A 57,671-nucleotide genomic window follows, 5' to 3' on the forward strand; every position below is an offset into this window, starting at 1 on the left:
CATATGAAAAGGTAAGCGAGTATTTTAGGCGTTATTTATTCCCAGTAAGATTGCCTTAATGTTTTATCTATTAAGATTTAAGTATTCAAGCATTTTATAATTTTATTTAACAGAATTTAGAGAATCATTTTAAGATGTATGCAGAAGCACGATATAATTGCTCAACTACTTTCTATGTTCAGGATATTGAGTAAAAATTTTTCTTCTTAGATACAAATTATAATTCAGTATCTTCTGATATATGACATTGCCATTTATTTCTAGTGATATGCAAATATTCAAGCCATATCAAAATATTTGTCATAGTATAGTGGTAATTGCTAATGCAAGAGCTCAATTGATATATAGAATTATATATGCACTATTTTATTTAGTTTTTAGTAGTTAGCTGGTTAGGTTGGGGAAAGAAGAATGAGGCAAGTGTTTATTACAGCCATCTTACTTTTTAGCATGTGGTCCACATCTATATGCGCAGAAGTAAAAATAGTGATTACTCAGGGTGTGGATACTGCACGCCCAATCGTTGTTTTACCATTTATATGGCAAGGATCAGGCGCTCCTCCTGAAGACATCGGTGGAATTATTGCTGCTGATTTACGTAATAGCGGTAAATTCAATCCAATTGATACCACTCGTATCCCAGAACAACCAACAAGAGTTTCTGAAGTAACCCCTGATGCTTGGACTGCATTAGGCATTGATGCTCTTATTCTTGGTCATATTCAGCCAAGTGCAGATGGAGGTTATGTAGTTTCTTATCATATGGTTGATCTTACTGCTCATTCAATTAGCATATTATCTCATAACGAATATAAAGTTACCAAAAAGTGGTTGCGTTATTCTGCTCATGCAAGTAGCGATGAGGTGTTTGAAAAGCTGACAGGGATCAAAGGTGCATTTTGCACTCGTATTGCTTATATTGCTCAGAACAATTTTGATCAGTTAGCCTACGAACTGCGTATTTCTGACTATGATGGCCACAACCAGTTCGTAGTTCATCGCTCACCTCAACCATTAATGTCTCCTACGTGGTCTGCAGACGGTACCAAATTGGCGTATGTAACCTTTGAAAGTGGTAAATCAGTGCTAGTAATCCAGAATTTATCCGATGGGTCTATTCGCCATATTGCCTCGTTCCCATGCCATAACGGTGCACCATCATTTTCTCCCGACGGTAAAAAACTAGCGTTTGCGCTCTCGAAGACCGGTAGTCTTAACTTATATATCATGGATTTAGGATCCGAAAAAATTAGCCAGATAACTCACGATCATAGCAATAATACGGAACCTTCATGGTTCCCGGATAGTCAAACTATAGCATTTACCTCTGATCAGACAGGAGTACCACAAATTTATAAAATTAACATTTATAGTGGTTCTTCTGAGCGTATAACTTGGCAGGGCTCTAAAAATCAAGATGCCGACGTAAGTCATGATGGTAAATATGTGTTTATAGTTAGTACAAGCGAAGGCTTGCAACATATTACTAAACTAGATCTTTCTTTAGATACTCATCAAGTATTGACTGATACGTTCCTAGACGAAACGCCAAGTATCGCACCAAATGGCACAATGGTTGTTTATAGTGCCACTGAAGAAGTAGGTTCAGTTTTATGGATAGTTTCTACTGACGGTCGGTTTAAACTACATTTTCCTGCAACTGATAGTCAGGTAAAATTTCCTGCTTGGTCTCCATATCTGTAATCAATATCTTGAAAAAGAGATTTATATCTAATAATACAAAACAAAAGGGATAAAAATGAAAAAAAATGTATATGATTTTATATTATTAATATCTGTGATAGCTATTGCTTCCTGTAGTTCACATAAAAATAATGATGATGATCAATCAATTATAAATTCTGGTAAAATTATAGAAAAAGGGAGTAATAACATTTCATATCTAGAAGATGATATCGTTCAAATACAAAAATTACAGAAAAATAATATTATTTACTTTGGTCTAGATAAATACGATATATGCTCTAACTCCACCCGTGTATTAACTTCGTATGCTTCTTTCCTACATAAACATCCATCTTACAGATTAACTGTGGAAGGTCATGCTGATGAGCGTGGAACTCCGGAGTATAACATATCTTTGGGAGAACGTCGTGCCAATGCAGTCAAGATGTATTTGCAAGGTAATGGGATTCTCAGCGAGAAGATATCTATAATTTCTTACGGAAAAGAAAAACCAGCGCTAATAGGGCATGATGAAATTGCATACAGTAAAAATCGTCGTGCTGTACTATTGCTGATTTCTGATTAACGGAGAATTTTATGAGTAGTCAACTTAGGTTACATTTGTTGATTCTATTATTATGTAGTGCAATAACAGTTGAGGGGGCTGCTATTGCACAAGCCCCAATTAGTAGCTATTCCTCAATAGATCAGCGAATTGCTTCACTTGAGTACACTACTAATGCTCAAGGTCAATTTTTTTCTCAACTACAGAAACAAGTTTCAGATAATCAGCACGACATTGATTTGCTTCGTGGTCAAATTCAAGAAAATAAACATAAGTTAAATCAAGTCCTTGAACGCCAACAATATACCTATTCACACTTGGAAAGATATTGTAATTTACAAAAAAAAATTGCAGATAATAATTCTAATTCTTCCTCTATACCGAATGATAATCATAAATTTTTTCGGTCTTTATCATCAGCTAAAAAAAGCTACGACGACGACATAAAAATAGCTTATAATGATGCGATAGATCTCGTCATGGTTCAGGAAAAAAAAGATCAGGCGATTGCTTCTCTACTAAATTTTGTTAAAAAATATCCTAATTCAGCCTATCAGCCAAATGCTAATTATTGGATAGGCCAATTATTCTATAATAAAGGTAAAAAAGAGCAGTCAGCATATTATTTTGCATTAGTAGTTAAAAACTATCCTAAATCTTTAAAAGCACCTCAAGCCATGTATAAAATTGGTATTATTATGCAAGAAACAGGAAAATCCGATAAAGCCTATGCAGTATATAATAAGCTTATCAAGCAGTACCCACAGAGTGATTCTGCAAAGCAGGCAGAAAAACGTATAGCGAGACTATAATATTATCTTTTCACTCCAGAAATAGACAACATATATAATTCATATGATTTTATTACGCATGCTAAATGCAATAAATTAAAAGGATTATTATAATTTTAGTTGTGTTGTTCTGGAAAATAAGTACACTAAGTACTAGCTAACTAAAAAAGATATAGATATAGTCATTTAGGATTTTAAAGGGGGGTCGTTAGCTCAGTCGGTAGAGCAGTTGACTTTTAATCAATTGGTCGCAGGTTCGAATCCCGCACGACCCATCATATTTTAATGCTATTTATTGTTTAGGATCATATAAAATATGATCACCATTTATGTTTTATAAATAGAGTAAATTTATAATCATAATTTATAATCATATGTATACCTACAATAGTTTTTGTATATTGCCCTTTACCCAAATTTCATTTAACGATAGTAAATCCCAGGAGCATATACAATATCTTATAAACTTATAGAACTATAATATATATAGATAATATTATCTGTTACATCATAGCATGATTGCTATAAATGTAATGCATTGTCTAACTTTAGGTCTTACAAGTAACATTATTATATTCACACCATGCTTAACACTTATAATATGTATCTAAATCATGTTGTCTATGTATGTTGAAAAAAGAATATTATTAAGTTGATGTCTTCTGACAAGTTTCTAAATAATAATAGTTTATATAGTAAGATACCCGAATAAGTAAAAGGAAGTATTCTTTAGTAAGAAAATTTTGCTCGGTCTTATAATATTATAATCACAATATAGAAATAATCTGCATCAATAAAATTGATGGTTATTCCTAGACATCCTATTGTGAACTATCCAAAAATAGCTTTGGAGATTTAATATTATTAAATCTGCTCTTTAAGGGCTTTATAAGCATTAGGAGTTTAAAAAGCGCAAAAATAAGAGAAATATTTGCTAAAATTAAATTAATGCAAAAATTTTTATTTTTTATGAAAATATTTTGGTTATGTTAATTTATATTAACGTCAATTTTCTTCCTTAAGAAATAAACTATTTAAATAGTCATTAAAGAAATATATTATATTATTATTTTAGGTCTTACAGTAATATTGATATATTTTAAGATGGCTGTGAGTAGCACAGTGGTTATATTAGTTTAAAATACTTTGATAACAAAATAACATTTCGGGTGTTCAATTATCTTAATATTTCTTATGCCAAAATAATTTTTACCATAAAATTTATCATTATGAATCATACACCCCTCTCAGAAAAATTTCATATATCAACTCTGAAGAACAGTGATTTTAAAACTGCTGTTAATATTGAGCGCGCCAGTCAAGCGTTTCCATGGACTGAAAAGACTTTTCTCAGTAATCGCGGCAAATACTATCACAATTTAAAGCTAGAATATGGAGGAACACTTGTTGCTTTTGCAATTACACAAGTAGTTTGTAATGAAGCTACTCTATTTAATATTGCTATTACGCCATCTAAGAAACGTAAAGGATTAGCGCGGGAATTGCTAAAATATTTAATTAATGACCTGAATAAAAAAGAAATTTTAATCTTATGGCTAGAAGTTAGGCACTCTAACTACGCAGCTATAGCGCTTTATGAATCATTAGAGTTTCATAAAGTTTCAGTACGTTATGATTATTACCAAACTCTTACTGGTCGTGAGAATGCAATTATTATGGCTCTTTCCTTATATTAGTATAAAATTAATATTTTGATTTCAAGTATTATATATTGATATATTTATTTTAGTGATAGGCTAATGAGATAAAAGAAAATATTTCAAGGATTTTTAATATTAAAAATTGGTATTACATAAGATTCTTATAGATCTTTACGGTTTTATTGATTATTACTTTGATATGAGGCAATGAATAAAAGATAATAAATATATGCTACTTTTCATAAACAGCATTTGAGCGTATGCGTTCTAGAAATCAAGAGTACTATAAGAAAAATGATAAGTATATAATATATGCGATCAAGAATAGTAAGCTATTTTATTATTAGGGCGTCTAATTAAACAGAGTTATATTTTAATAAACTATAAACTTCTAATAATATCAATATTTATTTAAATTGAATGCATTAAAAGTTAATTGTTTCTTGGTATTATAGAGCCAGGATAATCTTTCCGTACCGCTATTTTATTAGCTAAATTACATGCTATTTATGATAATATTAACTATCATGATTTTTGAATTATTGCCCTCAAATTTATTTAATTAACTTACTTGATCCAGATATCTTTAACTTATTCTAGATAAGGTTTATTCTGTAGATAATTTATCATCCACAGAAAAGATATCTGAGGGAATCAAGATGTATAATCGCAATTTTAAGAAGATATGATAAAAATAGCTTTATTTATCTTATGTAACTATAAGTATTTAATAAATAAATTCATTCGTTAGAATTAGAAATATTTAAAATATAGCTCCTATATATAATCAGTGATTATTAGTATGATTACAATATAAGAAATATTTATAATAAATACTATATATTCATCATTTATTCATTGAAATAGTATGTACAGCATTTCTTTCAAAAAATGCATCTTATCATATCTATTTGAATTATATTAGGTAACTCTATAGACATATATAAATGATTATTCTAAGGAAATAGCAAATATAAATTCATCCCGACACATCCACATCACCATCCTGGTGATTACTTATTCTGCCCCAACGATATTTCATTGGATGCATCGTTATTAATATTAATTGCATCATGTTGATTAGTAAATAATTTTCTTACAGGGGTAAACATGTTAAAATTATAAAAAAATAGCAAAAAATTATATTTTCTAGCTAATAGAATGTGTGTTGCTAGAATAATACAATATCAAATAGAATGTGCCTAATAGTAGATAAACTAATCATGAGTTATCTGGTTAATGAGTATACTATTGCAGAAAATTATGAAATTATTATTTTTTAATTCAATATTAAAATTTTTATTGAATATCACCGTAATAACATTACTTGATATTATAAATAATATTAGATAAGATAGTAAACTACTAACTATTAGACGAGATTAAATAATTTGCAAGAAAAGTATATAAATATTAAGTAAGCACATGACGAACTTACTAAATCCTTAAATACAAAACTCTTATGTTTATGAGTAACATTATATTTAATAATAAGCTATTTAATATAATTATAGGATATTACGGTCAAAGATATGGCAGAGCATGATTGAATCGACTAGGATATTGGATATAGATATTTATAATATGACGTATTTATTAAGGTTATTATCAAAAATAAAAGTATATCTATGCAGGGAATTTTGCAAAGCAATTGAGTCTTGTGTTAAGCAACCCAGATCAAACCTGTTAATCATCTCTTATTATATATCTCTCCTTTAATATAGAAAAATAGAAATATTATATCAAACACCTCCAGATATCAACAAAGATTCAGGCATGACCGTTTTTACAAAAACTATATGAAAGCTTTTGTAAAATACGCCATGCATGTATTTAATTAGTCAAAGTATTGAATAATTGGTTTAATTATTTAGACATATTGATTAAATGACACAATCTGAGCCTGAAAACCTGCTATTATAACATATAAGTCATGTTTACTATTACAGTAAAAAATCTTCTAGAGACTGACCTTGCTCTTCTATAGCTTGTTTAATAGTTGTAGGAGTACGCCCTTGACCCGTCCAAGTTTTAGTTTCGTTATTTTTATTGATATATTGATACTTAGCCGGCCGTGTAAGACGTTTTGATTTACTAGGTACCTTGCAATCACTCATACTTTGTAGTAGTTCGTTAGGGTCAATGCCATCTGCGATAAGCATTTCACGATATTGTTGTAATTTGCGTGTGCGATCTTCGATTTCTGCTTGAGCTTGGTTTTCTTCTGCACGACGTTCTTGCACTACCACTTCTAACTTCTCCAACATTTCTTCCAGAGTTTCTAAAATACATTCTCTAGCTTGCGCACGAAGAGTGCGTATGTTATTCAGAATCTTTAACGCTTCGCTCATTTGTTTTAATCTCAAATTAAATTGTTATAGCACATTTAAAGATAATAGAGTGCGAGTATATTTAACGCAATACTGAATCTTATGATATTCAAAATATTTTATAAAATATTAAAATAATTACTCTTTTAAATACTGATATCAATATATAAATTATCTTCTCGCGAAGATAGCAGAAGTAAATTATTTCTACAAGCACTATATTAAGAGGCTTTTAAATATATACAAGAAATTACATATAATTATATATTATACAAATAATATTTCTTTGCAATAAAATATATCTAAAAGAGAAAATCACTATATAAACTAACCTCAGCTAGAAGTCTTGATAATTGTTTAATTAAGATAGTATCACAACCTTAATATGAAAGATAACTTAAAAAATAAAAGAATAGTATATCAAACTTTTAATAATATGCATCCAAATTTAAATGATTTTAATCATAATTTTTTAAAATAATTTAGAAAATATATTTTCTAGTACAAAGCAAAATAAAAATTTTTTACTACCGATTAGAGAAAAATATTTTATTTAACAAACTTAATTATTTATTATTTAATAAATTAATGGTAACTAAAAATATCATCTTATTATCATAAGCGTATGATAGTTATATTGTATATTATAATTGTTCTTGTGTTTCACGTGCTGATCATGGTTAATATATAACCTCTAGCGCAGATAGCCTTAAATCTTTTTGTGCAATACAGAGTGGTATTAACATTATTTATCAATAATTAAGAAGCTGAAGACGATAAAATAAAAAGGCTAAACAGCCTGTATTTACTATTGGGAATACTATTATAAAATAGTATAAACAGGAGAAAGATAGGATACTTAATATAAAATAATATTAACAAATAGATATTATTAAGTATTCTATTGTAGATACTAGATGTAGCTTAGCATACAATAAATACGTCAAATATATCTATAAAAGTATTAGCAAGATACATAAATAATCTCAAGTAATAGATAAACCAGAGTAAACTGAGAAAAAGATATAGTACAATTACTTTCTTAGATATTGATCAATGCTACCATGAGTGCATAACAAAACTATTATTACTCTATTACTCTATTACTCTATCTCAATCATAAACACACTAGCTAATAGATTAAATCTATAGCATACTGGTAATTTTTATGACCTAACTATGCGAATCAGTAAGTATATTATAATCAAGAGATATGACATAATAAACAATTTACATGTATAATGACATTCTTGATTAGATCAACTACTGCATATACTGTATATAAAAAACTTAGAGTCGTGAATCTATGGTTATAAGTAGCATACTGAGCTAAATAGTTTTTCATTGAAGATGCGGATAGGTATTCTGATGTTATTCTTATGATATCTATAAATAAGGTTATATTCTTGTCATTATCTATTATTAATAATAGAATACAGGATTATTTTTGCGTAAGAAATTTCATATTAATTTCTTTTATTTACTTCGCCTTTATAATCAAGACATTTATTCTGTTTTGTGAAGAATGATGTTTATTAATTTAATAAAGATTTTTTCAAAAAATAATTAGATAAACATTTTCTTGTATATTAATTTTTATAAGGATACAAGAACATAAAGGGATCACCATAATAAAAAATAGTTTTAAATAGTTATTTAAGATCTGATAATATAAAATATAAATAGCATTAGTAGATAGAACACATGCGAACCATACCATGAATATAGCATAGTTATTTATGATTCTTTAATAAAGCGAGAAGAAGTATCTACTAATGATTTAATAGTATTTTGCTATCATCTTTATCGGGGCGTCCTCAATTAACTTATGAGAATATTGACCTATTACTGATTAGTTTTTAGTCATGAAAATCTATGTAAAAGAGCATAATAGCATTACTTATGTTATTATACTATATTTGCCGAAGATCATTAATATTAAAAATAATAAATAAAAATATTAACATATAGTAATCCTATATGCTGATTAGAAGAATAAAATTCTAAGTAGAGCAATCTAGCGTCTAAAAATTCATGAAGAGGGATAAGATTAGTATTTATAATATATTAATTTTTGAGAACAAATCACATACTAATAAAACTGATTATATAACGAGAACATCAATATAAACGTATATCTAAGTATAATTCACTTTGCTCTTTTAGGTAGTATACCTAGTTTTATAAGTCAAGCAGAATACATAAAAGATTAATTTTTTAAATATTTTGATCCAATCTTTTGTAAAATATATCTTATAGAGGAACTTCATTCTTTTTTGCATCATATTATTAAATATTAGTTATAATTTTATCAAAAAAATATTTATTAAGGCAAGTGCTATAGCATAAATAAATTAATATAAATATATTATATTTTTAGTCTAAAAGAATAAAACTATATGACCTTCGATCAATTAATAGTAAATAAAAATTATGACCTAATCAAATCTAAACTGATGCAACTACTAGTAATAATGAGAAGAACTGGATAAGTCTGTTAAGACAATAATATTATTGTGCTAGGGCATGCCTTATTTAGATAGTCTACACTTATTTTTAGGTAGATATATTATTGAGAAGTTACCATAGATAACTTTAATACCTGCTGCTTATCAGGTATAGAGTCCTACTTGCAAACAATATGTAACTACTATGATGTGTAAATATATAAAAAGAACTTTTCCATATGTTAAAATAAATAACACTGCAACAGTATTAAGTGCAAGAAATTTGCCTATATTTTTCTAGTACTCTTGTAAATACATTTTATGTATCCCTATTAGTCAATGATATTATATCAAGGATTGCTTTTTCATATTTTATGTATTTCGATGATTTTAACAAGACTAAGCACTGATATAGATCAGTTACAAAATTAAAATAATTGCATATTTCAATGATTTTAAAATTAATCTGAAAGTAAATTAAAAATGATCTGATAGCAGTTACTATGCATAACAGAATCTTTGTATAGTACCGATAAATAATATTGCTGAAATAATATTGCATTTAGAAATATAAATAATCTTATATTCATAGGATTTAGAGCTATGCTATAAAGTCATAAGTAATTTTAAAATTATAAAACTGGAATTTATAAAAAATAAAAATATTTTCGTAAAATAATCATGAAGAAATATCAAGAATATAAATCTAAGAGAAGCAAGATATAATCTTGCTTCTCTTTTAATTAACAGTTGTAGAATAAAAATAAACAACTTACTTTAAGAATTATTTTATTTAATTGATTAATAAAATTCTTATTAGAACACTATCCTTTAAAATATTAATCACTCTTAAGATGCTGCCTCAGCAAAGATCTTCTCAATTTTTTAATAGATCTTAATTCATTAATACTAAATGTTTTGTTCTACCTTGTTTATCAGAGGAGTGCCTGATGAGTAATTTCAGAATAAGATAGCTCTAGTCCGTAATTAGCTTTTTTAAAAGCTTATTCTAAGATAAATCATTCAATATATTGCTGAGTAATCTGTGCTTGCTGAGCTTATAAATAAATTTATGGTATTTGTCAAAATAAGTTGTGTACTTTCATGATGAAAGCTAATGTTATTAGCGATTAATTCATGAAAAAATAATATGTAAAATATATCAGACTAGTCCTGACTAATGCATTCTCATCCAAAGACATAGATATATTTTTTATAACGGATTAGGAGGCTAAATATTACATTAGCGCTGTTCTTTATATTTTTCTCTGTTACACAATTCACAATTTACTTAAGACTTATTTGATCTAGCTTATACAAACAACTTGTAAAATACAAAAATTTTTTTAAATTAGACGTTCCCTGAGAATCTCGAAATATTAAGCATAGTTATTAATATATAATCCTTGTATTCTTTATGAAGAACACAAGGGCTTGTAAATATTACAAATCAATTATAAAACGAAATAATCTTTTGTTGAAGTAAAGATTGTTCAGGAGTTACTTGTAATTTTTAGGAGTATCACTGGCAAAAGATCAATATGCAAGTTTTTATTAGTTCATTTAGTAAATATTTTTAAATATTTTAAATATTTGATTTCCTACTTCCTATAGGTGCTAAAAAATTTGTACCCTTGATTCGCTATAATACTGTGCTGTACAAGATAATTTTATTATTGTTATATTGTTAATGAAAAACTAATTCATATATAAGATGCTTATAAAGCTAATACGTAAGCAATAATATCCTGAGTATTTTTAAGTCTTTCTCGCTTGATTAGAAAATTATTAATATATAAACAAATCTCACATAATTTCAAAAATATAATTCAGAAGTGTAAATATACCTGATAGGTACTTATTTTTATCCTCATTGATCGACTAATAAAATAAGCTCTGTATATAAGTACTAAATAATTTAATACATATATCAGTGAATCAACTTTATGTTATAGTCTATTTTCTTATCTCTTAATTCGTGTACTTCCTCGATACTTTGAAGTTAATAATAACTAGGAAATAAACATATTAAGTCACTAGGTCTATTCTTATATTAATGTACTGTTCAGTTCCTGATCTTATTATTTTTATACAGAACAAGTACACACAGCACAAAAGAAGCTAGTTACATATGATGACAACAAAGGTGCCTAATATCTCTAATATTTAAACAGTATCTTAAAATATTAGTAACGTACATGGTAGTTAAATCCATAGCATCATAGCATATGCTATGGAACAGGAAGCTAAAATAGAATTTGTACTATAAGTCAGACAGCTTATATATGATCAAAACATGATCATAATAGCAAAATAATATTTATCTTATAATAACACGTATATTTTGTCCTACAGTTAAAATTTTTTAATTAAAACATTTAGTAGGATATCTTTATTAAGCAATACAAATTGTCTAACTTTAATGTATTGTTTATTAAAAATAAAATTACATTTTTAAAAACTTTTAGAAATATCAGAATAATTTCAACAGGAAGATCATGATTAAGTTTGGTATTGTAATGGATCCCATTAATTCTATTAATATCCAAAAAGATACTAGTTTTGCGATGTTATTAGAAGCTCAAAAGCATGGCTATGAACTACACTATATGGAAATGAATGATCTATATATGTATAGAGGCGCAGGATGTGCAAGGACTAGATTACTTAAAGTCAAAGAAGATCAAGAAAGCTGGTATTCTTTTTACGGTGAACAGGATATTGAACTGTCTGAACTAGATGTCATCTTAGCCCGCAAGGATCCTCCTTGTGATTCTGAGTTTATATACGCTACTCACATCCTAGAGCGTGCTGAAGACCAAGGTACACTGATAGTAAATAAGCCACAGAGTATACGTGACTGCAATGAAAAGCTGTTTATCTCGTATTTTCCAGATATCATCACAGATACTTTAGTTACGCGTCAAGCGAAACAGATACGTGAATTTTATGATAAACATGGAGATATTATTCTAAAACCTTTAGATGGCATGGGTGGCAAGTTAGTTTTCCGAGTGAAAAAAAAAGATTTTAATCTATCCGTAATTATTGAAACCCTAACTGGGTATGGTACTCGTTTCTGTATAGCGCAAAAATTCTTGTCGGAGATTAAATACGGTGATAAACGAGTTCTAGTAGTTGATGGAGAACCAGTTCCATACTGTTTAGCACGTATTCCTAAGAAGGGTGAATCCCGTGGAAATTTAACTGCTGGTGGTCGTGGTGAAGCTCGTCCACTAACTGAAAGTGATTGGGCTATTGCACGAAAAGTAGCTCCAATATTAAAAGAGAAAGGTCTGCTCTTTGTTGGTTTGGACATCATAGGAGATCATCTCACAGAGATTAATATTACTAGCCCAACCTGTGCTCGTGAAATTGAGGCAGCATTCTCTAATATATCTGTGACAGGCATGCTGATAAATGCAATTCAGCGCAGAATTAAGAAGTAATAATATGATTAATTTTATTATGACTGCTTGTTGCATCTATTTATTATGCGAATCTAATGAGCTTCACATCAATAGAACTTTAAATTTATTATAGAATAATTATTCTAATAGCTCCCTCTTGTATAAAACTCAAGGAAAATTGCAATAACTTATTTAATTATTTCTAATAATAAAGTTCTGAATACTTCTTAGAAAACGAGCAATAATATGAATAGATATGATCATCTTATGAGGTCTTATTGACAATAGTATATCATTAATCTTATTTAGGACTCCTATTTTTGTAATACCCGTTCTACTACTTATTGTTGCAAGGAATTATTGTATTAGACCTTTCCTAAAGCATGCAAAAGTCATCAATAACTATAGTCTTCAAGAAATTAAGCTCTTGTTAACTTTTTATGTGTTTATTTTATTTAGAAAACTGTAAATTTCTTGAGTAAGATGAAGTATTAAGAATGGAGAAAAAATTTTATTTAGGATTGATAGTAATAACCTAGCTAGCTTCTATAACAAGAATAGTATTCTCTATATAAATAATTATTTTAGCCATTCTTATAATTCAGATAAAATGTTAAAGTAAAAATAACTAAGAAATAATTTTAAGCAAGCATATGCTAATAACGCTAACTCTGTTCTTAAATTCCTTGATGAATTGACGAAAAAGATAATCTGCGCAATGATCTCGTTATAAGCAAAATAAATAATCATAGCATGAAGAAATGTGATTACTCAGTCTTGAGACAAAGTAATAAATAGTCGAAAATTCAAGAAGAATATCACTATATTTTCCACATTAAGATTAATATCTTTTCATCTCTTTCTACATATCAAAAAATTTATGTGGCTCTAGCAATAGCTATTTATTATTGTTTATACATCAATAAATTCTAAGTTATATCAGAAGATTAATAATCTCACATGATCAGATTGATTATACTAGATGTACAAACGCAATTATATTTTCCTATATAAATTAAATTTTTTAGTACTTGCAAGCATTTTATATTTTTAATGATACATTTATTTCATCTTTATAATGATTGAAAAGAGCTTGCAGAAAGCCATATGAAGTGCTAGTCATTACTTGATAAAGCCTTTGACTGCAAGGTAATAAATTATATCAGTATATAATATATCATGTAAGATAATAGAGAAGAGAATTCAATAAAAGTAGTCTTTAATATTTTTATTATTCTGTATAAAAAATAATTTAGTTTCATATATTGTTCTATTAAGAAAGTATTATAGTGGCCTTCTGTAGTCAGCTCTGCTGAATAAGAAGATTTCATTATACATAATTTTATTTCTCCGCAATAACTGGTTTTATTACTTAATAATATAATTTTAGCACTTGGTAGTTAAGTAACTCTAGTTCTGACTCTGACTATGACTCTAATAAAAATAATTTTTTACATATTTTAGATATTTAGCGTCTAATTTAAAGCATGCATTTAAAATACATAAGCTAGTTTTAACAAGATTAGAAGAAAGCAATACGTACAATACAGTATCTTGGTTAATGAATAATATACTTATTAAAACTTTCTTATTTTTGGAGATGTTTAAATATCATGCATGGCATTCAAACTAGTGTCTTCTATCCCTATCTATATTTATTTGACAAATAGTATAAAGCAGAGGAGATAAGAATAAGATTACTGATATTTCATAAGAACATATAATTATTTCTGCTCTTATCTAGAAAAACCACTAACATGTTATTTGATATTTTATATTTCTACAAATGAACTATAATTCTCCTCATAACCACAGGATAAGCATAATTTAGCTAGAAATATCAATTTTAAATTATCTCTACTGAGATAATTTAAAATTGATATTCATATAATAGCCATAAAATATCTATTAGAGAAACAACTCTAGTAAAGAATTGAAGAAAAACTTACCGTGCTTAGTTATTTGCCACGACTCATCAGTCTCTATAATATAATTGTATGCTATTGCATGATCTATCTGTTCTCTAATAACTTCTTCTCCAAGTCCTGTATAAAGCTGAAACTCTAATCTTGGCATTGGTTCAAGCAACCTGAAACGGTTCATGAAAAATTCGAATGGGCGATTATTACTGTCCACTGGATCCTGTTTATGCAAATAACGTCCTTGCATATATCCACGAGGATGGCGTGTTTTTACAGTGCGTAGAATATAAGAATTTTCAAAAGTTATTTTACCATGCGAACCGCACCCAATACCAAGATAATCTCCAAAGCGCCAATAATTTAGATTGTGATCACATTGGTAGCCTGATTTGGCGTATGCCGATATTTCATACTGTTGATAACCAGCAGCACTTAAAAGCGCATCTCCGTTCTGTAAAATATTCCATATAGTATCTTCATTTGGTAATTGTGGAGGCCTTGAAGCGAGCAGCGTATTAGCCTCAATAGTTAGTTGATACCAAGATAAATGAGGAGGATTATTAAGCTCAATAGCCTGTCGTAAATCTTCTATAGCTTCTTCCAAGGACTGGTTTAGTAAGCCATACATAAGATCAAGGTTAAAACTGCGCAGTCCTCGTCCTTGAGCCAGCAATAAAGCTCTAATTGAGTCTTCTGGGCTATGCATGCAACCTAACGTTTTTAAATGATCTTTGTTAAAGCTTTGAACGCCAATAGAAATACGGTTAATACCAGCACTCTGGTAAGAACTTAAGCGATCGGGTGCCATAGTTCCTGGATTAGCCTCCATTGTTACTTCAGCATTTACAGCCAATGGTAATCGCATGCGTATGCCATTCATTAAACGATGCATACTTTTTACACTGAGTAAACTAGGAGTACCACCACCAATAAAAATTGTACTAATTTCACGTCCAGAAGTGAATGATAAATCGTTATCTAAATCAGCCAGTAAATGGTTGACGTATTCTATGGATGGAATATCATCTTTTGCAAGATGAACATTGAAATCACAGTATGGACATCTTTGTAAGCACCATGGGAAGTGTATATAAAGGCTGAGTGGAGGTAGCTTAAACATTGCATATCATTTCTAGTAAAATCTTTAATGCTTGACCACGATGTGAAATTGAATTTTTCTGATCTCCAGTTAGCTCAGCAATAGAACATCCTAATTCAGTAATTTTGAAGATAGAATCATAGCCAAAACCTCCTTCTCCTGATGGCTTAAGGCTAATTTCACCTGACATGCTACCATGACATACTAGTGGTACTGGGCTTTTTGCATGGCTTAAGTAGACTAGAACGCAGTGAAATTTAGCTTGACGCTTACCTTCTGGAACATCTTTAAGTGCCTCCAAAAGCTTGTCAACATTTTGGCGATCACTAACTTTTTTAAGACCAGCATAACGTGCAGATTGTATTCCTGGAGCTCCACCAAGCGCATCTACAGATAAACCAGAGTCGTCTGCAATTGCAGGTAACCCGGTACTTTCCGCAGCATGTCGTGCTTTAATAATCGAGTTCTCTATAAACGTGAGACCTGTCTCTTCGATATACTTCACATCCAATTCAGTCTGAGTCACACAGTCTAAACTTAGATTAGCTAGTAGACTTTTTAACTCACGTGCTTTGCCTAAACTTGTAGTTGCCAATACAATTTTTTGCATGAAAACCTTAATGTATTTAAATAGATATTTTTAAATGATAGTAACGGAAATAATAAATAACTAAACTTACAAAAATTTATATTTTACATCTTAGAATAATTTTGCATGTATCTAGCTAAAAAATAAATATTGTTTTATACAAATTATTATCTAAGTACTTCCTAAAAATTCTTTTCTAAGAAACAATAAAATTGTAAAAGAACATTGCAAAAATCAAAGTTATTGATAAATTTTGAGTTTTTAAAAACTTAATTTGATACACACATATTTTAAGATCTTTAGGCAATTCTGATGTTGTATAAATTTATTATTATTACATACTTATAGATTTCATACTAGTTATAAATAATACTTTTCACTGTATACTAAAATTCTAAAAAGGTTTAGGTTATTCTATTTTATATTTATGTCTTTATTAGATAATTTAGTTTTATGACTTATTAATAAATTATGAATATGATAAATAAAGACGATAAATATAATCCATTAAAATATAGATACTAAACTTTTTTAGGTTATCTAGTAGATAATAGTTTATACAACAGAGCTGTTATCTTATTTAATCAGCCTACATAAAATTCATTAGTATAATAAAAGAAACAGATATTTATTAGTGTAGGGCTATAGGATTTTCTTCAGTAATATCATTATATTCATCAAAAATAATAAGATACAATAATTGATCAGTATTTTACTGCTATATTAAATCTGTATAAAGATAAATCATATTGTCATGAGGGCGTATAGATTCGCAAAGTATAATCATATTATTTAGTCTAATAAATATTCTAAACAATACGTAATAAAATTACTAGTAGAGAAAGAGGACATAAGGATATGTGATCTGGTTATTTAACCATTGTATATGCGTTAAAGAGCATTATATCATGTACACTCATTGCTAAGATAATATCCTTTCATGCTTTCTTGAGTTATTCAAAATGAGTAGTATTTATAAGATATTTCATAAACTAGAGCAATATTAAACATATTTTAAACTATTTTTATGTTTGCATAAATTACCAACTAAGTTAACTAAGAAACATGAGAATACTAATTTATGAAACAACTACATCTTCTTTAACCTATTAAGTGTTTCTACTGTAATGAAGTAAGCCTAATAACTGAATTTATTCTAGAAATTATTAGTATTTTATCATTTATTAATGTACTGATCTATAACAAATACCTGTCTACATATCTATAATCTTTAATAGCCATGATATAGCAGATAATTTCCATTCCTAATATTAAGATAGTCCTTCTTTGGCCTAATGAAACTACCTGATACATTATAAAAATATAACAAATAATAGGTTTTATAATTATTCAGCATCATTTCTTAGGCCCGTGAAGATAGATGACTAATACAGTCTCAAATATGTCACCATTGTTCTTAGCGATAGAAGTAATATGATATATATGAGGTATTTATAATTATAATTATCATAAGATAATAACATATTCATAGGTTTGTAGGGCCTAATATGCTATATTTTAAAATCAATGAATATCTTATTATAATAAAGAAATTTCTATCAATAACTAAGAATCAATGGTAGTTACAAAGCAATTATAACATAAAATTATGAAATATCTTCAAGCTATTACACTAGTTATTTTGCGATATTGATTACTTCTTTAATCATTATTTATAATGAAAATTATTTTGTTTCTGATAAATACGCATTAATCAAGATATTAGTTTGATAAAGTTCTCGCAAATATATCATAATGCAAACGGAGATCTTAAAGATATCTATTGAAAACCGTATACATGGATTTAGATATGAATATGAGTCTTAATAGAACATCGGCAAAGTTAGTCACCATTAGAGCTGATGAAGATAGGAAACGAATTGATAATTTTTTGCGCGCTCAACTTAAAGGAATGCCAAAAAATATGATTTATCGTATACTAGTTAAGGGTGAGGTTCGTGTTAATAAAAAACGTATTAAACCAAGATATAAATTGCAGACTGGCGATGAAGTGCGTATTCCTCCAGTGCGCATTATTGAACGTGATGAAAAATTGGTTTCTGTAAAGATGAATAAGGTAGCAGAGTTAAAACATTGTATTATATTTGAAGATGATGACCTGCTAGTACTTAATAAACCTTCAGGAACGGCTGTGCATGGCGGTAGTGGATTAAAATTTGGCATTATAGAAGCAATGCGTGCATTGCGTCCTGAAGCAGAGTTTCTTGAGTTGGTTCATCGTTTAGACCGTGAAACATCTGGAGCACTCATAATAGCCAAAAAAAGATCGTCCTTACGTATTCTGCATGAACAACTACGCATGAAAGAGATTTATAAAGATTATCTTGCATTAGTTCGTAATCAGTGGCAATCTCATTGCAAAATAGTTGAAGCTCCGTTACTAAAAAATATTACCAAAAGCGGTCAACGTATCATAAAAGTAGATACAGAAGGTAAACATTCAGAGACATTATTCAAAATAGAAGAACGATTTAAAAATTCTACCCTAGTAAGAGCACGGCCTATTACAGGGCGTACGCACCAAATACGCGTGCATACACTTTATGCTGGTCATCCTATTGCTTTTGATGATCGATATGGTGACCGTCAATTTGATAGGCAAATTAAGGAAACCGGTTTAAATCGCTTGTTCTTGCATGCATCATCTCTAATCTTCAAACATCCTAATACAGGAAAAAAAATCTGTGTTAAAGCCTCTATGGATAATAATCTTAGCCACTGTCTTAATGAATTACGTAAGAAAAATAAAATTCCATAATTAATAATAGCTTACTTAAATAATATTATCTTCTGCACTGAAAAAATAAGCAATAGACAATCTTATTAAATTTTAATACTTTATAGAATATAATATTACTAATCATTGAACTACTATACAGTTTTTGCTGTTGAATAAATCAGTTGTCACGTGTTAGTATATTTTAACATAATAAGAACATAATATATTACCTCGAAAAAATTCTAAATTTTACTAAATCACGCAGATACTGCAAAAATATCAAAAGATATTATCTTATTTAATTGAATCAGTAATTATTATTAATACTCTAGCATATCGCTATATTGAATAAATATCATGCATATATAAACTATATTTATATGCATAGATATATGTAAGGTCGTTGTAATCACACTACCTTACATATGCTTTATTTGAAAAGTTATACCATATTTTGGGCTACGAATTCCCAGTTTACTATAGACCAGAAATTATCTAAATATTTAGCACGCATATTACGGTAATCAATATAGTAGGCGTGCTCCCAAACATCGATCGTTAAAAGTGGTTTTTGTCCTTCAGTTATGATGGTTTCTGCATTCGAGGTATTTACTATAGCTAGACAATCGTTATCTTTTTTAACTAGCCAAGTCCAACCAGAACCAAAGTTACTCATTGCAGATTGTATAAAATCTACTTTAAATAGCTCAAAAGAACTAAAGGTTTTGTTAATTGCTTCAGCCAAAATTCCAGTAGGAATTTTGCCACCTGTTGGAGACAGACAATGCCAGTAAAAAGTATGGTTCCAGACCTGCGCAGCATTATTAAATGTACTGCCAGTAGCAGTCTTTATGATATCTTCTAATGATTTGCTTACAAATTCAGTACCTTGAATTAAGGTGTTTAAGTTGAGAACGTAGTTGCCATGATGTTTATCATAATGGTAGTTGATAGTTTCTTCGGAGATGTATGGTTCTAGTGCATTTCTTTTATATGGTAATTCAGGTAGTTCAAAAGACATTACTCTCTCCTATTTTCTTGATTATTTTGTATATAATATAAGAATTATATAAAAATCTATTATGAATAAAAGAATATAGTAGAATATTATTCTACAAATTTCTTCTAATCATTTTAGACCTAATAACAGAATAAATTTATTTTTTCTGGAATTTTGCAGGCAGTGTTGATTATGAGACAAGAAGCTGTTTCTTTGTAAAAGAGATAAATAATGAGTAGTCAAACCATGCTATTAGTAATATTTCTGATTTAAATTCTATTATAAAAAATTTTTCAAGCGCTCTGAATATTAATAATTATTAGAAAATCTACTCAAGGTTATACTATTTACATAGCACTTTCATAAATAATAAATCTGTATCTAAAGAGCAGCCATAAGATCCGAAAATATTATACCATAATACATTAATTATCTAACATAACAAGTTTAATTAAACATACTTTTAGCTGATATGGGTAGATGTTCAAGAGAGGGTGGAGAATAGCTATTTAAATATCAGCGTGTTTATTAAGAGGATGTGCAGTAGCCGTCTCCTACAGGATATAAGACATTAAATTAATAATATGCTTTTTATTTTGATCTATTTATACCCTCTCGAAAATATTTTTTGGTAAGATAAAATAATGTGTCAAGTATAAGATACTTCAAGAGTTATTTATGTTGCTATTATAATTACGCTTGGTAATCTCTGTTAATAGAGGATATAAGCTATTAATACCTCTAATTCTTTTATAAGTAGGCTAGATGTATAGAGTATTGATCTAAAATTATTTTGCTAAGTATATGGTTAGTTTATTTTTGGTTGCGCCAGGGGAAATAAGGCGCTCTTTATCTTTTTAATAAAGCAACTTGATTCTTTTATATAATTCTACAATTATATATTATAGGATAAATATCCCTCTAAGATATTTACTGCTGTATTTTAATAGTTTACATAACTTCTTATTTTCATATATAAACATTTATTGCATTAACTCATTTACTGAGGAATATTTAATAATAAGATTCTTATAGCATCTTACTCTTTATGCATTACTTGTCCTATCCTGATTTTCAGCTTATAACCCGGGCGGAAAGTAACAACACGACGTGCTTTAACAGGAATATCTTCTCCAGTTTTAGGGTTACGCCCAGGTCTTTGATTTTTATAGCGCAGACTAAAGCTACCAAAGCTGGATAATTTAACATGCTCGCCATTTTCTAATGCCTGACGAACCTCTTCAAAAAATCTTTCTACGAGGTCTTTCGCATCTCCTTTATTAATCTTTAACTTTGTAAACAAGTGTTCAGATATTTCAGATTTAGTGAGAGCCATGGTTTTTAATCTCTCAAGGATGCGCTGAAGCGCTGTTTTAATACATCTACACATTTTTCCACGGTAGCAGAAATCTCCTTTTCTTCTAGTTTGCGTGTTATAGCTTGAAATACCAGGCTGATGGCTAAGCTCTTATAACCTTTAATAATAGCTGGACCATAGTATACGTCAAACAAGTTTAAGGCAACCACCTTATTTGCGGTAATTCTCTTACACTCCGATAAGATATCGCCTGCAGGAATGTGTTGAGGTACGATAATAGAGATATCACGACGATGGGAAGTATAGCGTGACACTCTGTTAGCTTGTGGAATGCGGCTCTTAGAGATAGCATCCCAAACTATTTCAAAAAGAACTGCACGACCATTTAAGTCTAGTTTATGTTCTAAATATGGATTTAGTACACCAATAAAACCAATCATTTTCCCTGTCAAATAAATTCCTGCACTCTGACCGGCATGCAAAGCAGGATGTCCCTCTGCTTTGAATTGTACTTCATCCATTTTGCAGGTTAAATCTAAAATAGATTCTAGGTCTCCTTTTACATCATAGAAATCTATAATCTGACTTTCTAGATTCCAATGTTCTTTATAACGATTACCAGTAATGACTCCAGCAAGCATGATATCCTGACGCACACCTAAATTAGCAAATTCATCAGGCACAAAACGTAAACCAGTTTCGAATAAACGTACACGTGACTGCTGCCTATTCTGGTTGTATATAACTGCAGACAGCAAACCGGTCCATAAAGACAGACGCATTGCGGACATTTCAGAAGAAATTGGTCTTGGTAAGACTAAAGCATCTTCATAGGGATGCAATAGTTTTTGCATATTAGGATCAACAAAACTGTAGGTAATAGCTTCCTGATACCCACGATCGACTAGCATGGTTTTCACACGCTTAAGTGGCAAATTCTCTTCAAGATGTGTATTCATGATCAGGTCTGCTTTTATAGGCATGTTTGGGAGATTATTATAGCCGTATAAACGTACTACTTCTTCAACGAGATCTTCTTCTATATTCATATTAACAGACCAGCTTGGTGCGACAGCCTGCCATATATCCTTGCTACATCTTAGTTTAAAGCCAAGACCTTTTAAAATATCAGTGACCTGCTTATCATCTATATGATGACCAATAAGGCGATCTAATGTTGCACGGCGTAACGTTATATTAGAACTTTTCGGCAATGCTTCTTTATTTGTAACGTTAATTACGGGGCCAGCCTGACAATCACAGATATCAATCAATAGACGAGTAGCTCGTTCCATTGCCTTATTTTGTAGGCATGGATCTACGCCACGCTCGTAACGGTGAGATGCATAAGTATTTAAAGAATGACGACGTGCTCGACCAATAATAGAAGTTGGAGCAAAGTAGGCGCATTCTAATAGAATATTCTCGGTTTCTGCATTTATACTGGAATATGCACCACCTAAAATACCACCCATAGCGAGTACTTTCTTTTGATCGGCAATAACCAACGTATCTCCAGATAATTCTGCTGCATTACCATTCAGCAGAATTAATGTCTCACCATCCTTGGCCATTCGTACTACAATATTGCCTTCAATACGATTTAAGTCAAAGGCATGCATTGGCTGACCTAACTCTATCAGAACATAGTTGGTTACATCAACTACTAAGTTGATAGATCTAATTCCAGAACGACGGAGTCGTTCACGCATCCACAAAGGTGTTGGAATGCTTAAATTAATATTTTTTATAACTCGGCCTAAATAACGTGGACAAGCATCAGTTGCTTCAACACTAATAGATAAAGTATCATGAATTACCGCAGGCACAGCATCTATTATTGGTTCTCTTAAAAGCAACTTGTTTAAAGCTGCAATCTCACGAGCCACACCGATAATACTTAAACAATCAGAACGATTTGGGGTTACAGAAATTTCAATAGTATTATCTTGTAACTGTAGATATTCATAAATATCATTGCCTACAGGTGCATCTTCTGGCAAGGCAAGAATGCTATCCTGATCTTCGGCAAGACCAAGATTAGAAAACGAACACACAATACCTCCAGAAGGTTTACCTGCTATTTGACTTTCTTTAATCTTTAAATCTCCTGGCAGTACAGCACCTATAGTTGCAACAGCAACTCTAAGTCCTACTCGACAATTATATGTGCTGCAGACGTTTTCTAAAAAATTTTCGCTGCCAGTATTCACCTTGATTATCCATAGGTTATTTAATATCGGATGATGAGAGCATTCCATGACTTCGCCAATGAAGACGCCTTTAAATGTACTGGAAACTGCTTCTATAATATCAACTTGTATACCTGCCATGGTAAGCTGTTCTGATAATGTTTCAATGCTAATATCTGGATTTACCCATTCACGTAACCATAATTCACTAAATTTCATTTATAATCCTTTCTTACTTAAACTGTTCTAGGAAACGTAGGTCATTTTCGAAAAATACACGTAGATCGGTAACGCTATAACGTATCATCGTCAAACGTTCAATACCCATACCAAATGCAAATCCGGAATAAATTTCTGGATTAATACCTAAGTTGTGCAGCACTTTTGGATGAACCATGCCACATCCTAAAACTTCCAGCCATTTGCCTGTCACATGCATGACATCCACTTCTGCAGAAGGTTCAGTAAATGGGAAGTAGGAAGGACGAAAACGAATATTCACATCTTTTGTAAAGAAGTTATTTAGGAAATCATATAAAGTACCTTTTAGATTAGTAAAGCTAATATATTGATCGATAACAAGCCCTTCCATTTGATGAAACATAGGGGTGTGCATCTGGTCGTAATCATTACGGTACACACGTCCTGGAGCAATAATACGAATTGGAGGCTGATGTTCTTTAATAGCACGTATCTGAACACCTGATGTTTGCGTGCGAAGCAAACGATTTTCGTCAAACCAGAAAGTATCATGATCAGCACGTGCTGGATGGTGAACAGGAATGTTTAAAGCATCGAAATTATGGTAATTATCTTCTACTTCGGGACCACTGTGCACTGAGAATCCTAGTTCAAAAAAGAAAGTTTCAATACGATCAATAGTACGGGTGATGGGATGTAAGCCGCCGTTTTCCGCACGACGTCCTGGAAGAGAAACATCTATAGTATCTCTAGCTAAACTTTCATTCAATGCCTCTGATCTCAGATATAATTTACGAGCATTAAGGATAGTCTGTACTTCTTGTTTGGCCTGGTTAATCATAGCACCAGCAGCCGGAATCTTTTCTACAGGCAGCTCTCGTAGTGACTTGATTGCCACCGTAAGATAACCTGCCGTACCTAGATATGCAACACGCACTTTATCCAGTGCAGTAATATCTTCAGCACTCTCTATAGCCGCCTTTGCTTGGGTAATCAACGCTGTGATATATCGCATTGCTTTCCTCTTCTGAGAGCTAGATTGTCAATATAATACCTTTATCTTAGTACATTTAATCCAATAAATAAGGTTATACTAAAAGATACTGTTGAAAAATAGCCAATAACTATAAGATAGCTATCTTATAGTTATTTCATAATATTATTTAGTGCATCGATATAATTATTAATATATACTGCGTAAGATAAGTATCAAGAGACTACCTAACTTAGATTTATTAAATAAATATTTAAATCTAAAATATTATTCTCTATTTTACTGAATATTAGATAATAAATTGATTTTTTAAATAATTAATACTTACCAATCAACTGATTATGTGCTAATACGTATAAATATCTAAGTAATCAGAGTGATAATATTATTATGCTGATTTATACGAGTTAATAGGTTGTATCTCTTATGAAAGAATTTTAGAATTAATATAAAGTGCAATCTATACTTGAAACAAGTTTTTTATATTTTTGGTCATTAGTATAGTTGATTATCATCCGATATATCTCACAAAGATAATACATTATAAATATATACAGAGACATTAGATGATATTTATCTTGAAGATATCTATGGCTGGTATATTCATATAAGATATAATCTTATTACCTTAAATTATATCAGCAAGTTTGAATACCTAACCTAAACAATAAATAATATTATAATACATTATTAATAACTAAATATGCTGTGTTACCCTACACATTGGTATCTCATCTCTAATGAAACACCTCATGTTCTTCGTCACAAGAAGAGTAACTTTCCAGATGCTCTAAATATTACGAACTATATTTATGGATCAGATAAAATTTTAAAGATATTTTATCATTCTTATTCTTATCCTGAGTAGTAAAGGTGATTAAAACGAACGATAAATCATTTGATACAGTCATGTTAATAATGTTAATACAGAACTTTTAAAACTAATCATAATAAAGGTATCATGCCTGCCTTAAGGGAATAATATAAAGTATTACCTAATATTTATTTTTATTATAAAACAAATTATTTTTAGTGATCTTAGAATTTTATAAAAAATACCATAAAGCTATTGTATTCAACAAAAATCTTTATTTCTTTCAATTTTGGATGTTTATTTATGGAGATACTGATGACAAATAATGAGAATATTCTTCATATTTTACTTCATATAAAAAAATTTTAGAACTATTAAATATCTAAGATATCCATATTTTCTAAAAAATTAATAACCATAATAGATATCAACCGATCTTAACGAAAAATTTGATAAAAGTGTCCTAGAGTAATTTATATTTATTTTTTACCAGATGATGCATTTTGCATTAATTTTCTAAAAAATTATTATTTAGCCTATCAATTATGTTTTAGATAAAGCAGGAAAAAAGCATAAATAATAATATAAATATTAGCACTATTTAGAATATAAAAATTACTGATAGATATCAATTAGCTATTCTAAAGATGGCTAAATACCTACCTCATCCTATAAGTTTACATAAGAATAGATTTAGCTTTTTCTGCAAGAGTAGTAAATCCTTCTTGATCGAATACAGCTATGTCAGATAATATTTTACGGTCAATTTTAATGGCAGCCTTTTTAAGGCCATTAATAAAGCAGCTGTAAGAAAGACCGTTTTGACGTGCAGCAGCATTAATACGTGTAATCCATAACTGACGAAACTGACGTTTACGTTGACGACGATCACGGTAAGCATACTGACCTGCTTTTATTATTGCTTGAAAGGCAACACGATATACGCGCGAACGTGCACCGTAGTAACCTTTCGCTTGCTTTATTACTTTCTTATGACGTGTTAGTGCAGTTACACCACGTTTTACGCGAGACATATGCTGTCCTTAATTATTATAACCTTAGTTGAAAATAGTTGATTATGCGTATGGCAGACAAACTACTACTAAGCCTAGATCCCCATTTGAAACATGACCTTTTGGACGCAAGCTACGCTTACGCTTAGTAGATTTTTTGGTCAAAAGATGACGCAAGTTAGCATGTTTATACTTAAAACCACCGCTAGCGTTTTTCCTGAATCTCTTGGCGGCACTGCGCACAGTTTTAATCTTTGGCATCTCTATTTCTGCTCCGCATTATTAATTATATTAATTATATTAATTATTAAGATAAATAACCTTATTACATAAACTTGAATTTGTCACTAATCAGGTTACCACCTGAGGGTCTTACTGTTTTTTTCTAGGTGAGAGTACCATGATCATTTGACGGCCTTCAATTTTTGTAGGGAAAGATTCAACTACTGCCAGCTCATTAAGATCTTTTTTAACTCGGTTAAGTACTTCTATGCCAATCTGTTGGTGCACAACTTCGCGCCCACGAAAACGTAGAGTAATTTTAGCTTTATCGCCATCTTGCAAAAAACGGACTAGACTACGGAGTTTAACCTGATAGTCACCATCATCGGTTCTAGGTCGAAATTTAATTTCTTTAACCTGAATGATTTTTTGCTTTTTTTTCTGCTCTTTCGTTGCCTTACTCTTTTCATAGAGGAATTTACCATAATCCATTATTCGACACACTGGTGGATCGGCATTTGGACTAATTTCCACTAAATCAACACCTAATAACTCAGCTTTTGCTAAAGCTTCATGCAGACTTACGATACCAATTTGTTCGCCATGAATGCCCGTTAATCGAACTGCTTGGGCACGAATTTCTGTATTAATACGATTAGAACGTGCCAGTTGAACTTTTTTTCCGCCTTTAATAACTAGATTCCTCTATTTGGTGAAGACTACGACTGCTAATTTCTTTATGCAGCTTTTCTATTATATCAGTAACGTCCATAGAGCCCAGATCTTTACCACGACGGGTACGAACGGATACCTTGCCAGATCTGACTTCCTTATCTCCACAAACCAACATGTATGGGACCCTACGTAAGGTATGCTCACGTATTTTAAATCCTATTTTCTCATTTCTCAAGTCTGATGTGGCACGAATACCAGAATCCTGTAATTTTTTAGTTAATTCATGAACATAATAAGTCTGTGAATCACTAATATTCATAACCTTTACCTGTAATGGTGCAAGCCAAGTTGGATAGAAACCTTTGTACTCTTCAGTAAGTATACCGATAAAGCGTTCCATTGAACCAAGAATAGCACGGTGAATCATTACTGGAGTTAAACGTTCGTTGTTTTCATCAATATAGGAAGCATTTAAACGACCAGGCAAGGAGAAATCAAGCTGAACAGTACCACATTGCCATGCACGATCCAAACAGTCATGCAAAGTAAACTCAATTTTGGGTCCATAGAAAGCACCTTCTCCAAACTGAACTTCAAAAGAAATGCCATTTTCTGTTAGAACCTTAGCCAAATCTGCTTCTGCGCGATCCCATATTTCATCACTGCCAATGCGTTTTTTTGGGCGAGTAGATAATTTTACCAGAATTTTTCTAAAACCAAAAATGCTATATATATCATATACCATCTTTATGCAGTTTTTGACTTCATCACAGATTTGATCTTCCGTGCAAAAAATATGTCCATCATCTTGAGTAAAAGATGATACACGCATCAGACCATGCAGAGATCCTGATGGCTCATTTCGATGGCAACTACCAAACTCACCGATACGCAATGGTAAGTCGCGATAAGACTTCATACCCTGATTAAAGATTAGTACGTGGCACGGACAATTCATCGGTTTAACACAGTATTCTCTAGTCTCTGAAGATGTAGTAAACATTGCATTTTTATAGTTTTCCCAGTGCCCAGTACGTTCCCACAGTACACGATCCATCATTAATGGACCCTTCACTTCTTGATAATCATATTCTCTTAGCTTAATTCTAATGAATGATTCCAGTTCACGAAAAATTGTCCAGCCATCATTATGCCAAAACACCATACCACGCGCTTTTTCTTCTATGTGATAAAGATCAAGCTGTCTACCGATCTTACGGTGATCTCGTTTTGAAGCTTCTTCAAGTCTTTTAAGGTAGGTATTTAGCTGTCGTTTATCTACCCAAGCAGTGCCATAGATGCGCTGCAAGACTTTATTATTGCTATCTGCCCGCCAGTAAGTACCAGATGATTTCTGCAGTCTAAAATGATGACAAAAACGCATATTAGGCACGTGCGGTCCACGACACATATCGATATATTCTTCGTGGTAATATAGAGCTACCTGATCATTAGGACTGATATTATCATCTAGAATTGCTACTTTGTACGGTTCGTTGCGTGCTTGAAAAGTATCGCGGGCTTCTTGCCAACTCACTTGTTTCTTAACAACATCATAATTTTTATTTGCCAGCTCATGCATACGATGATTAAGTAATTCAAGATCTTCCTGTCTTAAATTATTATTAATTTCAACATCATAATAGAAGCCATTATCTATGATTGGACCAATCGCCATTTTAGTATTCGGCCATAATTGCTTGATTGCATGTCCTAAAAGATGTGCACAGGAATGGCGAATAATTTCAAGTCCTTCTTTATCTTTTGGAGTAATGATGGAAAAATTAGCGTCAACGGTAATAAGATCACCAGAATCCATTAGCTTACCATTTACAAGAGCAGCAACGCAGTTCTTTGCCAATCTAGGACTAATATCTATTGCAATATCCATTACGGATAAATGTTCGTCGAACTGGCGTTGATTACCGTCAGGAAGAGTAATAACTGGCATTTGTATTCCTTGTCTATAGCAGCATCCGCACCATCAAGCTAGATATATAAAATAATTTGTATATTAAGTTATATCTTCATGAATAACATTCTACTTTAACTCTTGAAATCTGAACAGTATGCAAATATAAAAGCTCTTCTCTAAGAGAAGAATAAAATTAAGGATTTGTTAATACCCATAAATTAATAGTAGGCTAGTTTTAGCTTTGGTTAGATTTATTTCGGAGTCAAATATAATATATTAGAAATTTAGTTGACCCAATAGAACTGTTGCTTTATGTATGGTACATCTTTGATGTTACAGTATAAAATAAGGCACTATTTCTTGTAGTATAAGTAAGTATAAAATAAGAGTAATAATAGTTTAAGAACGCTATTGATAAGTGATGAATAAGTTACCCTTATGCATTATGATCTTACTCTTAAAAATAAATCTAAGAGCATAATATGTTCCTTGGCGTCATGTTATAAAACACAAGACAGACAGTATAAAACGCAGCTTAGGATTGGTTCAGTATCAAAATATTATTGTCTCTATTAAAATACAGAGACTCTAACTAAATTAAGAACAGTAATAGCTCTAGGTCTAAACAGAAAAATGTTGTAAATATTAAGGAATGATAGATATCGAAAAGCTACTCCGTCATAAATTCACATAGAATAAGCCTGGATTTTTAGATTCTTGAAAGTTATTATATATATAAATCTTAACTATTTATTATCATAACAAATTCTTGGCTAAGAATAAATAGATAGATTCCTGATCTTATGATATTTAACGAAAAATGTTAAGAATAATTGCCTAAAAATGACGATATTTAGGATAGGCTGCGTATCTCATTAGAATAATATAAGATTTATAAAAATTAGAACTTACGTATACAACAGTCTAGGGACTAGACTGTTATTATTGTAATATAAAACTCTGCTACTTATTAAACTAATAATTTGTAATTGTATTGAAAATTGCATCCATGAACAATTCATATAAAACAATAATGCACTTGTTAGCTGGCAGTACTTACAGAAAATGATAATTGCTACTTATTATAGAAACTGCATAAGTATTCGTCTTATGACACAGAAAAAAAGAACTAAATTAAATATATTTTAAAAGATGCAATTACTATAATCGTGGAGAGCATGACTGAAACATTAACATATTAAGCAGATCATTTAATGATAAAGTGTGACATTGTATTATCCTAAATTAATTTATAAACTAGCATGCATATCCTCATAAATCCTACATCAGAATAAGCTAATTAATAGTTTTAAACTTTTCTGATGAGGCGCAAATGTTATGATTAAACTTAAGATACAGTAAGACTATGATTAAAATTAAGATACATAAAAAGTAAGCTATTAAATATAGTAATTGCATAATGCTGTAATAATTAAAGAGATTAGTACGATTCTTTCTGAACGAATATATCTTTATTTTACTACAATACACTTGTAAGTCAGTAACTATCGAACAAACAAGCTAATAAATAAAATGATTATTTTCATAAATGTAATTTATATCATAATTAATATATTGATACAGAAAATCTTTTAGTAAAATAGAATAGAATAGAGTAATAATCAATTAAGCAGATTCAGTAAGATATTGATATTCTTTTAGGATATCTTGCTTCAAGAATGATATGCAAGATATCTCTATGCGCAATAGTGCATATACCGCAAAACCATCTTTCTTAGCGCATAAAATGATAAAGCATACCTTTGATCTATCACAGATGTTATGTACTTCATGTAATCATTCTGTAGTTTAATACTCACGAGAAAGCACTTAAAATTTAGGCATATACTTTAAATTAATAAAAATTATAAAAACTAGATACAACGAGATAAAAGATGATTATTATATTTCTGATCGTGCAGACAATAAAGAGTTTGAACAAAAATAAATTCTACTAATAAACCTCCTGATATTTTATTAAAACTTATTAATATTAACGAAAAGCAGACTAAAAAAGAAATATGAGAATCGCGTCAGTGAAGAATATTATTAATTAACATATAGAAATCTTTGTATATGACACTCTTTGACTAAAGAAATTCTAAACTTAATCTAATTTTCTTTTTAAAAATAATTAGAAAATAAGAAAAGAGAGATTTACCTAAATACATGATATCCGAGAGGTCTGCCTAGTTGATTGATCACAAGAATCCATGACTGATTTTGCTTGGTAATCAACTGAATCATCTCTATTAAAGAATTACCTAATATAGAATGTAAAATAGACGAGAAATTCAGTTTTAAAAGACAAATTTTAAACTCAGTTTTCACATATTAAAAATTAAACTGCTGACAATAGTCAATTTAGTCATTATCTATAATGACAACTAATCAGTTTTACAAAATAAGATGTTATGCATGAAATGCAGAGAGAACGGGATGTAGTATCAACATAACTATTATGCCGATATAAGCGAAGAAAGATCTTACATTACGTCTTTATTTTAAATTTTTGAAGATCTATCAACTATATATTTAAAATTTAATCAGCTCTTACAGCAATATGTTTGTAATTCATTAGCACTAATTTTTGGAATGAGTGAGAATAGTGACGCATTTTGCTATGAATGTTGTTTAATTGCTTTTTGCTATTAACTAGATGTATTAACACTTACTGTAACTGAGGCAGCAATATTTTTAAGGTGACAACTATTATGAATAAAATACCTATGACGTTGCGCGGAGCTGAAAAACTGCGTGAAGAGTTAGTTTACTTAAAGAGTATTCGTCGTCCACAAATTATTGCCGATATCGCAGATGCGCGTGAGCACGGAGACCTGAAAGAAAATGCTGAATATTTGTCTGCTCGTGAACAACAAGGATTTTGTGAAGGTCGTATCCAAGAAATTGAGGCCAAGCTGTCTAAAGCGAACGTGATTGACGTTACAAAACTTACGAATAATGGACGAGTTATTTTTGGTTGTACTGTCAGAATTAAAAATTCTAACACTAGGGATATACAAACCTATTCTATAGTAGGAGATGATGAGGCTAATTTTAAACAAAACCGCATCTCTATATATTCTCCAATTGCGCGTGGTCTAATTGATAAAGAGAAGGGCGATATTGTTGTTATTAAAACTCCAGGGGGGGAAGTTAGATTTGAAATTCTGGAGGTTAAATATATATGATTTCTACAAATTTATTGAACTTATTATAAAATAAATAATGACATTTGTTAAATCATATAAATTGCTTTATGACATATATTATATTAAGAGTTTTTCACCAGGAAAATATATACAAGATTCTTGGTTAATCAGCACTATCCAGGATACATAAGAGCGCTATGTAAACTTAAGTAGCATAAGTTTTTGAAATTATTTTGTCATAATAAGTTACAGGATATTTACTGTAATCCGAATAGATCTATATTTTCACAATGCATTTATTATAATAAAAATATTATAGAAGATATTTTTACTTCTATTTCTATGTATCGTCTTTATTTGATCAGTTATAGATTGAAATAGTGGATTACGCCGCCATCTCATATGTCTTCATTCAATCTTACATTAATGTGTAAATAAGAAGGATTCAGTGAATGAAATTATTTTTAGAGAGTTAAGATCAGATGGAAAAAAAACGGTTTGCTAATTCTAATCGCTGGTTGAATGAACACTTTAGTGACACATACGTAATTCAAGCACACAAAAAAGGACTTCGTTCTCGTTCTTGGTTTAAACTGTATGAAATACAAAATACTGATAAAATATTTAAACGGGGTATGAATATTCTTGATTTAGGTGCCGCACCTGGAGGATGGTCACAATATGTAGTCACAAGAATTGGACACATAGGACGAGTTATTGCCAGCGATATTATTTATATGGATCCTATTATTGGCGTTGATTTCTTTCAGGGCGATCTTTGTGATGAATTAGTGTTAAAAGATCTCATCGATCTTGTAAGTGCATATAAAATTCAGGTTGTGATGTCAGATATGGCCCCCAATATGAGTGGTATAGTATCTGTAGATATCATGCGCTCCATGCATCTGGTTGAGTTAGCACTAGAAACAGCAAAACATGTCTTAGCTCCCGGCGGTAGCTTTTTAGTTAAAGTATTTCAAGGAGAGGGCTTTGACGAATACCTTGCACAAATTCGCTTACTGTTTGCAAAAGTTAAAATTCGTAAACCTGATGCATCCCGAGCACGTTCTAGGGAAGTATACATCGTAGCTAAAGGGCTAAAAATATAGTATCCTGATGCTTATTGTTAACACAGTCGTAATATGAGGTTAATCCCTTGAATGACATGGCGAAAAACCTAATCCTTTGGTTAGTCATTGCAGTAGTGCTAATGTCCTTGTTCCAGAGCTTCGGGCCCAGCGCATCTAATAGTCGTAAGGTTGATTACTCCACATTCCTAACTGAAGTAAATCAAGACAAGGTGCGTGAAGTACGTATTAGTGGACGTGAAATTAATGTTACTAAGAAAGATAGTGGCAAATATACTACTTATATTCCTATTAACGATCCAAAAATGTTGGATTCTCTGTTAACAAAGAATGTAAAAGTATTTGGTGAACCCCCAGAAGAGCCAAGCTTACTAACTTCTATTTTTATTTCTTGGTTTCCGATGTTTTTGTTAATTGGAGTTTGGATCTTTTTTATGCGCCAGATGCAAGGAGGCGGTAAAGGAGCCATGTCGTTTGGCAAGAGCAAAGCCCGTATGCTTGCTGAAGATCAGATTAAAACTACATTTGCAGACGTTGCTGGTTGTGACGAAGCAAAAGAGGAGGTTTCAGAATTAGTTGAATACTTGCGAGACCCAAGCCGTTTTCAGAAACTAGGCGGTAAAATTCCTAAAGGAATCTTGATGGTTGGTCCACCAGGTACTGGTAAAACCTTACTAGCTAAAGCAATTGCTGGCGAAGCTAAGGTTCCATTCTTTACTATTTCAGGTTCTGATTTTGTTGAAATGTTTGTTGGTGTAGGCGCATCCCGTGTTCGGGATATGTTTGAACAGGCTAAAAAAACAGCCCCATGTATCATATTTATTGATGAAATTGACGCTGTTGGTCGTCAGCGTGGTGCCGGTTTAGGCGGTGGTCATGATGAACGTGAACAGACCCTTAACCAAATGCTAGTTGAGATGGATGGTTTTGAAGGCAATGAAGGCATCATAGTTATAGCCGCTACTAATCGTCCTGATGTACTGGATCCTGCTTTATTGCGCCCGGGACGTTTTGACCGTCAAGTTGTTGTAGGTCTACCGGACGTGCGTGGACGAGAACAGATTTTAAAAGTTCACATGCGTCGTGTGCCTTTGGCAACAGATCTTGATTCTTCTGTTATCGCTAGAGGAACACCAGGATTCTCTGGAGCTGATTTAGCAAACTTAGTTAATGAAGCCGCCCTGTTTGCAGCTCGTAACAATAAACGAGTTGTATCTATGGTAGAGTTTGAAAAAGCTAAGGATAAGATTATGATGGGTACGGAGCGCCGTTCAATGGTAATGACCGAAGCACAAAAAGAATCTACTGCTTATCATGAAGCAGGGCATGCAATTGTAGGTCGCCTTGTTCCTGAGCACGATCCAGTACATAAAGTCACTATCATTCCAAGAGGTCGCGCATTAGGAGTAACATTTTTCTTGCCACAGGGAGATGCTATTAGCTATAGCCGCCAGAAACTTGAAAGTATTATTTCTGTTGCTTACGGTGGTCGCTTAGCAGAAGAGCTAATTTACGGCATTGAAAATGTTTCTACTGGAGCATCTCAGGATATTAAACAGGCAACTACAATAGCTCGTAACATGGTAACCCAGTGGGGCTTCTCAGAAAAACTAGGTCCATTACTGTATGCAGAAGAAGAAGGCGAAGTATTCTTGGGACGTTCTGTTTCTAAGTCTAAACATATGTCTAATGAAACGGCACGTATTATTGACCAGGAAGTCAAGGCATTAATAGAACGAAACTACTTACGTACTCGTCATTTGTTGGAAGCAAACATGGATATTATGCATGCAATGAAAGATGCACTTATGAAATATGAGACTATTGATGCTCCACAGGTTGATGACTTAATGGCACGCCGTCAAGTGCGTCCGCCTACTGACTGGGAAGAAGGTGAAACTCATTGCTCAGACAATAGCGCTTCTTCTCAGGATGCATTGCAAAATACCCCAGCAGAAAATACGCCAACACCTTCTTCTGAGGAGAACTATATGTGTGACAAAAGCGGCGAAAAATAACGTTTTTATTCTAAATCTGTTCAATAATGATGGATTAGTATAATAAGATGCACAAAAATATTTTATAAATGAAAGATGAAAAATAAGATGATTTCTATACTAATTATAAAAGCTAGTCCATGATCAGCAATCATAAGATTATTCATTACATTTCCTATAATATAGATCTTAAAATCAAAGGTTAACTATGATACATAGATCTTTATATGATTGATCTAAGATCTTATATAGATTAAGCATTTTTGGTACTGTTTTGCTTCGAAATAATGCAGTTATTAGTAAATTTTTAGAATTTTTCTTAGCAAACGTATAAGGAATACTAGAATGATCATAAGATTTAAAATCTGGTAATGAACAGATTTCAATACTGTATAAATTTATAGAGGGTCATACTTTAAACTGATGCCAAGCTCTCTGAAAAAGCCCAGTATTTTATGACTGGCGCATAGTCATTGTGAGTTTTTCTTGCTTTTATGAGACCGAAAATATAGTTACTAAGTACTACTTATAAATTAGTAAATAATCATGTATTCTTTATTTTCAGAACGTACGTATAGAATATAAAGTAAATATTTTAGAGGAGTGGGATATCTAAAGGTAATAAATAAAACTTACATATTATTCTATTGAATAAAAACTACTTTCTTATTATCGAGATCCCTAGTAGATAAAGACTATCTATAGTATCAAGATAATTCAAAGAATTAGGATCTTAAGAAAACTACGAGCGATCTTAAAAAGTCATTTTATCTGAAATACTATTTTTTAATAATTGATCCTCCAAATGTCGACAATAAATTTTGCTTATAAATAGCTCCAAACATGCTCTTTAATTACAAATATTCCATTTAAATAATACGATGTAGATTACATATATCTCTAGGAGGTGTTATGAATTATATACATAACCCCTCCTAAAATTACTTTCATTCTTCTAATGAAAGACCAGATCCATCTTCTTATAAAGTAGAGATTCTTATCTATTTAAGTGCTTTAGAAATAAACACAAAAGCAGCAAATTATCGCATGTCATCAATGATGATTACATTACCTTAATTATATCATTTTACCTTGCTTCTTATCGTCTAAGTTTATAGTTATAATATTCATTAGCTTCTAAAATAGAATAAAATATTGATCACTAGGAGATCTTTTATGCATAGGTATTGCCACAATAGCGATATTGTAGTTTCATTATAGTTAATGATCTAAAAGATATATTTTGCGCTATACTAATTTCCTAGAAAGACATAATAAAATATTAAGGAAGAAAGAACTGTGAGCAAGCGAAAATATTTTGGTACAGACGGAATTCGTGGGACAGTAGGTTACTGTCCGATTAATCCTGATTTTGTATTAAAGCTTGGCTGGGCTGCCGGCAAAGTTTTAGCACGACATGGTTCTCGTAAAATAATTATTGGTAAAGATACACGTATTTCTGGGTATATGCTGGAGTCAGCATTAGAAGCAGGCATAGCTGCCGCTGGTGTATCTACATTGCTTACGGGACCCATGCCAACGCCTGCTGTGGCGTATTTGACTAGAACATTTCGAGCCGAAGCAGGTATAGTTATTTCTGCATCTCATAATCCATACTATGATAACGGAATAAAATTCTTTTCGATTAATGGTACTAAACTGCCAGATGAATTGGAAGAGACTATAGAAGCAGAAATGGAAAAACCACTGATATGTGTAAAACCTTCTGAACTAGGAAAAGCAAGGCGCCTCATTGATGCATCTGGTCGTTATATTGAATTCTGTAAAAGTACTTTTCCTGTAGATCTTAGCATGAGCGGTCTAAAAATTGTTGTTGACTGTGCTAATGGTGCTACTTATCATGTTGCGCCAAAAGTGTTTTGTGAATTAGGTGCAACCGTCATCACCATAGGCTGTGAGCCGGATGGGATGAACATAAATAAAGAATGTGGCTCTACCGATGTTCGCAAATTACAATCTAGCGTATTGGAGACAAAAGCAGATATAGGATTAGCCTTTGACGGAGATGGCGATCGTGTTATTATGGTTGATCATTTAGGGAATACGTTTGATGGTGATCAAATTCTTTATGTAATAACACGCGAAAGCCTACGTCAGGGTAATCTGAAGGGAGGTGCAGTAGGTACGCTAATGAGCAATATGGGATTGGAATTGGCTTTTAAGCAATTAGGAGTCCCCTTCGAGCGCGCAAAAGTAGGTGATCGCCACGTGCTAGAAATGATGATAAAGAAAGGTTGGAATTTAGGAGCTGAAAATTCTGGACACGTAATCGTTCTTGATAAAACAACAACCGGTGATGGTATTGTTGCTGGTCTACAAGTTCTAGCTGCCATTGTTCGAAATCAAATTCCATTACACTTCTTGTGCAGTAGCATGAATTTATTCCCACAAGTTCTTATAAACGTCGATTTTTACGGTAGTTATGATCCACTGCAGAAGGAAATAGTTAAAGCAATTACTGCAGAAGTAGAAGCGGATCTGGGTGGCCACGGCCGCGTATTGCTCCGTGCATCTGGCACTGAACCACTGATACGTGTGATGGTCGAAGGAGAAAATGTAGATCAAGTAAAAGAAATGGCTTATCGCATAGCTGATGTAATAAAACTCACGAATCAGTAAAGAATCTAAAAATAATTTCATATTATATTCGAAAATATGTACTATTGTACCACGTAATTATAAATTAATCTTGCATTGCCTGGAGATAAGTGGTATTATAATGCCAAATTAAGTATGTTTATTTTCTTATTATGATAATTAAAAATTTATCAGTATAAACGCGCAATTAAACAGGTGCTGTAATGTATGAATTATTTTTAATAATTTTTCTAATAGTTTCTGTTATTCTAGTTGCTATGGTCATGTTACATCAAGGTAAAGGGACTCAGATAGGAGCTTCATTTGGCACTAGTACAAATTCTGCTTTGTTAAGTTCTAGTGGATCCAGTAGTTTCATGACCCGTATAATAGTAAGTTTAGCGATAATATTTTTCTTTCTAAGTTTATTCTTGGGTAACCTTAGCGGGCAGCAAAAAAACACAAAAAGCAAAGAAGAAAATTTCACTAGATCAGTAAAACACTATCACTATAGTGAGCACTTAAAGCCAGTAATCCCTAGTCAAAATATTAAAAAGTCATCTGATGATCTTAAAGAAAATAAGTAACCTAAGAAATAAAACACAAATAAAGATTAAAATCTATTTCAAAGTAAACGCGATATATAATAGCGATTTTAACTTTAAAATGCCGAGGTAGTGGAATTGGTAGACACGCTACCTTGAGGTGGTAGTGCCTAATAAGGCGTACGGGTTCAAGTCCCGTCCTCGGTACCAATCCATAAATAACTTTAAAAGTTATGAGAGTAGTAGTCTCTACAATTCATCAGCGGGGTGGAGCAGCTTGGTAGCTCGTCGGGCTCATAACCCGAAGGTCGTCGGTTCAAATCCGGCCCCCGCAACCAAATTTCTAAAGTATTTTTTCAAAATACTGTATATACGTCAAATCGAAAACATCTAGAAGATGTTTTAAAAAATTATTAATCAAAAAACAGCGCTGAATTCGTGCATTAGTATACAAGGTCCAGGCGCATTAAGCCCCGATTTCGGGGCTTTTTGTTATATGAGAATAGAATCTTTCACCGGGCTCTTAAGCCCTTCTTATATCTTGGGAGCATGATTGTCCATATTAAAACAGAAATTAACAGAGATTATTTCAGGAAAGATTGAGGAATTAGGATTTGAATTTTTAGGCATTGAATTTATTAGCGGTCGAAATTCAATATTACGTGTCTACATTGATCATGAATCAGGTATCAATATTGATGATTGTGCTAATGTAAGCTGCCAAGTTAATACTATTCTTGACATTGAAGATCCAATTAAAGTTGCATATAACCTCGAAGTTTCATCACCCGGTATCAATCGCCCAATATTTACAACGGAGCACTACCTTCGTTTTATAGGTAGGGAGGTTTTAATAGTACTTCGTATGGCGTCAAAACATCGCCATATATGGCAAGGTATTATCAAAGATGTCGAAAATGAGATCATTACAGTAACTGTAGACAAAAGAGATAAAATATTCGCACTAAAAAATATCCAAAAAGCGAACCTAGTAACACCACTGTTAAAGTTTTGATGAGGCCACTAGAATGAATAAAGAAATTCTAGCTGTTGTTGAAGCTGTTTCTAACGAAAAATCGCTTCCTCGCAAAAAAATATTTGAAGCCCTAGAAACCGCACTAGCAACTGCCACCAAAAAAAAATATGAACAAGAAATTGACGTTCGTATTTGCATTGATCGTAAATCTGGAGATTTCGAGACCTTCCGTCGTTGGGTGATTGTTGATGAGGTTACCCAGCCAACCCGAGAAATTACTCTTGATGCTGCTCAATTTGAAGATCCAGCTATGAAATTAGGTGAATATATTGAGGATCAAATTGAATCGGTTACCTTTGACCGTATAACTACTCAAACTGCAAAACAGGTTATTGTACAGAAAGTTCGGGAAGCAGAACGGGCTATGGTAGTTGATGCATTTCGTAAGCATCAAGGAGAGATCGTGATGGGTATTGTCAAAAAAGTAAATCGCGATAGTATCTTATTAGATTTAGGAGATAATACTGAAGCTGTTATTGGTCGTGAAGACATGCTGCCTCGTGAAAACTTTCGACCCGGAGATCGGATTCGCGGTGTCTTGTATGACGTACGTCCAGAAGCACGGGGTGCTCAGCTATTTGTGAGCCGTTCACGTCCAGAAATGCTGATAGAATTATTCCGTATTGAAGTTCCTGAAATAGGTGAAGAAATTATTGAGATTAAAACTGCAGCTCGCGATCCAGGTTCACGCGCAAAAATTGCGGTTAAAACTAAAGATAAGCGTATAGATCCTGTAGGAGCATGTGTAGGTATGCGGGGTGCTCGTGTTCAAGCAGTATCTAGCGAGCTAGGTGGTGAACGTATCGACATAATATTATGGGATGATAATCCAGCGCAGTTCGTTATTAATGCTATGGCTCCCGCCGAAGTTGCCTCCATTGTTCTAGATGAAGACAAACATACAATGGATGTTGCGGTTGAAGCAAATAATTTAGCCCAGGCAATTGGTCGTAATGGTCAAAACGTTCGTCTAGCATCTCAGTTGAGTGGTTGGGAGCTAAACGTAATGACTATTGATGATCTTCAGGCTAAACATCAGGCTGAAGCACATGAAGCTATCGCAAAATTTACAAAATATCTTGATATTGATACAAATTTCGCAACATTGCTAGTTGAAGAAGGCTTGTCTACTTTGGAAGAACTCGCATACATACCTAAAGAGGAACTGTTATCAATTAATGGTCTGGATGAATATAAGATAGAATCTTTGCGCGTTCGTGCACAAAATTCGTTAACTACTCTAGCGCTAGCCCAAGAAGAACACTTAAGCGCTCAGAAGCCAGATGAAGCTTTATTAGCTTTAGAAGGTATGGAACTTAGTATAGCCTTAAAAATGGCTCATCGTGGGGTTTGTGCACTGGAAGACCTTGCAGAACAAGGTATTGAAGATCTTGCGGATATTGACGGCTTGAATCGTCAAAAGGCTGGAGAGTTAATTATGGCCGCGCGCAATATATGCTGGTTTAGCAATAATGAATAATAAAGTCTAGCGGGAAGAAACAGCATGACAGAAGTAACCTTAAAATTACTGGCAGCAGAGATACAGACTTCTGTGGATCGCTTAGTACAGCAATTCGCTGATGCAGGATTTAAAAAGTCAGCAAATGATTCTGTTAGTCCACAAGAAAAAGAAACATTGCTAGCTCATTTAAACAGTGAGCATGGTAGAAAATCAGGCAAGTTAACACTGCAGCGTAAAACACGAACTACATTAAATGTTCCGAGTTCTGGAGGTAAAAGCAAAGCTGTTCAAATAGAAGTTCGCCAAAGAAAGATTTATATAAAAGGACATGAAGTAGCTGAGCAGCCTGTAACAAAGATGCAGAATGCTATAAATGAGGACTCCGAAGTACCAGGAAAATCTCGTTATCACACAGCTAAACAAGCAAAACCTATTTTCGAGACACAGGATAACGATAAGATAGTAGAAAGAGCAAAAATTAAGGTGGCTTATAGAACTAAGAGTGAAGCAGAAGCACATGCAAAAATAACTAAGAAAAATACCGCAGAAAAGACCAAAACTTCACATGCTGAAAAAGCGCGCCGCGGAGCGGAGGCTGCTGCACTGAAGCGTAAAGCTGAAGAAGAGGCTCTGCGTAAACTGGAAAAAGAAGCTAAGCGTGTATTTGAGGAAGCGCGCATAATGGCCGAAGCTAATGCAGATAAAACTATTGAAATAGAAACGATAGAAGATATCTCTGACTATCATGTAACCACATCTCATCATGCCCGTGAAGCAGAAGACGAGAATGATCGACAGGTTGAATCTGGTCGTGTTAGAACACGTACTGCAACTAAAATAAATAAAAAGAAAAAAGCTAATAAACTTTCTGAATCTAAAGCCGATCGTGAAGAAGAACGTGCTCAAACTCGCAGCAGCAATAAAGGCAAACGTAAGACAAGCATTATACAACACGGATTTAACAAGCCTGCTCAAACAGCATTCCGTGATGTGATCATCGGAGAAAGTATTACTGTAGCTCAGCTAGCAAATAAAATGGCCGTTAAAGGCTCTGAAGTGATTAAAGTTATGATGAATATGGGAGCTATGGCTACCATAAATCAGGTAATAGCTCAGGAAACTGCTCATATCGTTGCTGAAGAAATGGGCCACAAGGTTATACTACGTCGTGATAATGATTTAGAAGAAGAAGTAATGAGTGATCGTGATACTGGTGCCATTTTAGAGCCCCGGCCCCCTGTTGTTACTATTATGGGTCATGTAGACCATGGCAAAACATCTCTTTTGGACTACATACGCTCAACCAAAGTGGCATTGATTGAAGCTGGTGGCATTACCCAGCATATAGGAGCGTACCACGTACAAACTCATAACGGAATTATAACATTTTTGGATACACCAGGACACTCTGCATTTACTGCAATGCGTGCTCGTGGTGCTCAGTCAACAGATATTGTTGTTCTAGTGGTTGCTGCTGATGATGGTGTTATGCCACAAACTATCGAGGCAATCCAGCATGCTAAGGCAGCAAACGTACCTATTATTGTTGCTGTAAATAAAATAGATAAACTTACAGCAGACATGGACCGAATTAAAAATGAAATTTCTAAGTACGGTATTATGCCAGAAGAATGGGGTGGCGAGTCTCAGTTTGTTCCAGTTTCGGCAAAAGAAGGTACTGGCATCGATAATCTGTTGGATGCAGTATTATTGCAGGCAGAAGTTTTAGAGTTGCGAGCAGTTTATAAAGGTATGGCTAGCGGCGTAGTTATTGAATCTTTCTTAGATAAAGGTCGAGGTCCAGTTGCAACTATCCTGGTGCAAGAAGGAACTTTGAATAAAGGCGATATCGTTCTCTGTGGATTCCAATATGGGCGCATGCGCGCAATGCGAGATGAAATGGGGCGTGAAGTAGAATCTGCAGGTCCTTCTATCCCTGTAGAAATACTAGGTTTATCTAGTGTCCCTCACGCTGGGGATAAAGTAACTGTAGTGCGTGATGAGAAAAAAGCCCGCGAAGTAGCTATTTATCGTCAGGATAAATTTCGTGAAATTAAGATATCACGTCAGAAAAGATATAAGTTGGAAAATATATTTACGAATATGAATGCAGGTGAATTTTCTGAGCTAAATATCGTACTCAAATCTGATGTACAAGGTTCTTGCGAAGCTATTTCTGACGCATTATTAGGTCTATCCAATAATGAAGTAAGGATCAAAATTCTTGGTTCTGGCGTAGGTGGCATTACTGAGACTGACGCGACTTTAGCAGCTGCATCTCATGCTATTATCTTAGGTTTTAACGTACGAGCAGATGCATCTGCTCGTAGAGTAATTGAATCTGAAAAATTAGATTTACGTTACTACTCAGTAATTTATAAACTGATTGAAGAAGTCAAGCAAGCAATGAGTGGTATGTTGACTCCTGAATATCGTCAAGAAATAATAGGGTTGGCCCAAGTGCGCAACTTGTTTAAATCTCCTAAATTTGGTGCTATTGCAGGATGCATAGTAACTGAGGGTATTGTTAAACGTCATCATCCAATACGTGTATTACGTGAAAATGTGGTTATTTATGAAGGTGAGCTGGAATCTCTACGCCGATTCAAAGAAGATGTTAACGAAATAATTAATGGTATGGAATGTGGTATCGGTGTCAAGAATTACACTGACATTCGTACTGGAGATATTATAGAAGTATTTCAAATAATTGAAGTAAAACGCACAATCAATTAATAAGTTATACAATCACATGAGAATAATTTCTCATCATCATTGTAATGATATTATTAAAAAATATTTTTATACTTTATTTTAATAGAATAGCATACGACTATTTGATATTAATTTATAATAAATAAAGTCTTCTTCTCATTATTTTCATAAAATAGCAATTTCTAACAATAACAAGATTTTAATCATAAAATTTTATAAGAGGTTTATAAATAGCAATACTGAAATCTAATGAACATATTAGATCTGATATCGTATGATAGAGAAAGTGCATAATAAATTTAATATACACTCAGAGAGACAAATGGAATGCTCTCCGAGTGTATAAAAGATAACACATGATAGTAATGTGTTTGGTCTAAATAAACTATCGCTATAATTAACTAGTAAATGTTTAGAATAAAAGGTAATTCATGCATTAAAAGTCTGTTATAAGTAAAGAAACAATCTCAATATTTATACTATCATTTATAACAAACATATTAGTATACGCTTATTCTGTACTAGATAGTCAGAGAATAATATTATTTAGTCATCTAATGTTTGAACATATCATCTTCTGATAGTATCAACTATTTAACGGCAATTATACTTTATAATGCGTATTATAAAGTATAATAATAACATTATTAGTTAGATAATTTAGTGGAATAAACTAGGCATAAAAATAAATTGTATCTTTTATAAGATTTGATGCTCTCCTTAATGACCTAGAATTATCTTAAAGGACTTCTGGATGGGAAAAACATTTAACCGGATTCAACGTACATCTCAAGAGATGAGAAAAGAAATTGCAATAATTTTGCAGCGTGAAATTAAAGACCCACGTATTTATATGGCAACAGTTTCTGGTGTTGAAGTTTCTCGTGATCTATCCTATGCTAAAGTATTTATTACTTTTTTAGATGATAGTGATCCTAACGTGATAAAAATTGGCCTACAAGCTCTACATGAAGCTACTGGCTTTATACGCTTTCTAATTGGCAAAGCAATGCGTCTACGTATTATTCCTAATCTTATTTTCAGATATGATAATTCTCTAGTTGAAGGCATACGGATGTCTAATCTGATTGCGAGTATTCTCCAAAATAATGAATAGCAGAATATCGCATCGAATAATATTTCAGGAATATTATAAGGAATTATAATTATGCCACGACCTATAAAATACGGCAGAGATGTTAATGGCATTCTTTTATTAGATAAGCAAGCACATTTCTCTTCAAATGAAATGTTACAGAAAATAAAGCGCATCTATAGCGCTAATAAAGCAGGGCATACCGGTACGTTAGATCCTCTAGCAGTAGGCATGCTTCCTATTTGTTTGGGAGAATCCACTAAGTTTTCCCAATTTTTGTTGGGAGCGAACAAGACATATCGTGTTGTTGCTCGTTTAGGTCAGCGCACTAATACCTCTGATGCTAATGGCGAAATAATTGAAGAAAGACCTATTAATTTTTCACACATACAACTTAACAATGCTCTTAAAAATTTGCGTGGTCATATTAAGCAAGTGCCATCAATGTATTCTGCTATTAAATATCAAGGTAAGCCATTATACCAATATGCGCGTCAAGGCATCGTGGTGCCTCTTAAACCTCGTGATATTACCATTTATACGTTAGACTGTATCCGCTGTACAAAAGATACATTAGAGCTAGAAATTCAATGCTCTAAAGGTACTTATATAAGAACTATTATTGATGACTTAGGCATATCTTTAGGTTGTGGTGCACATGTTATCTATTTACGCAGATTACAAGTGTCTAGCTATTATCCAGAGCACATGGTAACTCTCGAGAAATTAGAAAAAATAGTTGCCACTGCACAAAAAAATTATACTGAAAAGAACACAATACTAGACTCACTCTTATTGCCAGTAGAGACAGCGGTCTCACATTTATCAGAAATAAATATAGGCGATATTACGGCTGCTCACCTTATGCAAGGACAGCAAGTGGAAATACAGGGTTTAACTAGTAAAGAAATGGTACGCATATATGCAGGTAAAGAACGTATATTTATTGGTGTTGGTAACGTTGATCATAAAGGATGTTTAGTACCACGTCGCTTATTGAATAGTAAATATAAGATGTGCGAAAGAGAATCACGTGCTCATCGCGGATGACTAGTGTTTAATATGAGATTATTTAATACAATTAATATTTATAAATTTATCCTTTATAATTGATTAGTATTCTTGCTGATATTTTTTAATGTCTGAAACATTTTCAAACTTTATTTAAAGTATTGGCTAGCTAATTTAGGTTGTTTATTAGCTGATATTAAGTTGCCAAATGTAATATCATTTTTAGGTTCTTTCTTGCATTTTTTACTCTTAGAGTATAAGCTCTTAGAGTATAAGCTCTGCACTTTAATATATTCATCAGCTTAATTAGAGATTGGCTCTATCTTGCTAATAATTTTTTGAATTTGGAGTAAAATAATGTCTCTAAATATTAGAGTCAAGGATCAAATTGTTAATGACTTTGGTCGTAACGCTCATGACAGCGGTTCAACTGCTGTGCAGATTGCATTATTAACTGCACAAATCAACCATCTGCAAGTACACTTTACTGAACATACAAAAGATCATCACGGCCGTCGTGGTTTACTGCTTATGGTCTCCCGGCGCCGTAAACTACTTGATTACCTTAAACGTAAAGATCTAAAGAGTTATACTAGTCTGCTAGAACGTTTAAAACTACGTCGCTAACTTATAAAATATTTAAAAATAGAAAAATCCTAGATAGATGCTTGCATATAGAGGATAAACGCAAATATTTTTTTATATCATATCAGTTAATAACTTTTGATTACTAAAATTATTTTGGTGAAATAAGATATTTAAAATGTAGTCAATTGTAATTTTATTACAAACAGCTCTACCATAGTATTTAAATTTAGTATGTAAATTCTATTTACAGAAATAACCTAAGTCAATGCACATCAGTGTTAAAGACAAATAATAGAAGTGACGTTCTATATCGCGTTCATGCACTTATAATAAGGAAAATCACTTGCTGAATCTTATAGTTCGCAAATTTCAATACGGCAATAATACCGTCACATTAGAAACAGGCGTAATGGCTCGCCAAGCTCTTGCTGGAGTCATGGTTAGCATGGAAGATACTGCCGTATTCGTTACCGTAGTTTGTGCTAGAAAAGCGAAAGAAGATCAGAGCTTCTTCCCTCTAATCGTTAACTATCAGGAGCGTACTTATGCTGCTGGTCGTTTCCCTGGCGGTTTTTTCCGTCGAGAAGGTCGCCCTACTGAAGGTGAAATTCTAATTGCACGTCTTATTGATCGTCCAATTCGTCCTCTATTTCCAACGGGGTTCTTAAATGAAATTCAAGTTGTTGCTACTGTTGTTTCTGTAAACCCACAGGTTAATCCTGATATTGTTGCTATGATTGGTGCTTCTGCTGCACTAAGCTTATCTGGTGTTCCATTTAATGGGCCTTTTGGTGCAGCTCGTGTTGGTTACATCAGTGATCAGTATGTGCTGAACCCAACTACTGATGAACTACAAAAAAGTAAGTTAGATCTAGTTGTTGCAGGTACTCAGGACGCTGTGCTAATGGTTGAATCTGAAGCTCAAGTATTAAGCGAAGATCAAATGCTTAATGCAGTTTTATTTGGACATGAAAATCAGCAGGTTCTTATTAAAAATATCAGAGCACTGACTAATGAAGCTGGTAAACCTCGTTGGAGATGGGATCCACCTGCAATCAAGAAAGAGCTGCACTCCCGCGTTGCCAAGCTCGCTAAAGATCGTCTTGAGCATGCATATCAGATCATTGAAAAACAGGAGCGTTATGCTGAGCTTACCCAAATTAAAACAGACGTTATTACTACATTACAGGCTGAAGACAGTTCTCTGAACATAACGGAAATAACAACAGTTATTGCGTTACTAGAAAAAAATATTGTTCGCGGCCGCGTGATACGTGGTGAGCTGCGTATAGATGGTCGTGAAAAAGATATGATACGTGGTTTAGATATACGTACTGGTATTTTGCCACGTACTCATGGATCTGCACTGTTTACACGTGGAGAAACTCAGGCTCTAGTTACTGCCACTTTAGGTACGGAGCGAGATGCACAGAATATTGACAGTTTAATCGGTGATCAAACTGACCGCTTCTTACTACACTATAATTTCCCTCCTTATTCTGTGGGAGAAATTGGGATGATGGGCTCCCCTAAGCGCCGGGAAATAGGTCATGGCCGATTAGCAAAACGTAGCCTATTAGCAGTAATGCCGAATCAAGCAGAGTTTCCGTATACTATACGCGTAGTATCTGAAATAACTGAATCTAATGGCTCTTCTTCTATGGCTTCTGTTTGCGGTGCCTCTCTTGCACTGATGGATGCAGGTGTACCTATAACATCTGCTGTTGCTGGCATAGCTATGGGCCTCGTTAAAGAAAAAGATAAATTTGTCGTGCTATCTGATATTTTAGGTGATGAAGATAATCTAGGTGATATGGACTTCAAAGTTGCAGGTAGCTGTCAAGGAATTACTGCTTTACAGATGGATATGAAAATAGAAGGCATTACCTACAAAATTATGCATATAGCTCTAAATCAAGCTAGAAGTGCTCGCCTTCATATTTTGGCTGTTATGGAACAAGCGATCAATGCTCCTCGTGATAATATTTCTAAATTTGCTCCACGAATTCATACGATCAAGATTAATCCTGAAAAAATAAAAGATATTATTGGTAAGGGTGGCTCAGTAATCCGCGCTCTCACTGAAGAAACTAGTACCACAATTGAAATTGAGGATGATGGTACTATTAAAATAGTTTCAACTGATAAAGAAAAAGCGAAACAAGCTATCTTACGCATCAAAGAAATTACTGCTGATATTGAAGTTGGGCGCATTTATCAGGGTAAAGTAACCCGCATAGTTGATTTTGGTGCTTTTGTTGCCATTACGAATAGTAAAGAAGGTCTTGTTCATATTTCTCAGATTACTGAAAAGCGCGTTGAAAAAGTAAGCGACCATCTTCTTATGGGTCAACAAGTTTCGGTTAAAGTACTAGAAGTTGATCGTCAAGGGCGTGTGCGCCTTAGCATAAAAGAAGCTAAAGCACTAGAACAAAGTAGTGTTCTTACTAATAAATAAAATCATCTGCACTACTTTCTACTCTTCCCTGCATTATTAGGGAGGAGTTCCTTAAATAAAAATAATATTGTCCTCAATAATTGCGCAATACAATCTATCCATAGCAGTCTAGCATTGTTTATAATAGCTATTATTCCTAAACCATTGAATGGCTTTTAGTAACACCAAAAACTTATTATTCATTACAATTCTCGTAAAGTTTTATACCTAGCAGTATATAAAGATAGACTAACTACGCCTCATAGTTATATTAATCAATAAATATGACAGCAAAAAATTTTTTGAGCAAACAATACTATATGATAGAATGAAATTAAAATATATTATATAGTATTTTAGAAAAAACTATTCTGATCTCTACTATAAATAGAGTATTTCTATACTAGAATAGATTTTAAAATTATAAAGTTCATGTCGAGACATGATATCTTTGTCTCCCTTATGGTAATGAATCATAAATCATACGAGATAATCCCAGAAAACCTCGTCAGGATGATCGAGAAATTTCTTAAATCAGTAATCCTTGATAAAAAGAAAATAAATTCATTAGCAGAACAGCAACTACCTATCTGCGGTAGTAACAAAAGATGAGAACAGAGATAAACAATAATGAAATATTGCCTGAGTATACTTGGTTTTTTTAATAAAAATAATATTTTTCAGTGATATTGACTTCTGTGCAGAAGCAATGTTACCTGAGTAAGGTGATTACTTAGGGCTATTTACATTAAATATTATTAGCAACGTATGTATTGATTAGTTAAGCATAAATCAAACTATGCAACGTTAGGGTTAGCTCTTACAGAGCCAGCGTATAACAAAGACAGCCTATCAAAACTAGAACATGAATAACTAAAGAACATCATACATTTATTTTAAATTGCTCTTTAACCTTTTTAAGGTGAGAGTTACTGTTCATTATTAGATATAATTTGAGCCGGTTCATATTTTTCAATGAAAATAAACTGCTATTTTCTAGAAGAGTTATGTATACTGGCCGCCATTAATGAGGCACGTGTACATGACTAAGTTAGAGAATTCTTTTGCTTTCCTAGGGTTAGCTCAACCAATCATCCAAGCACTAAACGACCTTGGCTACGAAAAACCATCACCCATACAAGAAGAATGCATTCCTCACCTTTTAAAAGGTAGAGATGTTCTAGGTATGGCTCAAACAGGTTCGGGTAAAACTGCTGCCTTTTCGTTGCCACTATTGAATAATATTAAACCAGGACTAAAAGCACCACAGATACTAGTTTTAGCTCCAACTCGTGAGCTAGCAATTCAAGTTTCCCAGGCAATGGCTAACTTTGCTAGACATATAAAAGCTATAAATGTTGTTGCTATTTACGGTGGACAGCGATATGACTTACAGCTGCGTGCCCTGCGTCAAGGGCCACAGATTGTTGTTGGGACCCCAGGCAGAATGCTTGACCACTTAAAGCGTGGCACACTAAATCTTTCTCATCTAAGTGGTTTGGTTTTAGATGAAGCTGATGAAATGCTACGCATGGGATTCATCGAAGATGTTGAAGCTATAATGGCACAGATTCCAGCAGAACATCAGACAGCTTTATTTTCTGCAACTATGCCTGAAGCAATTCGTCGTATCACGCGACGCTTTATGAAAGATCCTAAGGAAGTACGAATTCAGTCTAGCATCAACAATCGGCCTGATATTAGTCAAAGCTACTGGAGTGTTTTTGGTATCCGTAAAAACGAAGCATTAGTTCGCTTTCTTGAAGCTGAAGATTTTGATGCTGCAATCATATTCGTACGCACTAAAAACGCTACTCTAGAAGTTTCGGAAGCCTTGGAACGTAGTGGTTATACCAGTGCTGCTCTAAATGGTGACATGAACCAAGCCCTGCGTGAGCAGACTTTAGGACGATTAAAAGACGGTCGTTTAGATATTCTAATTGCTACTGATGTTGCTGCGCGCGGTCTAGATGTAGACCGCATTAGTCTTGTTGTCAACTATGATATTCCGATGGACTCAGAGTCTTATGTTCATCGTATAGGCCGCACAGGACGTGCAGGACGTGCAGGACGTGCATTGCTATTTGTTGAGAACGGCGAACGTCGACTGCTGCGGAATATTGAACGCATAATGAAGCTCAATATTCCAGAAGTAGAAATTCCTAACGCAGCACTTTTGGGTCAACGTCGTTTGGCTAAGTTTGCCGCTAAAGTACAAAAACAAATAGAAAGTAGTGATCTTGATAAATACCGTGATCTGCTAACTAAACTGCAACCGGCAGATAAGTTAGATTTGGAAACTTTAGCAGCAGCTCTACTTAAGATGGCACGAGGCGAACGCCCCCTTATACCGCCACCAGATCTAATCATAGAACGTAGTCAGCGTCGTGAATTCAACGATCGTGATATTCGCAATGGCAATCATGATAAACGTAGAAACACGAAACGCCGTGAACATCGTGAGGATATGGCTCTTTATCGTATAGAAGTTGGCCGTGATGATGGCGTTGAAGTACGTCATATTGTTGGTGCTATTGCTAACGAGGGTGATATTAGTAGTCGTCATATTGGTCATATAAAACTATTTGCTTGTCACTCAACTATCGAATTGCCTAAGAATATGCCAAATGATTTATTATCCCATTTTAACTGCACTCGCATTCTCAATAAGCCTCTAAACATGAGGTTGATGGGTGATGCACCACCACGGACATATCGTGAAAATACAGTAAGTAATAATAATACCAGCAACTTTATCAGCGGTGAGCGTCGTAATTTTAGAAATCGTGATGATAAACATCACCGTTATAATCGATATTCTAATAATAAAAAGGATCGCATTTCAGCTAAAAACCATGATGATGCACCGCCGACTCGTGGGCATACTAATTAACAGCAGACAAGTCTCTAACTCAGAGATAAGATCCACTAACAAATAGTCTTTTTGTGATTACATATAAATTATGATAATTCTAATTATAAAAGATATATTAAATATATATTATTGAATAATAGCATTAATAAGATGCTTCAGAACATTAAGAAATATAATTTTCTTAATGTTCTGAAAAAGAATAATTCTCTACTATAAGATACATAACTTAAATAAACTTATTGACCAAACTTTGAGAAATACTATTGAAGTAAATCAGGTAAGTTTATGCATATTTTATCTTAAATAGTGTACGTTTAGCTAAAATTAAAATCAAAAAACTTAAAAACAACACCAAATGTCTTCCCAGACAGTGTTTCGTGTCAATTTACTAAAATATACGCAATAAAATATGCAATAGCATATACCAAAGAGTTGCCGAGAATAATTAATAAATTCAAATAAACTTGAATTGCTTTATTAGAGTGATGAATTTGCATCGCTCTTAATTTATAAGGATTGCTCGCAACTTATCATACAATTTTAATCTACTTTACAAGAGCCTCTCATAAGTAAATCAGACGTTTTTATTTATTCCTACAAATAAGAAATATATAAACTTATTATAGATAATTTATAGGTATTTATCATATTTAAGCATCAGGGTTTTGTAGATTAAATTAAATGAGTAGTGTTTCTGGGTATCAGAGACAAGTCAAAATTTATCTTAAGTAGACAACCATTTTGTATTATGACTATTCCTTTTCTTAAAACAAATCTTAAAATTAACTTAGCGCTTATTTTAAGCGTGTTGAGACATTGATTAATATATGTTATTTACTACTTCTTATATTTCTATATTTATATTACTGATCTTGAACGCGATATAGATCAGTATCGCAAGAGTGTAACTAAAAATATTTCTTCTTTTAAACGCGCCTTGGTTAACTGTAATTATTAAAAAATTTATCTTAAAACAGGATGCTTATTAACTTAATATAAACAACTGCTTACCAGTCATATCTTTTGGTACCTTCATGTTCATCATAGTTAGCATAGTAACTGCTATATCAGATAATTTACCACCATTAATAGATTTAGCTGGTTTACCAATGTAAATCAATGGTACCGGCAGATTAGTATGAGCCGTGTAGGGAGACCCAGTAAACTGATCGCGCATTAATTCAGCGTTACCATGATCCGCAGTGATCAGCAACTGGCCATCTATGCTATTTACTGCTTTCACAACCTGGCCAATGCATTCATCTAAAATCTCAATAGCTTTAACTGTTGCATCATAAATACCAGTGTGACCAACCATATCCCCATTAGGATAGTTGCAAATGATAGCATCGTATTTAGTGCTATTAATAGCGGCGATTAATTCTGCAGTAAGCTCTGCAGAGCTCATTTCAGGTTTGAGATCATAGGTAGCTACTTTTGGTGAATTGATCAGGATACGATCTTCACCTTTAAACCTTTTTTCAATGCCTCCATTATAGAAAAACGTTACGTGAGCATATTTTTCAGTTTCAGAAATACGTAATTGGGTTTTGTTATGTTTCATCAGCCATTCACCAAAAGTATTTTTTAGTGATGATGATCGATAAGCGCATGCGGCTTTAATATCGGCAGCATATTCAGTTAACATTACAAAATTACTTAAACTAACCACTTTATTACGCGGAAAATCCTTAAAATCACTCTTAACAAAAGCATGTGTAATTTGTCGAGCTCGATCAGCACGGAAATTCATAAAGATCAATGCATCACCGTCTTGCATAATAGCATCAGGTTCACCAGTTCCTCTGATAACGGTTGATTTAACAAACTCATCGTTTTCATCACGATCGTAAGCGTCTTCAAGACCGGAAACTGCGTTTTCAGCTCTGAATTCTCCTTTAGCTTCGGTTATCAGATCATAAGCTAACTTGACACGATCCCAACGATTATCTCTATCCATAGCATAGTAGCGACCAATAAGAGATGCTATGCGGCCTCGACCGAGTTGAACAAATTTTTCGGTGAATAGTTTTAGTGTATTTTTAGCACTGCGAGGTGGAGTATCGCGACCATCTAAAAAAGCATGTAAATAAATATTCTCTGCGCGGCGCTTAGCGGCTAATTCAACCATAGCCATAATGTGGCTCTCATGGCTATGCACTCCCCCAGGAGATAGTAATCCCATGATATGAACAGCTTTGCCTAGAGATACTGCTTGATCTACAGCGTCAATTATAACTTTATTGATAAAAAAATTACCTTCTTTAATTTCTTTGTCAATCCGTGTCAAATCTTGATATACTATACGTCCTGCACCCAAATTTATATGTCCTACTTCTGAATTACCCATTTGCCCATCAGGTAACCCAACGTCTAAACCGGAAGCTGATATTAGGGTGTGTGGATACTCTTTCCACAAACGATCCATAACAGGACTTTTGGCTTTAAGGATTGCATTATCTTGCATGTCCTCACGATAACCATAACCATCTAGAATCAAGAGTACCATAGTTTTTTTAATCTTTGACATTGTAATAACCTCTATATAAATAAATGATTTAATTTAAACATTTTATACATGAATAGTACCCTACTTTAGGTAAATTTCATGAATTAGACAAGAGTCAAACTTAAAAGCAAAAGAAAAGGCAAAATAATAGACATGGATATTCACAGGAAAAGCGTGTAATATTACTACAGTTTAGCGGTGTATTATCTTTAATAGAGATAATAAAATTTTAGAGAATATTTTGTCAAAGTAAAAATATAAAACTGCCACATGGATAAATAAAATAAAAGACCTCTCATTTAGATAATGCTTAAATAAGATAATATTATATGAATATATTTCAGAAAGTAGATGCGGTTATTTGTTTTTAATAAAGATGAGAGCGCTATATAATATTAAAACACTGAGTAGATAATTGCTAATTATGATCTAGGACTGAATAGTATGAAAGATTTCTAGAAAGTAAATAAAGTTATCCATGGTATTTATAAATTAGAGAATAATTTTCTTAATAGAGAGGTCTTTAAGAACTACTATAGTATATCAGCATATCACATGCAGCTCTGAAAATAATTTCTATAATACTAATCGCTTAGGATAACCAGACCTACTAGGAGACTACAGATGTCTCAAATAATATACTCTAATGCACAATTGTTCCTTGCTAAATTATTTTTTATTCAATTAGAATCTAAGTGATCTTTTCTGTACCGCTCATCAAGGATGATATATCCTTACATCAGCAAGAAAATTTTTAATTCTTTTCAAATTACTGTTCATTACAGTTCTGCTGGATATCATAAAACACTGCGCACTCTTAATGGCTAAGGCGTCTATTTTGTTCTTTTAACTGATATGAGTTTTATTTAATCAATGCAAATGCAAAATATTATACAATTTGTAAGCAGCCATCCCATGCTATGCTCAGCATGGATCATTCTGTTTATTACATTACTGATTAATACCCTAAAAGGGTATCTCTCCAAAGTAAAAAAAATAACTCGCGCTGAAGCAACATGCCTGATAAATCAAGAAGGTGCAGTGATTATTGATACCCGTCCTTACCAAGATTTTTGCAAAGGTCATTTGGTAAATGCTTTAAACGTAAATCCCGTAGATATAAGAAACGGCATACTTAATAATTTAGCAAAATATAAATATCAACCGGTAATCATAGTGTGTACCCATGGCATCCACTCTCGTTCATCAGGAGAGCACTTGGTGAAAGCTGGTTTTCAATATATTTATACTTTACAGGAGGGCATGAATGGGTGGAATAATGCAAACTTGCCTTTAGCACGCTTTAAATAATATATATTGTATAATAGCCGGTAGGATATATCTGTACCAAAAGCATTATTTTCTAACATCATTTAAGAGCGTGAATATCACTTTAAATTCCTTCATATAATAAAATTATTATCAATAAAGATAGAGCATATGTTAGAAATAATTGAGTGTATTTCCTTTGCAATTCCTCGCCATACTTCATGTATAGCATATTTATGTCTGTTATTATTTTGACAAACATGTAACATACAATAAGAGTTAGGAGAACTTATGTAAGAAGTATCGTGCTTATGATCCATCAACCTCATGTATAAGAGGTATTCATATAAAAGGTATGAATCCATGTCGGAACAAAAAAAAATCGCAATGTCTTTAGAAATTCAACGTATTTATACTAAAGATATATCCTTTGAGGCTCCAAATTCACCAGCTATATTTCAAAAAACATGGCAACCAGAAGTCAGGATAGATCTAAATACTACATCAAATCAATTAATGAACAATGTGTTTGAGGTTGTATTGTGGATTACTGTAACAGCATCCCTTAAAAAAGAAATTGCATTCTTGTGTGAAATACATCAGGCAGGAATCTTTGCTATTGATGGTATTGAAGATAGCAAAATGGCTCATTTTTTAGGAGCTTATTGCCCTAATATTTTATTCCCGTATGCACGTGAGTGCATTAGCAACTTAGTAAATCATAGCACTTTCCCGCAGTTGAACCTAGCTCCGGTTAATTTTGATACATTGTTTATGAAATATCTAAGAAAAGCTGAGCAGCCTGAGCAGCCTGAGCAGCCTGAGCAGCCTGAGCAGCCTGAGCAGCCTGAGCAGCCTGAGCAGGCCATGAATTCCCATGAATAAACCCACTGCTTCAATCAGTATAATAGGTGCTGGTTCTTACGGAACCGCTTTAGCGATTTCACTGGCACGAAACGGGCATAAAGTAGTGCTCTGGGGGCACAAGCACAAGCATATGAATACGATAAATGCTGCTCGCTGTAATCAAAATTTTTTGCCAGATGTTCTATTTCCTAATACACTAAAAGTTGAATACGATCTCGCAAAAGCGATTGCTGCGAGCCGTGATACTCTGGTTGTCGTACCTAGTCATGTCTTTTCCGAAGTACTGTTTCAACTGAAACCTTTCTTGCGTCCTGATTCTCGCATAGTTTGGGCAACAAAGGGATTAGAAAGTGAAACTGGCAATTTATTGCAGGACGTTATCCGTAAGATCTTAGGTCCTGATATTCCTTTGGCAGTTATATCAGGACCTACATTTGCTAAAGAGCTGGCAGCTGGACTTCCTACTGCTATTGTGCTCTCATCAACTGACCTAATCTTCATTGAAGATTTGCAGAGGCTTTTACACTGCATAAAAAATTTAAGAGTGTATAGGAACCTTGATTTAATTGGTGTTCAGCTAGGTGGTGCAGTAAAGAATGTGATTGCTATTGGTGCTGGAATTTCTGATGGCATTGGCTTTGGATCAAATGCTAGAACTGCACTAATCACACGTGGATTAATTGAAATGAGGCGGCTTGGTATTTCTCTGGGAGCGGATTCAGATACCTTTATGGGGATGTCTGGGTTAGGTGATCTAGTGCTAACCTGCACTGATGACCAGTCTCGTAATAGACGTTTTGGTATTATGCTGGGAAAAGGCATTGAAGTTAAGGAAGCACAGG

33 protein-coding genes, 3 tRNA genes and 2 pseudogenes (1 of these 38 only partly in view) are annotated in these 57,671 nt (G+C 32.8%); 26 read left to right on the forward strand and 12 right to left on the reverse strand.

Translation table 11 applies throughout. From position 1 onward, the window contains the following. Positions 1-411 precede the first annotated feature (411 nt). The 5 genes from tolB to rimI all read left to right on the forward strand — a co-directional run bounded on the left by tolB (position 412) and on the right by rimI (position 4,739). Positions 412-1,704, forward strand: coding sequence for a Tol-Pal system beta propeller repeat protein TolB (tolB, locus tag KTT71_RS01605; protein WP_216782137.1), 1,293 nt, complete (start codon positions 412-414; stop codon positions 1,702-1,704). Between the two features lie 49 nt (positions 1,705-1,753). Then, complete coding sequence (gene pal, locus KTT71_RS01610) at positions 1,754-2,272, forward strand: peptidoglycan-associated lipoprotein Pal (RefSeq protein WP_216782742.1); 519 nt, start codon at positions 1,754-1,756, stop codon at positions 2,270-2,272. 11 nt (positions 2,273-2,283) lie between these two features. Then, on the forward strand, positions 2,284-3,063 hold the full coding sequence (gene ybgF / locus KTT71_RS01615; protein WP_216782138.1) for a tol-pal system protein YbgF: 780 nt from the start codon (positions 2,284-2,286) through the stop codon (positions 3,061-3,063). A 181-nt stretch (positions 3,064-3,244) separates the two neighbouring features. Beyond that, positions 3,245-3,317 (forward strand) — tRNA-Lys (locus KTT71_RS01620). Between the two features lie 954 nt (positions 3,318-4,271). Then, positions 4,272-4,739 (forward strand): ribosomal protein S18-alanine N-acetyltransferase, encoded by a 468-nt coding sequence (gene rimI, locus KTT71_RS01625; protein ID WP_216782139.1) that lies wholly within the window; start codon positions 4,272-4,274, stop codon positions 4,737-4,739. A gap of 1,907 nt (positions 4,740-6,646) precedes the next feature. On the opposite strand, the gene hns is transcribed toward rimI, so the two are convergent. Next, a complete protein-coding gene (gene hns / locus KTT71_RS01630; protein ID WP_216782140.1) occupies positions 6,647-7,054 on the reverse strand; it encodes a histone-like nucleoid-structuring protein H-NS in 408 nt (135 codons plus the stop codon). Positions 7,055-11,978: 4,924 nt separating this feature from the next. Here hns and gshB point away from each other — a divergent pair. Beyond that, on the forward strand, positions 11,979-12,929 hold the full coding sequence (gshB, locus tag KTT71_RS01635) for a glutathione synthase (protein ID WP_216782141.1): 951 nt from the start codon (positions 11,979-11,981) through the stop codon (positions 12,927-12,929). Positions 12,930-14,798: 1,869 nt separating this feature from the next. Here gshB and hemW read toward each other — a convergent pair. Together hemW and rdgB are read right to left on the reverse strand one after the other, a co-directional pair. Further along, positions 14,799-15,932 (reverse strand): radical SAM family heme chaperone HemW, encoded by a 1,134-nt coding sequence (gene hemW / locus KTT71_RS01640; RefSeq protein WP_216782142.1) that lies wholly within the window; start codon positions 15,930-15,932, stop codon positions 14,799-14,801. Beyond that, entirely contained in the window at positions 15,925-16,521 is a 597-nt protein-coding gene (gene rdgB, locus KTT71_RS01645) for an RdgB/HAM1 family non-canonical purine NTP pyrophosphatase (RefSeq protein WP_216782143.1), read from the reverse strand. Before rdgB ends, hemW begins: the two co-directional genes overlap by 8 nt. Before the next feature lie 1,795 nt (positions 16,522-18,316). Between rdgB and rluC the strand changes: the two genes are divergently transcribed. Continuing rightward, positions 18,317-19,279, forward strand: coding sequence for a 23S rRNA pseudouridine(955/2504/2580) synthase RluC (gene rluC / locus KTT71_RS01650; RefSeq protein ID WP_216782743.1), 963 nt, complete (start codon positions 18,317-18,319; stop codon positions 19,277-19,279). A 403-nt stretch (positions 19,280-19,682) separates the two neighbouring features. Here rluC and KTT71_RS01655 read toward each other — a convergent pair whose 3' ends face one another. The 8 genes from KTT71_RS01655 to thrS form a co-directional block, all read right to left on the reverse strand. Next, positions 19,683-20,261: a superoxide dismutase gene (locus KTT71_RS01655; protein WP_216782144.1), complete on the reverse strand. Its 579-nt coding sequence runs from the start codon at positions 20,259-20,261 to the stop codon at positions 19,683-19,685. Positions 20,262-21,279: 1,018 nt separating this feature from the next. Further along, the gene (locus KTT71_RS01660) at positions 21,280-21,576 is read right to left on the reverse strand and encodes an integration host factor subunit alpha (RefSeq protein WP_216782145.1); all 297 of its coding nucleotides are present in this window, start codon (positions 21,574-21,576) and stop codon (positions 21,280-21,282) included. A 5-nt stretch (positions 21,577-21,581) separates the two neighbouring features. After that, positions 21,582-23,969 (reverse strand): phenylalanine--tRNA ligase subunit beta, encoded by a 2,388-nt coding sequence (gene pheT, locus KTT71_RS01665; RefSeq protein WP_216782146.1) that lies wholly within the window; start codon positions 23,967-23,969, stop codon positions 21,582-21,584. A 13-nt stretch (positions 23,970-23,982) separates the two neighbouring features. Beyond that, on the reverse strand, positions 23,983-24,966 hold the full coding sequence (pheS, locus tag KTT71_RS01670; protein ID WP_216782147.1) for a phenylalanine--tRNA ligase subunit alpha: 984 nt from the start codon (positions 24,964-24,966) through the stop codon (positions 23,983-23,985). A 1,470-nt stretch (positions 24,967-26,436) separates the two neighbouring features. After that, positions 26,437-26,793, reverse strand: a complete 357-nt coding sequence (gene rplT / locus KTT71_RS01675) for a 50S ribosomal protein L20 (RefSeq protein WP_216782148.1) — start codon at positions 26,791-26,793, stop codon at positions 26,437-26,439. 42 nt (positions 26,794-26,835) lie between these two features. Further along, positions 26,836-27,033, reverse strand: a complete 198-nt coding sequence (gene rpmI, locus KTT71_RS01680) for a 50S ribosomal protein L35 (protein ID WP_216782149.1) — start codon at positions 27,031-27,033, stop codon at positions 26,836-26,838. 111 nt (positions 27,034-27,144) lie between these two features. Beyond that, entirely contained in the window at positions 27,145-27,687 is a 543-nt protein-coding gene (gene infC, locus KTT71_RS01685; RefSeq protein ID WP_216782744.1) for a translation initiation factor IF-3, read from the reverse strand. Continuing rightward, complete coding sequence (gene thrS / locus KTT71_RS01690; RefSeq protein ID WP_216782150.1) at positions 27,683-29,620, reverse strand: threonine--tRNA ligase; 1,938 nt, start codon at positions 29,618-29,620, stop codon at positions 27,683-27,685. The genes infC and thrS overlap by 5 nt, the downstream gene beginning before the upstream one ends. Positions 29,621-32,298: 2,678 nt before the next feature. Between thrS and greA the strand changes: the two genes are divergently transcribed. The 16 genes and pseudogenes from greA (at position 32,299) to KTT71_RS01765 (ending at position 52,202) form a co-directional block, all read left to right on the forward strand. Next, complete coding sequence (greA, locus tag KTT71_RS01695; protein ID WP_216782151.1) at positions 32,299-32,775, forward strand: transcription elongation factor GreA; 477 nt, start codon at positions 32,299-32,301, stop codon at positions 32,773-32,775. A gap of 443 nt (positions 32,776-33,218) precedes the next feature. Next, positions 33,219-33,845, forward strand: coding sequence for a 23S rRNA (uridine(2552)-2'-O)-methyltransferase RlmE (gene rlmE, locus KTT71_RS01700; protein ID WP_216782152.1), 627 nt, complete (start codon positions 33,219-33,221; stop codon positions 33,843-33,845). Between the two features lie 56 nt (positions 33,846-33,901). After that, positions 33,902-35,842: an ATP-dependent zinc metalloprotease FtsH gene (gene ftsH / locus KTT71_RS01705; protein WP_216782745.1), complete on the forward strand. Its 1,941-nt coding sequence runs from the start codon at positions 33,902-33,904 to the stop codon at positions 35,840-35,842. Between the two features lie 1,278 nt (positions 35,843-37,120). Continuing rightward, entirely contained in the window at positions 37,121-38,461 is a 1,341-nt protein-coding gene (gene glmM, locus KTT71_RS01710) for a phosphoglucosamine mutase (RefSeq protein ID WP_216782153.1), read from the forward strand. 182 nt (positions 38,462-38,643) lie between these two features. Next, complete coding sequence (secG, locus tag KTT71_RS01715) at positions 38,644-39,006, forward strand: preprotein translocase subunit SecG (RefSeq protein ID WP_216782154.1); 363 nt, start codon at positions 38,644-38,646, stop codon at positions 39,004-39,006. An 81-nt stretch (positions 39,007-39,087) separates the two neighbouring features. Beyond that, a tRNA-Leu gene (locus tag KTT71_RS01720) sits at positions 39,088-39,174 on the forward strand. 51 nt (positions 39,175-39,225) lie between these two features. Beyond that, positions 39,226-39,302, forward strand: a tRNA-Met gene (locus KTT71_RS01725). 215 nt (positions 39,303-39,517) lie between these two features. Beyond that, positions 39,518-39,979 carry a ribosome maturation factor RimP gene (rimP, locus tag KTT71_RS01730; protein ID WP_216782155.1) on the forward strand — a complete coding sequence of 154 codons (462 nt, stop codon included), beginning with the start codon at positions 39,518-39,520 and terminating at the stop codon, positions 39,977-39,979. A gap of 13 nt (positions 39,980-39,992) precedes the next feature. Beyond that, a complete protein-coding gene (gene nusA / locus KTT71_RS01735; protein WP_216782156.1) occupies positions 39,993-41,480 on the forward strand; it encodes a transcription termination factor NusA in 1,488 nt (495 codons plus the stop codon). A gap of 24 nt (positions 41,481-41,504) precedes the next feature. Next, positions 41,505-41,772 (forward strand): annotated as a pseudogene (locus KTT71_RS03480) (IF-2-associated domain-containing protein); the annotation flags it as partial. A gap of 242 nt (positions 41,773-42,014) precedes the next feature. Beyond that, positions 42,015-44,198 (forward strand): annotated as a pseudogene (gene infB / locus KTT71_RS01740) (translation initiation factor IF-2); the annotation flags it as partial. A 733-nt stretch (positions 44,199-44,931) separates the two neighbouring features. Continuing rightward, positions 44,932-45,294, forward strand: a complete 363-nt coding sequence (rbfA, locus tag KTT71_RS01745) for a 30S ribosome-binding factor RbfA (protein WP_216782158.1) — start codon at positions 44,932-44,934, stop codon at positions 45,292-45,294. A 51-nt stretch (positions 45,295-45,345) separates the two neighbouring features. Further along, complete coding sequence (gene truB, locus KTT71_RS01750) at positions 45,346-46,323, forward strand: tRNA pseudouridine(55) synthase TruB (RefSeq protein WP_216782159.1); 978 nt, start codon at positions 45,346-45,348, stop codon at positions 46,321-46,323. A gap of 318 nt (positions 46,324-46,641) precedes the next feature. Next, positions 46,642-46,911: a 30S ribosomal protein S15 gene (rpsO, locus tag KTT71_RS01755; protein WP_216782160.1), complete on the forward strand. Its 270-nt coding sequence runs from the start codon at positions 46,642-46,644 to the stop codon at positions 46,909-46,911. A gap of 304 nt (positions 46,912-47,215) precedes the next feature. Beyond that, the gene (pnp, locus tag KTT71_RS01760; protein ID WP_216782161.1) at positions 47,216-49,330 is read left to right on the forward strand and encodes a polyribonucleotide nucleotidyltransferase; all 2,115 of its coding nucleotides are present in this window, start codon (positions 47,216-47,218) and stop codon (positions 49,328-49,330) included. A 1,021-nt stretch (positions 49,331-50,351) separates the two neighbouring features. Then, on the forward strand, positions 50,352-52,202 hold the full coding sequence (locus tag KTT71_RS01765) for a DEAD/DEAH family ATP-dependent RNA helicase (protein WP_216782162.1): 1,851 nt from the start codon (positions 50,352-50,354) through the stop codon (positions 52,200-52,202). Between the two features lie 967 nt (positions 52,203-53,169). Here the strand turns inward: KTT71_RS01765 and gpmM are convergent. Continuing rightward, a complete protein-coding gene (gene gpmM, locus KTT71_RS01770) occupies positions 53,170-54,714 on the reverse strand; it encodes a 2,3-bisphosphoglycerate-independent phosphoglycerate mutase (protein ID WP_216782163.1) in 1,545 nt (514 codons plus the stop codon). Between the two features lie 858 nt (positions 54,715-55,572). Here gpmM and KTT71_RS01775 point away from each other — a divergent pair. The 3 genes from KTT71_RS01775 to gpsA all read left to right on the forward strand — a co-directional run. Next, the gene (locus KTT71_RS01775; RefSeq protein ID WP_216782746.1) at positions 55,573-56,004 is read left to right on the forward strand and encodes a rhodanese-like domain-containing protein; all 432 of its coding nucleotides are present in this window, start codon (positions 55,573-55,575) and stop codon (positions 56,002-56,004) included. Positions 56,005-56,325: 321 nt separating this feature from the next. Next, positions 56,326-56,847 (forward strand): protein-export chaperone SecB, encoded by a 522-nt coding sequence (gene secB, locus KTT71_RS01780; protein ID WP_216782164.1) that lies wholly within the window; start codon positions 56,326-56,328, stop codon positions 56,845-56,847. Next, positions 56,840-57,671, forward strand: partial view of an NAD(P)H-dependent glycerol-3-phosphate dehydrogenase gene (gpsA, locus tag KTT71_RS01785; RefSeq protein ID WP_216782165.1) — the 5' portion only. Its footprint extends 182 nt past the window's final position; only the first 832 of its 1,014 coding nucleotides appear in the window; it begins with the start codon at positions 56,840-56,842; its stop codon lies off the right edge, out of view. The genes secB and gpsA overlap by 8 nt, the downstream gene beginning before the upstream one ends.

Source organism: Candidatus Profftia tarda, assembly GCF_904848675.1.
Classification (GTDB): domain Bacteria; phylum Pseudomonadota; class Gammaproteobacteria; order Enterobacterales; family Enterobacteriaceae; genus Profftia; species Profftia tarda.

Coding starts and splice junctions, on each gene's coding strand:
- thrS (WP_216782150.1), bottom strand. CDS start 29,620: ATGCCAGTTATTACTCTTCCTGACGGTAATCAACGCCAGTTCGACGAA.
- greA (WP_216782151.1), top strand. CDS start 32,299: ATGAATAAAATACCTATGACGTTGCGCGGAGCTGAAAAACTGCGTGAA.
- rluC (WP_216782743.1), top strand. CDS start 18,317: ATGAGTCTTAATAGAACATCGGCAAAGTTAGTCACCATTAGAGCTGAT.
- secG (WP_216782154.1), top strand. CDS start 38,644: ATGTATGAATTATTTTTAATAATTTTTCTAATAGTTTCTGTTATTCTA.
- rbfA (WP_216782158.1), top strand. CDS start 44,932: ATGGGAAAAACATTTAACCGGATTCAACGTACATCTCAAGAGATGAGA.
- KTT71_RS01655 (WP_216782144.1), bottom strand. CDS start 20,261: ATGTCTTTTGAACTACCTGAATTACCATATAAAAGAAATGCACTAGAA.
- KTT71_RS01775 (WP_216782746.1), top strand. CDS start 55,573: ATGCAAAATATTATACAATTTGTAAGCAGCCATCCCATGCTATGCTCA.
- gshB (WP_216782141.1), top strand. CDS start 11,979: ATGATTAAGTTTGGTATTGTAATGGATCCCATTAATTCTATTAATATC.
- rpsO (WP_216782160.1), top strand. CDS start 46,642: ATGTCTCTAAATATTAGAGTCAAGGATCAAATTGTTAATGACTTTGGT.
- pheT (WP_216782146.1), bottom strand. CDS start 23,969: ATGAAATTTAGTGAATTATGGTTACGTGAATGGGTAAATCCAGATATT.
- nusA (WP_216782156.1), top strand. CDS start 39,993: ATGAATAAAGAAATTCTAGCTGTTGTTGAAGCTGTTTCTAACGAAAAA.
- truB (WP_216782159.1), top strand. CDS start 45,346: ATGCCACGACCTATAAAATACGGCAGAGATGTTAATGGCATTCTTTTA.
- rpmI (WP_216782149.1), bottom strand. CDS start 27,033: ATGCCAAAGATTAAAACTGTGCGCAGTGCCGCCAAGAGATTCAGGAAA.
- ftsH (WP_216782745.1), top strand. CDS start 33,902: ATGGCGAAAAACCTAATCCTTTGGTTAGTCATTGCAGTAGTGCTAATG.
- rplT (WP_216782148.1), bottom strand. CDS start 26,793: ATGTCTCGCGTAAAACGTGGTGTAACTGCACTAACACGTCATAAGAAA.
- ybgF (WP_216782138.1), top strand. CDS start 2,284: ATGAGTAGTCAACTTAGGTTACATTTGTTGATTCTATTATTATGTAGT.
- secB (WP_216782164.1), top strand. CDS start 56,326: ATGTCGGAACAAAAAAAAATCGCAATGTCTTTAGAAATTCAACGTATT.
- rlmE (WP_216782152.1), top strand. CDS start 33,219: ATGGAAAAAAAACGGTTTGCTAATTCTAATCGCTGGTTGAATGAACAC.
- pheS (WP_216782147.1), bottom strand. CDS start 24,966: ATGCGATATATCACAGCGTTGATTACCCAAGCAAAGGCGGCTATAGAG.
- KTT71_RS01765 (WP_216782162.1), top strand. CDS start 50,352: ATGACTAAGTTAGAGAATTCTTTTGCTTTCCTAGGGTTAGCTCAACCA.
- KTT71_RS01660 (WP_216782145.1), bottom strand. CDS start 21,576: ATGGCTCTCACTAAATCTGAAATATCTGAACACTTGTTTACAAAGTTA.
- hns (WP_216782140.1), bottom strand. CDS start 7,054: ATGAGCGAAGCGTTAAAGATTCTGAATAACATACGCACTCTTCGTGCG.
- gpmM (WP_216782163.1), bottom strand. CDS start 54,714: ATGTCAAAGATTAAAAAAACTATGGTACTCTTGATTCTAGATGGTTAT.
- hemW (WP_216782142.1), bottom strand. CDS start 15,932: ATGTTTAAGCTACCTCCACTCAGCCTTTATATACACTTCCCATGGTGC.
- tolB (WP_216782137.1), top strand. CDS start 412: ATGAGGCAAGTGTTTATTACAGCCATCTTACTTTTTAGCATGTGGTCC.
- rdgB (WP_216782143.1), bottom strand. CDS start 16,521: ATGCAAAAAATTGTATTGGCAACTACAAGTTTAGGCAAAGCACGTGAG.
- rimI (WP_216782139.1), top strand. CDS start 4,272: ATGAATCATACACCCCTCTCAGAAAAATTTCATATATCAACTCTGAAG.